The 56,893-nt window shown below is 65.6% G+C and carries 50 protein-coding genes (1 of these 50 cut by a window edge); 32 read left to right on the top strand and 18 right to left on the bottom strand.

Annotated features, from left to right (window positions below; all coding sequences use genetic code 11):
- Positions 1 to 216: 216 nt before the first annotated feature.
- Entirely contained in the window at positions 217 to 960 is a 744-nt protein-coding gene (locus tag BRAD285_RS02570; RefSeq protein WP_006612129.1) for a L,D-transpeptidase, read from the top strand.
- Positions 961 to 975: 15 nt separating this feature from the next.
- Positions 976 to 1,629, top strand: coding sequence for a DUF2865 domain-containing protein (locus BRAD285_RS02575; protein WP_006612128.1), 654 nt, complete (start codon positions 976 to 978; stop codon positions 1,627 to 1,629).
- 13 nt (positions 1,630 to 1,642) lie between these two features.
- On the opposite strand, the gene BRAD285_RS02580 is transcribed toward BRAD285_RS02575, so the two are convergent.
- Positions 1,643 to 3,736: a methyl-accepting chemotaxis protein gene (locus BRAD285_RS02580; RefSeq protein ID WP_006612127.1), complete on the bottom strand. Its 2,094-nt coding sequence runs from the start codon at positions 3,734 to 3,736 to the stop codon at positions 1,643 to 1,645.
- A gap of 74 nt (positions 3,737 to 3,810) precedes the next feature.
- Positions 3,811 to 5,904 (bottom strand): methyl-accepting chemotaxis protein, encoded by a 2,094-nt coding sequence (locus BRAD285_RS02585; protein WP_006612126.1) that lies wholly within the window; start codon positions 5,902 to 5,904, stop codon positions 3,811 to 3,813.
- A 192-nt stretch (positions 5,905 to 6,096) separates the two neighbouring features.
- Between BRAD285_RS02585 and BRAD285_RS35650 the strand changes: the two genes are divergently transcribed.
- Positions 6,097 to 6,252, top strand: coding sequence for a Thivi_2564 family membrane protein (locus tag BRAD285_RS35650; RefSeq protein WP_006612125.1), 156 nt, complete (start codon positions 6,097 to 6,099; stop codon positions 6,250 to 6,252).
- A 64-nt stretch (positions 6,253 to 6,316) separates the two neighbouring features.
- On the opposite strand, the gene BRAD285_RS02595 is transcribed toward BRAD285_RS35650, so the two are convergent.
- Entirely contained in the window at positions 6,317 to 8,479 is a 2,163-nt protein-coding gene (locus BRAD285_RS02595; protein WP_006612124.1) for a malate synthase G, read from the bottom strand.
- A 1,271-nt stretch (positions 8,480 to 9,750) separates the two neighbouring features.
- Between BRAD285_RS02595 and BRAD285_RS02605 the strand changes: the two genes are divergently transcribed.
- Both BRAD285_RS02605 and BRAD285_RS02610 read left to right on the top strand, forming a co-directional pair.
- Positions 9,751 to 10,353: a Uma2 family endonuclease gene (locus tag BRAD285_RS02605; RefSeq protein WP_006614667.1), complete on the top strand. Its 603-nt coding sequence runs from the start codon at positions 9,751 to 9,753 to the stop codon at positions 10,351 to 10,353.
- A gap of 230 nt (positions 10,354 to 10,583) precedes the next feature.
- A complete protein-coding gene (locus tag BRAD285_RS02610) occupies positions 10,584 to 10,853 on the top strand; it encodes a hypothetical protein (protein ID WP_006614666.1) in 270 nt (89 codons plus the stop codon).
- 109 nt (positions 10,854 to 10,962) lie between these two features.
- Here the strand turns inward: BRAD285_RS02610 and BRAD285_RS02615 are convergent, their stop codons facing one another.
- Entirely contained in the window at positions 10,963 to 11,697 is a 735-nt protein-coding gene (locus BRAD285_RS02615) for a hypothetical protein (RefSeq protein ID WP_006614665.1), read from the bottom strand.
- A gap of 185 nt (positions 11,698 to 11,882) precedes the next feature.
- Positions 11,883 to 12,251 carry a hypothetical protein gene (locus BRAD285_RS02620; RefSeq protein WP_006614664.1) on the bottom strand — a complete coding sequence of 123 codons (369 nt, stop codon included), beginning with the start codon at positions 12,249 to 12,251 and terminating at the stop codon, positions 11,883 to 11,885.
- 225 nt (positions 12,252 to 12,476) lie between these two features.
- On the opposite strand from BRAD285_RS02620, the gene BRAD285_RS02625 reads away from it, so the two are divergent.
- Positions 12,477 to 13,739 (top strand): cupin domain-containing protein, encoded by a 1,263-nt coding sequence (locus BRAD285_RS02625; RefSeq protein WP_006614663.1) that lies wholly within the window; start codon positions 12,477 to 12,479, stop codon positions 13,737 to 13,739.
- A 150-nt stretch (positions 13,740 to 13,889) separates the two neighbouring features.
- Entirely contained in the window at positions 13,890 to 14,891 is a 1,002-nt protein-coding gene (locus BRAD285_RS02630) for a cytochrome-c peroxidase (RefSeq protein ID WP_006614662.1), read from the top strand.
- Positions 14,892 to 14,918: 27 nt separating this feature from the next.
- Here BRAD285_RS02630 and cysC read toward each other — a convergent pair whose 3' ends face one another.
- Positions 14,919 to 16,835, bottom strand: a complete 1,917-nt coding sequence (gene cysC, locus BRAD285_RS02635; RefSeq protein WP_035648372.1) for an adenylyl-sulfate kinase — start codon at positions 16,833 to 16,835, stop codon at positions 14,919 to 14,921.
- Positions 16,836 to 16,850: 15 nt separating this feature from the next.
- On the bottom strand, positions 16,851 to 17,645 hold the full coding sequence (cysD, locus tag BRAD285_RS02640; RefSeq protein ID WP_035648388.1) for a sulfate adenylyltransferase subunit CysD: 795 nt from the start codon (positions 17,643 to 17,645) through the stop codon (positions 16,851 to 16,853).
- Between the two features lie 234 nt (positions 17,646 to 17,879).
- Here cysD and cysG point away from each other — a divergent pair, with 234 nt between their 5' ends.
- The 5 genes from cysG to BRAD285_RS02665 are packed head-to-tail and all read left to right on the top strand — an operon-like array spanning position 17,880 to position 22,515.
- Entirely contained in the window at positions 17,880 to 19,307 is a 1,428-nt protein-coding gene (gene cysG / locus BRAD285_RS02645) for a siroheme synthase CysG (RefSeq protein ID WP_006614659.1), read from the top strand.
- Positions 19,308 to 19,622 carry a DUF2849 domain-containing protein gene (locus BRAD285_RS02650; RefSeq protein WP_006614658.1) on the top strand — a complete coding sequence of 105 codons (315 nt, stop codon included), beginning with the start codon at positions 19,308 to 19,310 and terminating at the stop codon, positions 19,620 to 19,622. It abuts the gene before it with no gap.
- Between the two features lie 10 nt (positions 19,623 to 19,632).
- Positions 19,633 to 21,288, top strand: a complete 1,656-nt coding sequence (locus BRAD285_RS02655; RefSeq protein WP_006614657.1) for a nitrite/sulfite reductase — start codon at positions 19,633 to 19,635, stop codon at positions 21,286 to 21,288.
- Positions 21,275 to 21,793: a DUF934 domain-containing protein gene (locus BRAD285_RS02660; RefSeq protein WP_006614656.1), complete on the top strand. Its 519-nt coding sequence runs from the start codon at positions 21,275 to 21,277 to the stop codon at positions 21,791 to 21,793. Before BRAD285_RS02655 ends, BRAD285_RS02660 begins: the two co-directional genes overlap by 14 nt.
- Positions 21,790 to 22,515, top strand: coding sequence for a phosphoadenylyl-sulfate reductase (locus tag BRAD285_RS02665; RefSeq protein WP_006614655.1), 726 nt, complete (start codon positions 21,790 to 21,792; stop codon positions 22,513 to 22,515). The genes BRAD285_RS02660 and BRAD285_RS02665 overlap by 4 nt, the downstream gene beginning before the upstream one ends.
- On the opposite strand, the gene BRAD285_RS02670 is transcribed toward BRAD285_RS02665, so the two are convergent.
- Positions 22,512 to 23,045, bottom strand: a complete 534-nt coding sequence (locus BRAD285_RS02670) for a hypothetical protein (RefSeq protein ID WP_035648369.1) — start codon at positions 23,043 to 23,045, stop codon at positions 22,512 to 22,514. The two genes, BRAD285_RS02665 and BRAD285_RS02670, sit on opposite strands and share 4 nt — an antisense overlap.
- Positions 23,046 to 23,417: 372 nt before the next feature.
- Between BRAD285_RS02670 and BRAD285_RS02675 the strand changes: the two genes are divergently transcribed.
- The 8 genes from BRAD285_RS02675 (at position 23,418) to BRAD285_RS02710 (ending at position 30,796) form a co-directional block, all read left to right on the top strand.
- Positions 23,418 to 24,407, top strand: coding sequence for a sulfate ABC transporter substrate-binding protein (locus BRAD285_RS02675; protein WP_006614653.1), 990 nt, complete (start codon positions 23,418 to 23,420; stop codon positions 24,405 to 24,407).
- A 43-nt stretch (positions 24,408 to 24,450) separates the two neighbouring features.
- Complete coding sequence (gene cysT / locus BRAD285_RS02680; protein WP_006614652.1) at positions 24,451 to 25,284, top strand: sulfate ABC transporter permease subunit CysT; 834 nt, start codon at positions 24,451 to 24,453, stop codon at positions 25,282 to 25,284.
- Between the two features lie 9 nt (positions 25,285 to 25,293).
- A complete protein-coding gene (gene cysW, locus BRAD285_RS02685; protein ID WP_006614651.1) occupies positions 25,294 to 26,196 on the top strand; it encodes a sulfate ABC transporter permease subunit CysW in 903 nt (300 codons plus the stop codon).
- Entirely contained in the window at positions 26,186 to 27,223 is a 1,038-nt protein-coding gene (locus BRAD285_RS02690; RefSeq protein ID WP_006614650.1) for a sulfate/molybdate ABC transporter ATP-binding protein, read from the top strand. Before cysW ends, BRAD285_RS02690 begins: the two co-directional genes overlap by 11 nt.
- 427 nt (positions 27,224 to 27,650) lie before the next feature.
- Positions 27,651 to 28,166, top strand: a complete 516-nt coding sequence (locus tag BRAD285_RS02695; protein WP_035648367.1) for a CAP domain-containing protein — start codon at positions 27,651 to 27,653, stop codon at positions 28,164 to 28,166.
- A gap of 144 nt (positions 28,167 to 28,310) precedes the next feature.
- Positions 28,311 to 29,486, top strand: coding sequence for a patatin-like phospholipase family protein (locus tag BRAD285_RS02700; RefSeq protein ID WP_006614648.1), 1,176 nt, complete (start codon positions 28,311 to 28,313; stop codon positions 29,484 to 29,486).
- A gap of 4 nt (positions 29,487 to 29,490) precedes the next feature.
- On the top strand, positions 29,491 to 30,282 hold the full coding sequence (locus BRAD285_RS02705) for a 3-hydroxybutyrate dehydrogenase (protein WP_006614647.1): 792 nt from the start codon (positions 29,491 to 29,493) through the stop codon (positions 30,280 to 30,282).
- 262 nt (positions 30,283 to 30,544) lie between these two features.
- The gene (locus BRAD285_RS02710; RefSeq protein ID WP_006614646.1) at positions 30,545 to 30,796 is read left to right on the top strand and encodes a SemiSWEET transporter; all 252 of its coding nucleotides are present in this window, start codon (positions 30,545 to 30,547) and stop codon (positions 30,794 to 30,796) included.
- Positions 30,797 to 30,922: 126 nt separating this feature from the next.
- On the opposite strand, the gene BRAD285_RS02715 is transcribed toward BRAD285_RS02710, so the two are convergent.
- From BRAD285_RS02715 to BRAD285_RS02725, 3 genes are all read right to left on the bottom strand, one after another.
- Positions 30,923 to 31,582, bottom strand: a complete 660-nt coding sequence (locus tag BRAD285_RS02715) for a L,D-transpeptidase (RefSeq protein ID WP_006614645.1) — start codon at positions 31,580 to 31,582, stop codon at positions 30,923 to 30,925.
- 175 nt (positions 31,583 to 31,757) lie between these two features.
- Positions 31,758 to 33,134: a lipopolysaccharide biosynthesis protein gene (locus BRAD285_RS02720; protein ID WP_006614644.1), complete on the bottom strand. Its 1,377-nt coding sequence runs from the start codon at positions 33,132 to 33,134 to the stop codon at positions 31,758 to 31,760.
- Between the two features lie 94 nt (positions 33,135 to 33,228).
- Positions 33,229 to 34,068 carry a protein-disulfide reductase DsbD domain-containing protein gene (locus BRAD285_RS02725; protein ID WP_006614643.1) on the bottom strand — a complete coding sequence of 280 codons (840 nt, stop codon included), beginning with the start codon at positions 34,066 to 34,068 and terminating at the stop codon, positions 33,229 to 33,231.
- 137 nt (positions 34,069 to 34,205) lie between these two features.
- Here BRAD285_RS02725 and BRAD285_RS02730 point away from each other — a divergent pair, with 137 nt between their 5' ends.
- Positions 34,206 to 34,856: a YqgE/AlgH family protein gene (locus BRAD285_RS02730; protein WP_006614642.1), complete on the top strand. Its 651-nt coding sequence runs from the start codon at positions 34,206 to 34,208 to the stop codon at positions 34,854 to 34,856.
- A gap of 255 nt (positions 34,857 to 35,111) precedes the next feature.
- Here the strand turns inward: BRAD285_RS02730 and BRAD285_RS02735 are convergent, their stop codons facing one another.
- Both BRAD285_RS02735 and BRAD285_RS02740 read right to left on the bottom strand, forming a co-directional pair.
- Positions 35,112 to 35,999, bottom strand: coding sequence for a TauD/TfdA family dioxygenase (locus BRAD285_RS02735; RefSeq protein WP_006614641.1), 888 nt, complete (start codon positions 35,997 to 35,999; stop codon positions 35,112 to 35,114).
- Between the two features lie 135 nt (positions 36,000 to 36,134).
- Positions 36,135 to 36,914, bottom strand: a complete 780-nt coding sequence (locus BRAD285_RS02740; RefSeq protein WP_006614640.1) for an SDR family NAD(P)-dependent oxidoreductase — start codon at positions 36,912 to 36,914, stop codon at positions 36,135 to 36,137.
- Between the two features lie 136 nt (positions 36,915 to 37,050).
- On the opposite strand from BRAD285_RS02740, the gene BRAD285_RS02745 reads away from it, so the two are divergent.
- From BRAD285_RS02745 to BRAD285_RS02755, 3 genes are all read left to right on the top strand, one after another.
- Positions 37,051 to 38,190 carry a PQQ-dependent sugar dehydrogenase gene (locus BRAD285_RS02745; RefSeq protein ID WP_035648364.1) on the top strand — a complete coding sequence of 380 codons (1,140 nt, stop codon included), beginning with the start codon at positions 37,051 to 37,053 and terminating at the stop codon, positions 38,188 to 38,190.
- Positions 38,191 to 38,312: 122 nt separating this feature from the next.
- Positions 38,313 to 39,047, top strand: coding sequence for an SDR family NAD(P)-dependent oxidoreductase (locus BRAD285_RS02750; RefSeq protein WP_006614638.1), 735 nt, complete (start codon positions 38,313 to 38,315; stop codon positions 39,045 to 39,047).
- Positions 39,048 to 39,122: 75 nt separating this feature from the next.
- Positions 39,123 to 39,491, top strand: a complete 369-nt coding sequence (locus BRAD285_RS02755) for a CsbD family protein (RefSeq protein ID WP_006614637.1) — start codon at positions 39,123 to 39,125, stop codon at positions 39,489 to 39,491.
- Between the two features lie 110 nt (positions 39,492 to 39,601).
- Here the strand turns inward: BRAD285_RS02755 and BRAD285_RS02760 are convergent, their stop codons facing one another.
- Complete coding sequence (locus BRAD285_RS02760) at positions 39,602 to 41,404, bottom strand: DUF459 domain-containing protein (RefSeq protein ID WP_035648382.1); 1,803 nt, start codon at positions 41,402 to 41,404, stop codon at positions 39,602 to 39,604.
- 150 nt (positions 41,405 to 41,554) lie between these two features.
- Positions 41,555 to 42,958 (bottom strand): lytic murein transglycosylase, encoded by a 1,404-nt coding sequence (locus BRAD285_RS02765; protein WP_006614635.1) that lies wholly within the window; start codon positions 42,956 to 42,958, stop codon positions 41,555 to 41,557.
- A gap of 218 nt (positions 42,959 to 43,176) precedes the next feature.
- Here BRAD285_RS02765 and galU point away from each other — a divergent pair, with 218 nt between their 5' ends.
- Positions 43,177 to 44,058, top strand: coding sequence for a UTP--glucose-1-phosphate uridylyltransferase GalU (galU, locus tag BRAD285_RS02770; protein WP_006614634.1), 882 nt, complete (start codon positions 43,177 to 43,179; stop codon positions 44,056 to 44,058).
- Between the two features lie 40 nt (positions 44,059 to 44,098).
- On the opposite strand, the gene BRAD285_RS02775 is transcribed toward galU, so the two are convergent.
- Positions 44,099 to 45,607, bottom strand: coding sequence for a diguanylate cyclase (locus BRAD285_RS02775; protein ID WP_006614633.1), 1,509 nt, complete (start codon positions 45,605 to 45,607; stop codon positions 44,099 to 44,101).
- A 130-nt stretch (positions 45,608 to 45,737) separates the two neighbouring features.
- Here BRAD285_RS02775 and BRAD285_RS02780 point away from each other — a divergent pair, with 130 nt between their 5' ends.
- The 7 genes from BRAD285_RS02780 (at position 45,738) to BRAD285_RS02810 (ending at position 53,890) form a co-directional block, all read left to right on the top strand.
- Complete coding sequence (locus BRAD285_RS02780) at positions 45,738 to 45,995, top strand: hypothetical protein (protein WP_006614632.1); 258 nt, start codon at positions 45,738 to 45,740, stop codon at positions 45,993 to 45,995.
- Between the two features lie 136 nt (positions 45,996 to 46,131).
- Positions 46,132 to 47,925 carry a peptide ABC transporter substrate-binding protein gene (locus BRAD285_RS02785; protein WP_035648361.1) on the top strand — a complete coding sequence of 598 codons (1,794 nt, stop codon included), beginning with the start codon at positions 46,132 to 46,134 and terminating at the stop codon, positions 47,923 to 47,925.
- Positions 47,926 to 48,180: 255 nt separating this feature from the next.
- Positions 48,181 to 49,974 (top strand): peptide ABC transporter substrate-binding protein, encoded by a 1,794-nt coding sequence (locus BRAD285_RS02790; RefSeq protein WP_006614630.1) that lies wholly within the window; start codon positions 48,181 to 48,183, stop codon positions 49,972 to 49,974.
- Positions 49,975 to 50,015: 41 nt separating this feature from the next.
- Positions 50,016 to 50,975 carry an ABC transporter permease gene (locus BRAD285_RS02795; protein WP_006614629.1) on the top strand — a complete coding sequence of 320 codons (960 nt, stop codon included), beginning with the start codon at positions 50,016 to 50,018 and terminating at the stop codon, positions 50,973 to 50,975.
- Complete coding sequence (locus BRAD285_RS02800; protein ID WP_035648358.1) at positions 50,941 to 51,882, top strand: ABC transporter permease; 942 nt, start codon at positions 50,941 to 50,943, stop codon at positions 51,880 to 51,882. The genes BRAD285_RS02795 and BRAD285_RS02800 overlap by 35 nt, the downstream gene beginning before the upstream one ends.
- The gene (locus tag BRAD285_RS02805) at positions 51,882 to 52,892 is read left to right on the top strand and encodes an ABC transporter ATP-binding protein (RefSeq protein WP_006614627.1); all 1,011 of its coding nucleotides are present in this window, start codon (positions 51,882 to 51,884) and stop codon (positions 52,890 to 52,892) included. The genes BRAD285_RS02800 and BRAD285_RS02805 overlap by 1 nt, the downstream gene beginning before the upstream one ends.
- Entirely contained in the window at positions 52,892 to 53,890 is a 999-nt protein-coding gene (locus tag BRAD285_RS02810) for an ABC transporter ATP-binding protein (RefSeq protein WP_006614626.1), read from the top strand. Before BRAD285_RS02805 ends, BRAD285_RS02810 begins: the two co-directional genes overlap by 1 nt.
- 237 nt (positions 53,891 to 54,127) lie before the next feature.
- On the opposite strand, the gene BRAD285_RS02815 is transcribed toward BRAD285_RS02810, so the two are convergent.
- Positions 54,128 to 56,113: a cache domain-containing protein gene (locus tag BRAD285_RS02815; protein ID WP_035648351.1), complete on the bottom strand. Its 1,986-nt coding sequence runs from the start codon at positions 56,111 to 56,113 to the stop codon at positions 54,128 to 54,130.
- 334 nt (positions 56,114 to 56,447) lie between these two features.
- Positions 56,448 to 56,893 carry the 3' portion of a feruloyl-CoA synthase gene (locus BRAD285_RS02820; RefSeq protein ID WP_006614624.1) on the bottom strand. The gene runs 1,414 nt beyond the window's last position, so only the last 446 of its 1,860 coding nucleotides appear in the window; the start codon falls outside the window, past its right edge — the gene reads right to left on this strand; it ends in the stop codon at positions 56,448 to 56,450.

Consider the following 56,893-nt stretch of genomic DNA (forward strand, 5'->3'; position numbering starts at 1 on the left):
TCCCCCGAAGGAATGGACCGCTGTGCCCCGCATTCGTGACATTTGCTTTGCCAAAGAACGCCGCCGGCAGCTTGGGGTTCCGTCGCGCGAACGTGAGCGCGGCCGCGCTTGACTGGTGCATGTGGATCGCATCGGAGCCGGAACTGTGGCGACGTAGTTGGCGTTTGAGGAAGCAATCACGCATCGAATTGCGATGCTCATTCGACAGGGGGCACCATGACAAAGCTCGTTTCCGGCCAGCGCTGCCTGCTGCAGCGGACTGCATCGATGATCGCGATCGCTACGGTGCTCGTGCTCGCTCCGGGCCTCACGGTCGCGCATGCACAGAGCCTGGGATACGCACCGGTCGAGCAACAGGCCTTTCCGCCGGACGAGAGCACGGCGCCCGCCATCACGCAGGACGAAGACAGCCAGCTGCCGGATCGGCTGCGCCGCACGGTCGTCAATCTCGATACACGGGAGGCGCCGGGCACGATCATCATCGATACCGGCAACACCTATCTGTACTACGTGCTCGGTGGTGGCCGTGCGCTGCGCTATGGCGTCGGTGTCGGCCGCGAAGGCTTCACCTGGGCGGGCGTGCAGACGGTCACGCGCAAGGCCGAATGGCCCGACTGGCATCCGCCGGCGCAGATGATCGCGCGCCAGCCCTATCTGCCGCGCTTCATGGCCGGCGGCCCCGGCAACCCGCTCGGCGCGCGCGCGATGTATCTCGGCTCCAGCGAGTACCGTATCCACGGCACGAATGATCCCAGCACGATCGGCAAGTTCGTGTCGTCCGGCTGTATCCGCCTGACCAATGAGGATGTCTCCGACCTGTTCAGCCGCGTGCAGGTCGGCACCAAGGTCGTCGTGCTGCCGAAGGGAGGGGCGCTGCAGGCCCGCGCCGTTGCGCCGCGTGTGACGTCGATGCCATCCGGGCGGCAGGCGATGTCGCTGCCCGTCGCGGCCGTCAACTGATCGAGGACCCTGATGATGAAGAGCCGACGGATACTCGTCGCGATCGCGATGGCGACCGCTGCCGGCGCGATGGCGGGCCCGACAGCCGCAGGCGCGCAGGACTTCTTCTCCGCGCTGTTCGGCGGCTTCAACGCGCCACAGCGGCAGCAGCCCTACATCCGCATGCCGTTCGCCGACGAGGCCCCCGCGCCCCGTCCGGCGCCGCGCGGCGATGTCACCTATCGCAGCGGCGGCAGCAGCAGCGTCGCCTGGTGCGTGCGCACCTGTGACGGGCGCTACTTCCCGCTCGGCGCCACCGGCGACCAGAGCAAGGAAGCCACCTGCAACAGCTTCTGCCCGGCGTCCAAGACCGAGGTCGTCTATGGCAGCTCGATCGACAGTGCCGAGACCGACGGCGGCAAGTCGTATTCGGCGCTGCCCAACGCCTTCAAATATCGCACCGAGATCGTCGACGGCTGCACCTGCAACGGCAAGGACCATTTCGGTCTCGCCAAGGTGTCGATCGACAACGACCCGACCCTGCGCAAGGGCGACGTTGTGGCCAGTGATGACGGCCTCAAGGTCGCCAACCGCAGCGCCGGCCGCAAGAGCGCCGAGTTGAACTTCTCGCCGGCTCCGGCCGCGCTGCGTGCGAAATACGAGCGCGCGCCGGTGTTGGCGTCGGAATGATCCTGCGCCGTGCTCAGGCCGCGCGGATCTTGCCGAGGAAGTCCGTGACCTGATGGCCGAGGCTCCTGCTCTGGTGCTCCAGCGTTTCTGACGCGTTGCGCACATTCTCCGCCGCGGCTGCTGCGGCGTCGGCGTCCGACTTCACGCCGGTGATGTTGTCCGAGACGTTCTTGGTGCCATCAGCCGCAAACTGAGTGCTGCGCGAAATCTCCTGCGTGGCGGCGCCTTGCTCCTGCACGGCGGCCGCGATCGCGGTGGCGACCTCATTCACCTCGCCGATGATGCCGCCGATGCGCTGGATGGCATCGATCGCATCGTTGGCGACGCGCTGGATGTCGGCGATCTGCTCCGAAATCTCGTCGGTCGCCTTCGCCGTCTGGCTCGCCAGGGTCTTCACTTCGGAGGCAACGACGGCAAAGCCCTTTCCGGCTTCACCGGCGCGGGCCGCCTCGATCGTCGCGTTCAGCGCCAGCAGGTTGGTCTGGGAGGCGATGCTGTTGATGAGGCCGACGACCTCGCCGATGCGGTTGGCCGATTGCGACAGGCCCTGCACGGTACCGTCGGTCATGCGCGCCTGCTCGACCGCGCGGCTGGCAATTCCCGCAGCATGCGAGGCCTGCTTGGAGATGTCGGCGATGGAGGCGTTGAGCTCCTCCGCGGCGGAGGCGACCGTCTGTACGCTCATCGAGGCATCGCTTGACGCCTTCGAAGCGACCTCGGCGCGGGAATTTGTCTGCCGCGAGACATTGGTCAGGCCGGCCGACGTGGCCTGCATGTCGGTAGAGGCTTGCCCGAGCTGGTCGAGCGAATCGCGCACCAGCCCTTCGAACTCGGCGACATAGGACTCGATCGCGCGCTGGCGCGCAGCCGTGGCAGCGTTGCGTTCGCGCTCCTGGGCCTCGATCGCGAGCTTGTCCTGCGCCTGCTGCTTGAACGTCTCCAGCGCGCTGGCCAGCGCGCCGATCTCGTCCTGCCGCTGCGTGTAGCCCGTGCTGACGGCGAGATCGCCGGACGCGACCTTCAGCATGGCGTCGCGCATGTTGTGGAGCGGGACGATCACGTGCCGGCTGATCGCCATGATGGCTCCGATCGTGGCGATCGTGGCCAGAATGAGCAGCGAAGACTGCAGCAGCAGCGAGCGCAGGGCCGCGGCATTCTGTGTGCTGGCCTGCTGCTTGGCCATATCCAGCGCCGCATCCGCAACCGTGATCGCGGTCGCCATGCGTCCAACTGCCAATGGGCTCCACTGCGTGGTGGTGATCTCCGGCTTCTCGCCCTTGGCGACAGCTGCAACCAGCCGGTCCGCGAGTCCGACATATTGAGGCTCGAAATAGGCGGTCTGCGCCGCCTTGAGAGCGGCCGAGAGCGCGGGCGGCAGCTCCATGCCGGCCGTCGAGAGCTGTAGCGCGGTCCAGCTCGCCTCTGCGCCGCCCATGAGTTTCGAATAGGCGAGCTGGTTCTCAGCCGAGATGTTTCCGGTGTTGATCGCATTGCCGACGATCGACGACGCCTCGCCTGCGACGCTGCGCAGCAGCCATGCATATTGCTTGATCGACAGCAGCTGGTCGATGGCGGCGTCCTGATGGTTGACGCTCGTCACCAGCGCGGTGCTGATCTTGTCGAGCGTCGTCAGCAGGGCACTGACGGTCTGCACATAATTGTCGGCGAGCGCCAGGCGACGTTGTGATTTCGGCTTGGCGACTTCGGTCCAGAACTCGGTTTGATAGGCGAGCAGGGCCTTCTCAAGGCGCTCGAGCTCCGGGATGAGCGACTGGCTCTGCGCGAAGTCGATGGTCGGGAGCAGCTCGCGGGCGCGCGCCAGCGCCGGCATTTCGGTCTCGCGCAGCGTGCGAACGTATTTCTCGGCGGCCGGCTCCATCGCCTGTTCGGCATTGATCGAGCGGGGCGTGGTCGACCGGTCGCTGCGCAGGTTGGTCATCGCCGTGAACAGGAACGCCGAGGCGTCGGTGACTTTGAGGATGTGGCCGGTGACCTGCAGTCGCCGCCATGATTCCCAGGAGTTCCAGGCGAAGGTGCCGATGATGATCACGGCAGCGATCGTGATGACGGTCTTGAGCAGCGCGGCGACGGTGAGGCGGCTAAGCATGGATCTCTCGAATCTTCGGGTCTGCTCTGGGGATAGTTGGTAAGACGTTAAATCCGAGTGTTCTCCAAAGACCGTCAGGCCGCGCGGATCTTGCTGAGGAAATCCGTGACCTGATGGCCGAGGCTCCTGCTCTGGTGCTCCAGCGTCTCCGAAGCCTGCCGGACGTTCTCCGCCGCGGCCGCGGCCGCGTCGGCATCCGATTTCACCCCGGTGATGTTGTCGGAGACGTTCTTGGTGCCATCGGCCGCGAACTGGGTGCTGCGCGAAATCTCCTGTGTGGCGCTGCCTTGCTGCTGCACGGCAGCGGCGATGGCAGTGGCGACCTCGTTGACCTCGCCGATGATGCCGCCGATGCGCTGAATGGCGTCGATCGCATCATTGGCGACGCGCTGGATGTCGGCGATCTGCTCGGAGATCTCATCAGTTGCCTTCGCCGTCTGGCTCGCCAGCGTCTTGACCTCGGAGGCGACCACCGCAAAGCCCTTGCCGGCTTCGCCTGCGCGGGCCGCCTCGATCGTCGCGTTCAGCGCTAAGAGGTTGGTCTGCGAGGCGATGCTGTTGATCAGGCCGACGACCTCGCCGATCCGGTTGGCCGATTGCGATAGGCCCTGAACGGTGCCGTCGGTCATGCGCGCCTGCTCGACGGCACGGCTGGCGATCCCTGCGGCGTGCGCGGCCTGCTTGCTGATGTCGGCGATCGAAGCATTCAACTCCTCCGCGGCGGAGGCGACCGTCTGCACGCTCATCGAGGCATCGTTCGACGCCTTCGAGGCCTCTTCGGCGCGCGCGTTGGTCTGGCGCGACACGTTGGTCAGGCCCGCCGACGTCGCCTGCATACCGGTCGAGGCTTGGCCGAGCTGCTCCAGCGATTGTCGCACCAGTTCCTCGAACTCGGCAACATGCACCTCGATCGCGCGCTGGCGCGCCGCGGTGGCGGCATTGCGTTCGCGCTCCTGCGCCTCGATCGCGAGCTTGTCCTGGGCCTGCTGCTTGAACGTCTCCAGCGCATTGGCCAGCGCACCGATCTCGTCCTGCCGCTGCGTGTAGCCGGTGTCGACGCCGAGATCTCCGCCAGCGACCGCGAGCATGGCATCGCGCATCCGGCGCAGCGGCCGAATGACGCGGCCGTTCACCGCGGCGATGGCCGCGCCGCCCGCCACGATCGCCACGAGCAGCAGCGCGAGCTGCAGGATCAGCGCCTCCATCGCAGCGCCCTGTTGGGCGCCGGAATGGTCTCGCGCCGCATCGAGCGCCGCCTCAGCCAGCGCGACCGCGCTGGTCATCTTGTTCACCGAAAACGGACTCCATTGAAAGGAAGTCAGCTCGGGTTTCTCGCCTTTTTGCAGGGCTGCAATCAGACGCTCACGCGTCCCGGTGTATTCGGCCGTGAAATAGGCCTTCTCGGTGTTGGCCATCGCCGCCGATAGCGCGGGCGGCAGCTCGAGACCGGAGGTTGCGAGCTGAACAGCCTTCCAGCCGGTCTCGATGCCGCCGACGAGCTTGTTGTAGGAGAGCACCGCCTCCGGTGACACCTTGCCCGCGGCCAGCCCGTTGCTGATCACGAGCGACGCCTCGCCCGCGGTGTTGCGCATCAGCCAGGCCATCTGCTTGATCATCAGCAGCTGATCGACGGTTGCACTCTGATGGCTGACGCTGGCAGCCACATTCGCCGCGATCTTGTCGAGCAGGACCAGCAGCGCGTCGAACGTCTCGCCATACTCCTTTGCCAGGCCGGCCCGGCGCGCTGCCTTCGGCTTGACGATCTCGGTCCAGAATTCTGCATGCTGCGCGGTCAGCGTCTTGTTCAGACGCGCGAGGTCGGACACCAGGCTCGAAGCTTGCTGGAAGCTCATGCTCTGGAGCAGCTCCAGGCCGCGGTTTAACGCGGGCACGTAGATCTCTCGGCCCGCGCGGAGGAACTTCTCGGTGTCGGCATCCATGGCCTGGTCCGCGTTCAGCACGCGGACCGTGGTCGAGCGATCGCTGCGCATGCTGTTCATGGCTTTGAACAAGACAGCCGAGAGGTCGACGACGCGCGCGATCTGCTGTGCGGACTGCAGCCTGGTCCAGGAGCTCCAGGCGTTGAGCGAAAACAGCATGAGCACGGCAAGCGCGGCCGTGATGATCACCGTTTTCAGCAGCGAGGAAATGGTCAGGTGGTTGAGCATCGTGGTGGTCTCTCGGATCCTGGAATCCCTTGGATTTTTCCATCCAGCGGTAAAGATTCGGGTTCCTCGTTGAGCCGTAGAATTACGGATGATCGCACCATCCCTCAACGCAGTTCCGGACCGGGAACCAACGCCTGCCGGGCGGGTTAGGTCGCCAGCCAGCGCAGTCCATGTTTCCAGAGGGGTTCCGCCATGATCGTCAGTGCTCTCGTCACCTTCCTCGTCGTCATCCTGATCCTCTATCTGATCAATCTGTTGCCGCTGGATGGCCGGGCCAAGCAGATCTGTCGGGTGATCGTGATCGTGCTCGGCGTGATCTCGCTGCTGAAATACATCGCGGTGGTGTAGTCGGGTTTCATGTTACCTCCTTCAGACTAAAAAAGCCCCGGCGGTTGGCCGGGGCTTTTCGTCGTCAGGCCTTTGCTTTCGCTTCGCGCCGCCGCGCGGTGAGGATGTATTCGGTGTAGCCGTTCGGCTGGGTGCGACCTTCGAACACCAGGTCGCAGGCCGCCTTGAACGCCACGCCGTCGAATGACGGCGCCATTGGCTGGTACAGCGGATCGCCGGCGTTCTGCTTGTCGACGACCACGGCCATGCGCTTCAGCGAGTCCATTACCTGGTCCTTGCTGACAACGCCATGATGCAGCCAGTTGGCGAGATGCTGGCTGGAGATGCGCAACGTCGCGCGGTCTTCCATCAGACCGACATCGTGAATGTCCGGCACCTTCGAGCAGCCGACGCCCTGGTCGATCCAGCGCACGACATAGCCGAGGATGCCCTGGCAGTTGTTGTCGATCTCCTGGCGGACGTCGTCGGGCGCCCAGTTGGAGTTCGACACGGGGATGGTGAGGATGTCGCCGAGCTTGGCGCGCGGGCCGCCTTTGGTGAGCTCGTCCTGGCGAGCCTTCACGTTGACCTGGTGATAGTGCAGGGCGTGCAGGGTCGCCGCCGTCGGCGACGGCACCCAGGCGGTGGTGGCGCCAGCCTGCGGGTGGCCGATCTTCTGCGCCAGCATGTCGGCCATCTTGTCCGGCGCCGCCCACATGCCTTTGCCGATCTGGGCGTGGCCGGGGAGGCCGTCGATCAGGCCCATGTCGACGTTCCAGTCTTCGTACGCCTTGATCCAGGGCTGCGCCTTCATCTCGTTCTTGCGGATCATCGGGCCCGCTTCCATCGAGGTGTGGATCTCGTCACCGGTGCGGTCGAGGAAGCCGGTGTTGATGAAGACGATGCGCTTGGACGCCTGCTGGATGCAGGCCTTGAGGTTGACCGTGGTGCGGCGCTCCTCGTCCATGATGCCGACCTTCATGGAATTCTCCGGCAGGCCGAGCAGCTTCTCGACGCGGGCGAACAGTTCGACCGTGAGCGCGACCTCATCCGGGCCGTGCATCTTCGGCTTGACGATGTAGATCGAGCCGGTGCGGCTGTTCTTGACCTTGGAGCCGCCCTTGAGGTCGTGGATCGCGAGCAGGCCGGTGACTGCGGCATCGAGGATGCCTTCCGGAATTTCCTCGCCATCCGCGCCGAGCACGGCGTCGGTGAACATGTGGTGTCCGCAATTGCGGATCAGCAGCAGGCTGCGGCCGTGCAGCGTGAGCGTGCCGCCTGACGGCGTCGTGTAGCTGCGGTCGCTGTTCAGCGCACGCGTGAGCGTCTTGCCGCCCTTCTCGAAATCCGCCGACAGCGTGCCGTTCATCAGGCCGAGCGTGTTGCGATACACCAGCACCTTGTCCTCGGCGTCGACGGCGGCGACCGAGTCCTCCATGTCGAGGATGGTCGAGACCGCGGCTTCGAGGATCATGTCGGACACGCCGGCCGCATCGTCCTTGCCAATGACGTGGCTGCGGTCGATCACGACCTCGATGTGCAGGCCGTTGTTGGCGAGCAGGATGACCGACGGTGCATCGGCAGAGCCTTGGTAGCCGGCGAACTGTGCGGCGTCCTTCAGCGCGGTGGCGTTGCCGCTCTTCAGCTTGGCCGAAAGTTGCCCGGCGATGACGCTGTAGGCGGTGACGTCGGTGTGGCTGCCGGTGGCGAGCGGCGCGGCGGCGTCGAGGAAGGCCTTGGCCTTGGCGATCACCTTGTCGCCCCTGGCCTTGTTGTAGCCCTTACCGCCTTCGCTCGGATCATGCGGGATGGCGTCGGTGCCGTAGAACGCGTCGTACAGCGAGCCCCAGCGCGCATTGGCGGCGTTCAGCGCATAGCGGGCATTGGTCAGCGGCACCACCAGCTGCGGGCCGCAGATCTTGCCGATCTCCTCGTCGACATTGGCCGTCTCGACCTTGTGGGTCGCGGGCTCGGGCAGCAGATAGCCGATCTCCTTCAGGAACGCCGTGTAGGCGCCGAGGTCGAACGCCTTGCCCTTGTTGGCGAGGTGCCATGCGTCGATCTTGTCCTGCAGGGCGTCGCGGAATTTGAGCAGCTCGCGATTGCGGGGCGCAAGATCCTTCAGGATCGCGGCCAGCCCGGCCCAGAACGCGTCCGGATCAATTCCCGTCTTGGGCGCCGCCTCCTTGGCGATGAAGTCGAACAGAACCGGGGCGATCTTCAGTCCATGGGCGTCGATACGGGTCATGATGAGACGTTTCTCTCGGGTCAAAGCGACGTTGCGCGTGTCTTGGGCATGCTGAAATGGCCGCCTGCGACGGGCGGCGCGTGCAGTGCATTTAACGCCAAAGCGGGGGCCACGGAAGGGGGGAGGGGTATGGCAGATGGTCGGGGAGGGGCGGGCGGTTCCGAGATCGGAGGTAGAGGGCCCGATCCAGTGAAAGCCCGGGGCATTTGCTCCAGTCTCTGCCGTCATTGCGAGGAGCGAAGCGATGAAGCAATCCAGACTGCCGCCGCGGCGACAGCCTGGATTGCTTCGCTTCGCTCGCAATGACGCCTGAGGGTGCATCTCGCCGCCCGTTTGAATTCCGCATTTGCAGACAACACCTGTCGGCCTCGCGACGCCCATTCGCGTCCGAGCTTTGCCATTCACCGCCCCTCGATCACGAGAGGCGCAGGGAAGGCCGGGTGCAGGCTGCACCCATGGCCCGCCTGCAGAAAAAAAGCAGGCGGCAGTCACCACAGGTACGAGCCGGACATCCGGCCTTCCCTGCGCGATGGCTTTAACGGTTGCTCCGTGGTCTCCCCGGTGCCCGGCTTGTGGTCACCGTTGCCCGCGCGACGCGTTGGCGTCGTCGCCGGCGTGGCATCAGCGTCGGGATGCCAGAACCCCACGGCTTGGCCGTGCGCCTTGGGACTGTCCGCCAGCATGATCACCCACGCCGCAGCCCAAGACGCCCACCGCATCCCGCACCCGACGTCCGTGACGGTCGCGAAACGTCCCTCGTGTGGGACGGGATGGGCAGAGATATACCTGATTTCTGAAAAAAAGAAACAAGAATATTTATGCGTAGGGGACTGGACAGGGCAAATCAGGTTGATGCGTCAGCCGAATTCTGGCTCTGCCCGCAGCGAATTTGGGAAGCGTGCGCAGCCATCTGGGCGCGACTCGGTTAGTTGAGATGGATGTGCCTCAAACAAGCTTCACGGAGTATGGATCCCGGATCGGCGCCCGACAACGCTTCGCGTTGCCGGGCTTGTCCGGGACGACACCGGTTGTGTGACTGCGCTGGTGCCGCAACCTCGGTGTCGTCCCGGCCTCCGCGCCGGGACCCATACTCCGCGGCGGCTGTGCTGAAACTCGGTGCCATTCCGGCATCAGGCCGGCGATAGCTTGTCAGACTGACTGCGCAAAGGCACGTCGTTGTTCGCGATAGCTGCTGCTCCCTGGCTGCCCGACGCCTCTCCCCTTCATGGTCGTCACATGCTAGCTTCCCAGCAACGATCGGATGCTCGTCGATGCAGATTGTCGCCCATGACCGTGCAGGCCGGATGTCAGCCTCGGAGTTCCGCAGCTTCCAGGCGCGGCGACCGGATCATGAGCGCTGGGAGCTGGTCGGGGGTGTGGCCATGATGATGACCCCGCCGACCATCGCGCATAACCAGATCGCCAGCAATCTCGAACGCCTGCTCAACGATGCGCTGGCGCGGCACGCCCCCGCGTGGCTGGCCGTGCAACGGCCGGGGCTCGATCTCGGCACCGGTGATTTCAGGCCTGAGCCGGACGTCGGCGGGATCGATGCCGAGTATGATCCCGGTCAGCGTTTCGTCGACAGGGCTTATCTGCTCGCCGAGGTGATCTCCGACACCGACGAGGTGATCGTGCCCGGCACCGACCGGCGCTGGATCGAGGTCAAGCGCGAGCTGTATCGCGCGCATCCGCATTGTCTCGCCGTGCTCGTCATCGCCCAGGACCGGATGGGGGTCTCCCTCGACCTCCGCAGCGAAGGCGGATGGACGTCGACCACGCTCGACGCCGCGGATGACCTGTCGTTGCCGGGATTTGGTCTGACCTGTCGCGTCACCGATCTCTACGAACGAACGCCCGTGTCGCGCAACTAGGTCGTAGACTTGCGCCCTGTCGCTAGAATCCCACAAGGGGAGAGGAGCAGTCATGGGCAGCGCGCTTGTATTTGACGTCTGGACTCCGCACGAATGTGGATGATTCAACGCGGCATGAGCTGACTGGACGAGTGGAAACGGCGCGCTAGGCCCAGGCCAAGCTGCTCGCGGGGGGCTCGCTCGTCGTCGCTGGCCGGGATCGCGTCAGCGCTTAGTCGCTTCGCGGTGACGTGCTCGCGCCGACGGCGGACGCCACGGATCGACGGCTGCTCATCGACCGCTGGGAGGATGGCGACATCCTTCGTCATCATCACTTCAAAGCCTCATTGGAGGATCCCACGCGGTTCTTGGACGTCAGCTCCGATCACTATGGTCCTTGCGTCTGGGAACTCGCGGTGCAGGGGCATGAGCGCCAAGCCTGGATTGCCGATGTCCTGGCGAACAAATCCGGTCCCAATATCGTTTCCTATTTGCAGAAAGGACTGAACGCCGAACTTTAAGGCCGCTGTCGCTGATCGCGCTTGAGCGATCTTGGACGGCGGGCACGCGCCGCCTTCGGCGCCGCCTTGCGCACCCTGCGGATCTTGCGTGTCCCGCGAGCGTCGCGCGCTACAACGCGCCCGACGTCACCAGGCCAAATTTCAGCCATGCCGAGGGCGGCACGTCGGTCGGGCGTTTGCGGTCGGCCCAATTGCGATCGACGATGTCCAGGATTCCTGGGTCGATGCCCATCTCGCGCAGATAGAGTCGAGCCTGCCCACTGTAATAGGTGGTCAGGCCAGCGCGGTGCTCGGCGGAGACATTGGGCGCGAGCCGGTTGCGGATCTCCGTGCCGACCAGTTCGACACTCGCGTCGGGCGGCAGGCTGCGGTGGACGCCGCCGGCCAGCATCAGAAAGCAGGACATCTCGCAGAGCATCCGCGAGGCATCGAGCGTGGCGTCGAAGGGGCCGCCCGCGCGCTTCAGCGCCAAGCAATCGGTTTTCGGCTTGTCGCGGCAGGCCTCCACCTGCGTGCGGCCGACGCCGGCATCGATGCCGCGGCTGCGCAGGATGCGACCCATGCTGACGGCGACGTCGAGATCGGCGTCTCCGCGAGAGTGGATGATCACGGGAAGCTTGCGGCCGGACTGGCGGTCGAGGATCGCGATCAGGCGCTTGAACGTGTCGAACCGGATCGTGCCTTCGGCCGCGATCCAGTCGGCGCAGCCCGGACCGCAGGCGTCGCGCGGACCATGCGCAACGTAGAAGATCATCGCATCAGGCAGCGCGCCGAATTCGGCGATCGGCGCCGGTGGCGTGGTTGACGGCTGAGCTTTTGACGGACTCGCGATGACCATCGTCATCGCGACAATCAACATTGTTCGAAACGGTCGCGCGGCCATCGGCCTTCCCCCAGCATCCCCGCCGCGATTGTCGTCGCGGGGGTGTGGTTGTGCAAGGGGTGACGTGCACGTGCTTGAGGAAGGCGGGACTGCAATTGGCGAACGACATTCTTTGTCGCCCGCCACTGCCGTCCGCTTCAACGATCTTACTGATACCGTCCGTTGGCGCGGGCGTTGTCGTACCTCACGCGGGCGCGCTGCTCGGGGGTGACGCAGGTGGTGTCGCCGTCATAGGCCTCGCGCCAGACGTAGCCCTGGCGGCAGGTCCTGCTGCCATAGGTGCGGTCGGTGGCGCTGACGCGGTTGCCGGCCTGGCGGTTGTCGAGCGCGGCGCGGGCGCGCTGGTCCGGCGTCACGCAAGTGTGGTCGCCGGGATAGGCCTCGCGCCAGACATAGCCGACCCGGCAGGTGTCGGGGCCGTAGGCGCCGCCGGCCTGGGCCTGCGACATCGCGCCGAGGCCGGAGATGATCAAGGTGAGAGCGAAGCCGATGGTGGTGAGGGTAGAGCGCGACATGATGGTCTCCGTGGGTGTGAGATATGACAGCTGACGATGGGTGGCTGGTCGGCCGAAGACGGATTTTTTGTCCCCGCTGCGCGGCTTGTTCGCCCGCTGGCGATAGGTGCATGTCTAGACGGCGCGGCTTATGGCAACCGTGACGCCGGTCACGCAAATGCGGCCTGACGCGAGGAACGCCGAACGGCGCGCGAGGTTGAGGCCCGGCCGCAATCGGAGACGGTCATGCTGCCAAAGCCATTTTCCATTCGACCCGCGCGATCGCTGCTCAAGAACCTGTTCTCTCGTCGCAACTTTCTCCGCGTCTCGACCGCAGCCGCCGCCGGCGCGCTCGCCGCGACGCGCGCCACGGCGCAGCCGCAGGACAGTGCCAGCGATCCCGGGCCGAACAACCGCGTGCTTCAGCAGCTGTTTCCGAGCGCCAATGCGCCGCCGCCGACAGATCATGCGCTTCCGCCGAACTTCTGGAGCTCGTTCTCGATGATGCACCGGCGCGTCCAGGAGGGCGGCTGGTCGCGGCAGGTCAATGTCGAGGACCTGCCGATCTCCAAGGACATCGCCGGCGTCAACATGCGCCTCACAGCCGGCGGCATCCGGGAACTGCATTGGCACGAGGCCGACGAATGGGCGTTGATGCTGCACGGCTCGTGCCGGCTGACCGCCGTCGATGCTGATGGCGGCGTGTTTGTCGACGACGTGCATGCGGGGGATCTCTGGTACTTCCCGACCGGCATTCCGCACTCGCTGCAAGGCCTCGGGCCCGACGGTTGTGAATTCCTGCTGGTGTTCGACGACGGCAAGTTCTCAGAGGACAACACCACGCTGCTGACGGACTGGATGATCCACACGCCGCCGGAGGTGGTGGCGAAGAACTGGAGCGTCGCGCAGACGGCGCTCGATCCCTTCAAGACCATTCCGCGCGACGGACGCTACATCTTCCAGGCGCCGGTGCCGGGCGGGCTCGAGCAGGATCGATCCGCGGCGATCAACTCGGGCCAACGCAACGCCGAGCACTTCACCTTTCCGATGCAGCCGATGCAGCCGCAGAAGTCCGATCGCAGCGGCGAGGTGCGCATCGTCGATTCCTCCAACTTCGCTGCGGCGAAGAACATCGCCATGGCGCACGTCACCATCAAGCCGGGTGGGATGCGCGAACTGCACTGGCACCCGAACGCCAATGAATGGCAGTACTACATTGCCGGTCGCGGGCGCATGACCGTGTTCTTCAACAAATCGGCGGCGCGCACCATCGACTTCAATCCCGGTGATGTCGGCTACGTGCCGCAAACGCTCGGGCATTACATCGAGAACACCGGCGACAGCGATCTCGTCTTCCTCGAAATGTTCAAGGCGCCGCGCTATCAGGACATCTCGCTCAATCAATGGCTCACGCATCTGCCTCCGCAGCTCGTGCTACAGCATCTCTCGATCTCGCCGGAGACGCTGCAGGCCATCCCCAAAGCCAATGCGGCGCTGGTGCCGGGCTGACCTGGCAGGATCGTTGTCGACGTGATCGCCTGCCCCGATCAGGGCATTCGCCGCACGCGCGCGTCGACTCATTGCCGCGGCACAGTCCCACTTCAGACGTAAAGGCTATCGATAACGACTTGCATCTACAGGGGTGCGGGGAGACGGGGGATGGCGTTCACTGGGCTCAAATCAGTTGTCCTGTGTCTGAGCCTGCTCGCGCTGCCCGCGCTCGCGGCCGATCTATCGACGGCGCCCTACATGCGTGCGGTTGAGAAGAAGCCGTCGCTGCTGCAAGTGCTGGCGGCCGCGTGGAGGCCGAAATCGGTGCATGCCGCGGCGGCGCCGACCCCCGCGCAACAGGTGAGGACCCGGCATGCGGCCGCGGCGCCGCGCAAGTCGAAGGCTCCGCCCGCTGCCGCAACGGCGCCGGAGACGCCGGCCGCGCAGCCGGTGACGGTTGGGGCGGCCGTCACCCCGCCGGCGCAGTTGTCCGAAGCGGAGCTCGCGGCCAAGGGCCTCTCGCTGTTCAACGATGCGAGCCTGTCGGGCGGCGGCAAGGCGTCCTGCGCCACCTGTCACTTCTCGACCGGGCATACCAACAACAAGACCTATGTCGGCCTCGACGTGGTCGCCGATGGCGATCCCAACGGCCGCAATACGCCGACGCTGTGGGGCGTCGGCGAGCGCTCGGTGTTCGGCTGGCAGGGCCAGGCCGCGACGCTGGAGGACAGCATCCGCGGCATCATTGTCAACCGCATGAAGGGGCCGGAGCCGTCGCCGGAGACGCTGGCGGCGCTGGTCGCCTATGTGCGGACGCTGAACTATCCGGCGAACTGGCAGGTCAAGGAGGACGGCACGCCGCGGCCGGAGGCGAGCGCCGCGATCAAGCGCGGCTTTGATCTCTATGTCGGCGATGGCGGTTGCGGCACCTGCCACCAGCTGCCGAGCTTCGACAAGAAGAGCAAGGATGACATCGGCACCGGCGGCAAGTTCAAGGTCCCGACCCTGCATGCGGTGGCGTCGACCGCGCCGTATTTCCACGACGGCCGCACGGCCTCGCTGCGCGACGCGGTCAAGCTGATGTGGGAGTTCTACGCCAAGAAGATGGAGTCGCGGCTGCCGACCGAGGCCGAGCTCGACGATCTCACGGCGTATGTCGGCGCGCTGTGACGCGCCGACACTGAGCGGTGTCTTAGCTCAGATATTGGCGCCGAGATCGGCAATATCGTCGAACAGCACGCCGGTTTTCGACAGCAGCGCTTCCAACTCGTCGGTGGCGTCGGCGATGCCGCGGGTGGCGGTGTCGAGCACCAGTTCGGCGTCGAGCGGCGGCTCGTAATCGTTGCCGATGCCGGTGAAGTTCTGCAAGCTTCCCGCGCGGGCCTTGGCGTAGTGGCCCTTGGGATCGCGGCTTTCGCAGATCTCTGCGGCCGTGGCGACATAGACCTCGCGGAACAGATCGCCGGCCACGCGCCGCGCGGCGGCGCGGTCCTCGCGCGCGGGAGACACCGCGGCGACGATCGCGATGTGGCCGTTCCGGGCGAGATGCGTCGCGACCTCGGCGAGGCGGCGGATGTTCTCGGCGCGGTCCTCCGGCGTGAAGCCGAGGTCCTTGTTGAGGCCGGCGCGGACGGTGTCGCCGTCGAGCAGCACGGGCGCGCCGCCGCGGCTGAACAGCCGCCGCTCCAGCGCGCGCGCCAAGGTCGATTTGCCGGCGCCGGGCAGGCCGGTCATCCACACGACCGCGCCCTTGTGGCGATAGCGGTCGGCGCGCTCCTGCGGCTGCAGCGCCGATTCCACCGGCATGATGTCGACGGGTGCCGCGCGCTTGCCCGCGGCGATCGACAGCACGAGTCCTCCGCCCGCGATGCGGCCCTGGACCTCGATCACGAGGCGGCCGGTGCGCGCGTTCTCGGTGTAGGGATCGACGGCGACCGGCTGGGTCAGCGCGATCTCGATCTCGCCGACATGGTTGCGCGCGATCGACGCGTTCTCCTCGTTCGACAGCGAGCCGGGATCGACCGCCTTCTCGATCGCGACCACGCTGCCGCGGGCCTCGCGGGTGCCGAGCCGGACGAGAATGTTGTCGCCCTTGGCGAGCGGCTGGTCGTGCAGCCAGAAGATGCGCGCGTGCAGCCTGCGCGCCGCCTGCGGCTCGCGGCCGACATGGGCGATGATGTCGCCGCGCTCGATGAACAGCTCGCGGTCGAGCGTGATGCCGACCGAGCGTCCCGCGCCTTGCGCCGATGTCACCGGCGTCTGCGGCCAGCCCTCGACGGTCTTGATCTTGGCGATCTTGCCGGCCGGCATGATCACGATCTCGTCGCCGGTGCGCAATTCGCCGGCCTCGACGCGGCCGGCGACGATGCGGCGGTCGTCGAACTTGTAGATCGCCTGCACCGGCAGGCGCAGCGGCAGGCTCGACAGCGGCTTCGCCGGCTCCAGCCCGTCGAGCGCCTCGACCACGGTCGGGCCCTTGTACCAGCCGATCCGCGAGGTGAGCTGCGCGACGCCGTCGCCGTCGCGCGCGGAGATCGGAATCACCGCGACCGGCTTGACGCCGAGGCCCTCGAGATGGGCCGAGATCTCGGCCTTGATGTCGTTGAAGCGCGCTTCGCCGAAATCGACGCGATCCATTTTGTTGACGACGACGGCGACCTGCTTCACGCCGAGGAGGTGCAGCAGATAGCCGTGGCGGCGGGTCTGGTCGCGCACGCCTTCGAGCGCGTCGATGATCAGCACCGCGCCGTCGGCCTGCGAGGCGCCGGTGATCATGTTGCGCAGGAACTCGGCGTGTCCGGGCGCGTCGATCAGCACGACCTCGCGCGCATTGGTGCGGAAGCGGATCTGGGTGGTGTCGATGGTGATGCCCTGGTCGCGCTCGGTCTGCAGCGCGTCGAGCAGGAACGACCATTCGAACGGCATGCCGCGGCGCGCGGACACGGCCTGCAGCATCTCGAGCTTGCCGTCGGGCAGGCTGCCGGTCTCATGCAACAGGCGGCCGACCAGCGTCGACTTGCCGTGATCGACATGGCCGACGATGACGATTGAGACCTGCGGGCGGGTGGTGCCGTTCGGCGTAGCGGGGGCGGCGGCCGGGACTCTCATGTTCATGACCTCGGGCTCCGCTCAGAGATAGCCGGCGACGCGGAGACGCTCGAAGGCGTCCTCGGTCTCATGGTCGAGCGCGCGTCCCGCACGTTCCGGCACCTTGGTGCTTTCGAGCTCGGCGAGAATCTCGGGAATGTTCGATGCGTTGGAGGCGACGGGGAACGTGATGTCCTGATCGCCAAGGGAGCGATAGCGCTTGCCGTTCTTCGACAGATACAGCGGGATGATCGGGATGTTCTCGCGTGCGGTGTAGGCCCAGATGTCGGCCTCGGTCCAATGCAGGATGGGATGGATGCGCAAGTGCGCGCCCTGCGGCGGCGAGGCGTTGAAATGGTCCCAGAACTCCGGCGGCTGGTCGCGGACGTCCCAATTGCCTTCGGCGCCGCGCGGCGAGAACACGCGCTCCTTGGCGCGCGTCGCCTCCTCATCGCGACGAATGCCGGCGATCAGGCCGTCGAACCCATGCTTGGCGAGCGCCATCTTCAGGCCCTCGGTCTTTCGCGCGGCGGAGCGCGCGGCCGGCGGCAGGGTCGGATCGACGGCATCGATCGGCGGGCATGGCTCGACGCGGAGATCGAGGCCCCATTCCTGCGCGTAGGTGTCGCGGAAGGCATACATCTCCGGAAACTTCTTAGCCGTATCGACGTGCATGGCCGGAAACGGCACCCGGCCGAAGAAGGCTTTCCGCGCCAGCCAGATCATCACGTTGGAATCTTTTCCCAGCGACCACAGCAGCGCCAGCTTCTTCAGCCGTGCAAAGGCCTCGCGGAGAATGTAAATGCTCTGCGCCTCCAGCTGGTCGAGATGATCCATCGTCGGCGCGGCGTTCAGCACGCGCGGCATGGAAGATGCTTGCTCGAGCTCGGAAGAGGGCAACCGGTCTCTGGAAACGTCGTTGGTGAGAATGTGCATGCTGTCAGCCATCGCCTGCTTGGGAGAAAATTCTATGGCGAAGCCAGGGAAAAATTTTCTCTTTACGTCCGCGGCGTGACACTTATATAGAAAATAATTCCAGTCAACCCCGAAGAGTCGAAGCCGAAGAACGCAATGCAATATCTGCCGGTGTTTCTCGATCTGAAGACCGGCCCCGTGCTGCTGATCGGCGCGGGCGAGCTCGTGCGCGCCAAGCTCAGGGTCCTGCTGTCCGCGGGTGCGCGCATCCGCTGGTTCGCGACCGATGGCGACTTCGATCTTGGCGGGCTCGATGATCACGGCCAGATCGAGCGCAGGGAGGGCGATCCGCTGAGCGCCGATCTCTCCGGCGTCATCGCAGTGCTCTGCGCCGGCGCGGGCGATATCGGCGTCGCAATGTCGGCGCGGGCGCGCAGCGTGGGTCTGCCCGTCAATGTGATGGATGACCTCGCGCATTCAAGCTTCATCTTTCCGGCGATCGTCGATCGCGGCGACGTCGTGGTGGCGATCGGCACCGGTGGCTCGTCGCCGGTCGTGGCGCGCCGCGTGCGCGAGCGGATCGAGGCGCTGCTGCCGGCGCGGATCGGCGAGCTCGCGGGCTTCATCGGCGACTTCCGCAAGATCATCAATCCGCTGATCGCCGAGATGCCGCTCCGCCGCCGCTTCTGGGAGCGCGTCGTCGACGGCCCGATCGGCGCGCTGGTGCTGGCCGGGCGCAAGCAGGAGGCCGAGGCGGCGCTGCACGGCATCGCCGATCCCACCGCCTTCGCGGGTGCCGATCATGCCGGCCGCAGCGAAGGCCATGTCACCTTGGTCGGCGCCGGCCCGGGCGATCCCGATCTCCTGACCATCAAGGCGCTGCGCGCGCTGCAGGACGCCGATGTCGTGTTCTACGACGAGCTGGTGACCCCAGAGATTCTCGATCGCATCCGCCGCGACGCCTCGCGCGTGCCGGTCGGCCGCCGCGTCGGCAAGCCCGGCATCGGCCAGGATGCGGTCAACAAGCTGCTGATCGACGCCGCCCGCGAGGGCAAGCGCGCGGTCAGGCTCAAGGGCGGCGACGCTTTCGTGTTCGGCCGTGGCGGCGAGGAGGTCGATGCGCTGCGCAAGGCCGGCGTGTCCTACACCATCGTGCCCGGCATCACCGCCGGTATCGGCGCGGCCGCGCAGTTCGAGGTGCCGTTGACCTTCCGCAGCAAGGCGCTGCGCATCACCTTCCTCACCGCACACAAAGAGCGCGATGCCGAGGCGGTCGATTGGTCGGTCCTGACGGATACCAAGATGACCGTCGTCGTCTACATGGGCATGACGGCCGCTCCGGCGGTGCGCTCCGGCCTGCTCGCCGCGGGCCGTTCGCCGCAGACGCCGGTCGGCGTGTTCGCGCGCGTGACGCGGCCGGATGCGCAGGCCGCGGTCGGCACGCTCGATCAGTTGCCTGATCTGGTCGGCCAGATCGATGGCGGCCCGGCCATTCTCATCATCGGTGACGTCGTGGCGCATTCGGCGCCGTGGCGTCAGCAGAATCTCAGTGGCGTGATTGCAAAACTCCTGGAACCCGTCTGAATGACCTCCCCGCTGCAACAGAAGATCAAGATCACCGGTCCCTCGATCGTCACCGCGAACCGCACGTGGGATGGCGCGGTGATCTACCGCACCGGTTCGAAGAGCTGGTCCGATGAGCTCGCGGATGCGGCGATCGTGCGCACCGCCGACGAGGCGCGTGCGCTGCTGACCGAGGCGGTGGCCGATGATCTCAACGCGATCGGGCCCTATATCGCACCGGTCGAGGTCGAAGCCGATGGCGCAGTGAAGCCCGGCAACATGCGCGAACACATCCGGCTGACGGGCGCGACCATCGCGCTCCCGGCTCAAGCCTGAAGGCCTTCTCATGTATGCTTATGACGAGATCGACCGCACTTTGGTCAACGAGCGCGTCGCCGAATTCCGCGACCAGGTGAAGCGGCGCCTCTCGGGCGAATTGTCCGAGGACGAGTTCAAGATGCTGCGGCTGCAGAACGGCGTGTACCTCCAGCTGCACGCCTATATGTACCGCATCGCCATTCCCTACGGCACCCTGGCCTCGAACCAGCTGCGCCGGCTGGCGCACGTCGCGCGCCGCTACGATCGCGGCTATGGCCACTTCACGACCCGGCAGAACATCCAGTTCAACTGGATCAAGCTCGCCGAGCTGCCGGATGCGATGGCCGATCTCGCCGAGGTCGGCATCCAGTCGATGCAGACCTCCGGCAACAACATGCGCAACGTCACCGCCGACCAGTGGGCCGGCGTTGCGCCGGGCGAGGTCGAGGATCCCCGCATCTGGGCCGAGCTGCTGCGCCAGTTCACGACGCTTCACCCGGAATTCTCGTTTCTGCCGCGCAAGTTCAAGATCGCGATCACGGCCTCCGAGCATGATCGCGCCGCGATCAAGATCCACGACATCGGTCTGCGCCTGTTGAAGAACGAGCACGGCGAGACCGGCTTCGAGGTGCTGGTCGGCGGCGGCCTGGGCCGCTCGCCGTTCATCGCCAAGACCATCAAGCCGTTCGTGCACGGCCACGACATTCTGAGCTATGTCGAGGCGATCCTGCGCGTCTACAATCAGTACGGCCGCCGCGACAACATCTACAAGGCGCGCATCAAGATCCTGGTGCACGAACTCGGCATCGAGAAGTTCGCCGCCGAGGTCGAGGAGGAGTGGCAGCAGATCCGCGAAGGCGTGCTGAAGCTCGATGACGGGATCGTCGAGGACATCCGCTCGCGCTTCTTCTACCCGGCCTATGAGACGTTGCCCGCAATGCCGGACGAGCTGAAGCAGGCCGCGCATGATGCCAAGTTCGAGGCCTGGCGGAAGAACTCGGTGTTCCCGCACAAGCAGCAGGGCTACGCCATTGCCGTCGTGTCGCTGAAGCCGGTCGGCAAGCCGCCGGGCGATGCGACCGCCGACCAGATGGATGCGCTGGCCGATATCGCCGACAAATATTCGTTCGGCGAGATCCGCGTCGGCCATGAGCAGAACCTGGCGCTGCCGCATGTGCGCAAGCGCGATTTGCGGGCGGTGTGGAAGGCGCTCGAGGCGATTGGGCTGGCGATCCCCAACGTCAACCTCGTCTCCGACATCATCGCCTGCCCGGGGCTCGATTATTGCTCGCTCGCCAATGCGCGCTCGATTCCGATCGCGCAGGAGATCACGCGGCGCTTCGCCAATCACGACACGGCGAACCTGATCGGCCGGCTGCACATCAACATCTCCGGCTGCATCAATGCCTGCGGCCATCATCACGTCGGTCACATCGGCATCCTCGGCGTCGAGAAGAACAACGAGGAATTCTATCAGATCACGATCGGCGGCCGCGCCGACGAGGGCGCCGAGCTCGGCACCCTGATCGGCCCCGCGGTGCCCTATGCCGAAGTTGCCGATGTCGTCGAGGACATCGTCGAAGCCTATCTTGCGCTGCGCGCGCACCCCGAGGAGCTGTTCGTCGACACGGTGAAGCGGCTTGGGGTCGAACCATTCAGGGAGCGGGTTTATGCCACTCGTTAAGGGCGGACACATCATCGCGGACGAGTTCGTTCGCGTCACCGAAGACGCCGAGCTGCCGGCGCAGGGTGCAATCCTCGTCTCCGAGACGCGCTTTCTCGCCGGACCCGACGCGCTGGTCAGCCGCACCGGTGGCAAGCTCGGCGTGATCTGGCCGAACAATCGCGATGTCGATGATCTCGTGCCGTATCTCGATCGGCTCGCGCTGGTCGCGCTGGTGTTCCCGAGTTTTCGCGATGGCCGCGCCTATACCCAGGCGCGCCTGCTGCGCGAGCGCTACGGCTATCGCGGCGAGCTGCGCGCCACGGGGCAGGTGCTGCGCGATCAGTTCGTGTTCATGCTGCGTGCCGGCTTCGACGCCTTCGACGTCAAGAAGCAGGCGGACGCCGAGGCCTTCACCGAGACCGTGAAGCGCTATTCGGTGTTCTACCAGCCGGCCGGCGACGGCAACATCTCGGCGCTGCATCAGCGGCTGCAACTGCGTCATTCGGAGCGCGCCGGGCTGTGAGCACGCTGGCCGCATCAGATCACGTCGAACAAGCCCCGGTTGCGGCGCTTGACGCCGCGCTGCGCACAGCTTCGCCGCACGAAGTCATCGCGGCCGCGCTGCAGGCGATCGGCCGCGAGCGGCTCGCGGTCGTGTCGTCGTTCGGCTCGGAATCGGCGGCCTTGCTAAAGGTGACGGCCGATGTCGATCCGGCCATTCCGGTGATCTTCCTCGACACCGGCCATATGTTCGCCGAGACGCTGGCCTATCGCGACCAGCTCATCGAGATCCTCGGTCTGCGCGACGTGCGCTCGATCAAGCCGGATGCCGCAGCGCTCGCGCGCGAGGATGCCGACAACGATCTCTGGTTCTCCGATCCCGACGCCTGCTGCCGCATCCGCAAGGTGGAGCCGTTGGCGCGCGCGCTCGCGCCCTTCACCGCCTGGATCAATGGCCGCAAGCGCTTTCAGGGCGGCGTGCGCGCCGGGATTCCCGTCGTCGAGCAGGACGGTGCGCGGGTGAAGTTCAACCCGTTCGCCAATGTCAGCCGCGAGGACATCGCGGCGATCTATCGCTCGGCCAATTTGCCGCAGCACCCGCTGGTGGCCTCCGGCTTCCGCTCGATCGGCTGCATGCCATGCACCAGTCGCTCGGATGCAGGCGAGGGCGAGCGCGCCGGACGCTGGCGCGGCCGTGACAAGACCGAATGCGGCATCCACACGGCGGCGTCGCTGCCGAGCTAGGACACGCCGCAGGATTTCAGAACGGCCGGCAAAACCTGCTCGCCATTGTCGGCCCGGATCACGAAGGTGAAGGCGGTCACGGTGTCCGCCCATATGATCTTGTCGGCGGTTGCGTTCAGATCCGCCGAGTCGGGCGGCGCGAGATCCCACAGCATCAATCCGGTGCCGGCGAACGACGAGGCCTTCAGGTCTTCGACCTTGAACAGCATGACGCCGTCTTTCTCCGTCTTGCCGGGCACGTAGGTGGCAGACGCCTTCAATGTGCGCTGCTTGGTGTCCTGCAATTCCGCGGGCCGGTCCTTGAGACTGCGCAGCGGGGACGGAATGGCGCCATCGCGATCGATGATGTAGAGAGCCACCGACTGGTCCAGGCAGCGCAGCATGCCCGGATATGTCTTCGTCTTGAGCAGAACATCGACCCGCGCGACCGGGGTGCCGTCGACCTCGCCGACACGGAAGCCAATCCGGCCATCAGCCTGAGCGCCGGGAGGCGCGAACAGCAAGGCGGGGGCCATCAGCAGAGCGACCATGATCGCCTTCAGCCGCCGTCGGAGGGCGCTCCTCCCTGTCAATTCCAAGGTCCCCATCAGCGCTGCCCTCATCGTAAGTGCCATTTGTCCCGTCCAGGTTGCGGAGGTGATGATGCGAACATAGAGGGAACAATGTCAAGCGCCGGTCGGTTGCAGCCCGGCTCGGGACGCATCATCTGGTTGGAGCCCATGGGATCATGACGGCAGTGTGTCGTGGCGAAGAACAGTCCTTCTGATGCGCGATGGTTCGTAGCACAATGCTAATGCCCGCCCGAAAACAAGAGAAGTCGGTTTCGTTGACTCTGAACCTCACATCCGGCGATCTGGTGTTTGGGCCTGCAACATCGCGGGCATGGGAATGGAGAGCATTCGATGATGCGGCGTGTTCTGGCTGTTGTCGCGGGTCTGGCCTGGGCGGGGTCGGCCTATGCCGCCGACGTGAACCTGCTCAACGTGTCCTACGATCCGACCCGTGAGCTCTATGTCGAGTTCAACAAGGCGTTCGCTGCGAGCTATCAGAAGGAGACCGGCAAGTCGGTCGAGATCAAGCAGTCGCATGGCGGCTCGGGTGCGCAGGCGCGCAGCGTGATCGATGGCCTGCAGGCCGACGTCGTCACCCTGGCGCTGGCCTATGACATCGATGCCGTTGCCAACAAGGGACTGCTCGACAAGGAGTGGCAGAAGCGTCTGCCGCAGAACGCCTCGCCCTACACCTCGACGATCGTGTTCCTGGTGCGCAAGGGCAATCCCAAGGGCATCAAGGACTGGGACGACCTGCTCAAACCGGGCGTCGACGTCATCACGCCCAATCCGAAAACCTCCGGCGGCGCCCGCTGGAACTATCTCGCTGCCTGGGGCTACGCGCTGAAGAAGACCGGCTCGGCCGACAAGGCCAAGCAGTTCGTCGCCGACCTCTATAAGCACGTTCCCGTGCTCGACACCGGCGCCCGCGGCGCGACCGTCACCTTCGTGGAACGCGGTGTCGGCGACGTGCTGCTGGCCTGGGAGAACGAGGCGTATCTGGCATTGAAAGAGTTCGGTAAGGAAAAGTTCGAGATCATCTCGCCCTCGCTGTCGATCCTGGCCGAACCGCCAGTTGCCGTGGTCGACAACGTCGTGGCCAAGAAGGGCACGCAGGCGGCGGCTGAAGCCTATCTGAAGTACTGGTATACGAAAGAAGGCCAGGAAATCGCCGCACGCAACTTCTATCGTCCGCGCGATCCCGACGTGGCCAAGTCCTACGCCGAGTCGTTCGCCAAGGTCGATCTGTTCACGATCGACGACGTGTTCGGCGGCTGGACCAAGGCCCAGAAGGATCACTTCGGTGAAGGTGGCGTGTTCGATCAGATCTACAAGAACTGATTGTCCGGACGGGTAGGGACATTGGAATGAGCCAGGTGGCTTCTTGAGCGTACTTGCACCCCGACGCAGCACCTTGCCGGGCTTCGGTCTCACCATGGGACTGACGTTGACCTGGCTGTCCCTGATCGTGCTGATTCCCCTGGCCGGACTGTTCGTCCGTTCCACCGATCTCAGCCTGGCGCAGTTCTGGGATATCGTCACCAGCCGGCGCACCTTGAGCGCGCTGAAGATCTCGTTCGGCCTCTCCTTTGCCGCAGCGTGCGTCAACCTCGTGATGGGCACGATCGTGGTCTGGGCGCTGGTGCGCTACCGCTTCCCGGGCCGCAGGCTGTTCGACGCCATCGTCGACGTGCCGTTCGCGCTGCCGACGGCGGTGGCGGGCGTGGCGCTGACCGCGTTGTTCGCGCAGAAAGGCTGGCTGGGTGCGCCGCTGGCCGCTGCCGGCATCAAGGTGGCGTTTACGCCGCTCGGCATCTTCATCGCGATGATCTTCATCGGCATCCCCTTCGTCGTCCGCACCGTGCAGCCGGTGCTGATCGATCTCGACCCGGAGATCGAGGAAGCCGCAGCCAGCCTCGGCGCCAGCCGCTGGCACATCGTCACCAAGGTGATCCTGCCGAGCCTGACGCCGGCGCTGCTCACCGGCTTCGCGCTCGCCTTTGCGCGGGCCGTCGGCGAATACGGCTCGGTGATCTTCATTGCCGGCAATCTCCCCAACGTCTCCGAGATTGCACCCCTCCTGATCGTGATCCGCCTGTCCGAGTTCCGCTATGCCGACGCCACGGCCATTGCAGTGGTGATGCTTGTGGTGGCATTCGTGATCATCTTCGCGGTGAATCGCCTGCAGCGCTGGGCTCAGTCCCAGGCGTCCACCTGAGGCCGCGACATGAGCATCGAAATGACCCTGCAACGGACGCCGGATGCCTCGGCGCGCAGCATGGCCGAAACGGCCGCCCGACGCGATCCTCGCGCCGAGCCCACCGTCGTTCGCTTCGCCATCATCACGCTCGCGGTCGCCTTCCTGTCCGTCTTCGTCGTGCTGCCGCTGGTGGTCGTATTCGTCGAGGCGTTCGGCAAGGGCATCGCGGCCTATCTGTCCGCGCTGGCCGATCCCGAAGCATTGTCGGCCATTCGGCTCACGCTCGGCGTCGCGGCGGTCTCGGTCGGCACCAATCTGGTGTTCGGCCTCGCCGCCGCCTGGGCCATCGCGAAGTTCGACTTTCCGGGAAAGACCTTCCTGATCACGCTGATCGACCTGCCGTTCTCGGTCAGCCCCGTCATCTCCGGCCTTGTCTTCGTGCTGCTGTTCGGCGCGCAGGGTTTCTTCGGGCCGTGGCTGCAGAGCCATAATCTGCAGATCCTGTTCGCCTTCCCGGGCATTGCGCTCGCCACCATCTTCGTGACCTTCCCCTTCGTGGCGCGCGCGCTGATCCCGCTGATGCAGGAGCAGGGCACGCAGGAGGAGGAAGCGGCGATCTCGCTCGGTGCTTCGGGCCTGCAGACCTTCTTCCGCGTCACGCTCCCCAACATCAAATGGGGCGTGCTGTACGGCGTCCTGCTGTGCAATGCGCGCGCGATGGGCGAGTTCGGCGCGGTGTCGGTGGTGTCAGGCCATGTCAGAGGCGAGACCAACACGATGCCGCTGTTGGTCGAGATCCTCTACAACGAGTACCAGATGGTGGCCTCGTTCGCGATCGCCTCGCTGCTCGCGATGCTGGCGCTGATCACGCTGATCGCCAAGACCATTCTCGAACGTAACATCGACGAGGACATGCCTCATGACCATTGAAGCGAGAGGCGTCGTCAAGACCTTCGGCGCGTTCAAGGCGCTCGACGGCGTCGACCTGAAGGTCGCGAGTGGCGAGCTGCTTGCGCTGCTCGGGCCGTCAGGCTCGGGCAAGACGACGCTGTTGCGCATCATTGCTGGGCTGGAATGGCCCGATGCCGGCGAGATCCTGTTCGACGGAGAGAACGCGCTCGACCGCGGCGCGCGCGAGCGCCATGTCGGCTTCGTGTTCCAGCATTATGCGTTGTTCCGGCACATGAGCGTGTTCGAGAACGTCGCCTTCGGTCTGCGCGTGCAGCCGCGCCGCATCCGCAAGAGCGAGGCGCAGATCCGCGCGCGCGTGAAGGAGCTGCTCGATCTGGTGCAGCTCGACTGGCTCGCCGACCGCTATCCGAGCCAGCTCTCCGGCGGTCAGCGCCAGCGGATCGCGCTCGCGCGCGCGCTCGCCATCGAGCCGCGCATCCTCTTGCTCGACGAGCCGTTCGGCGCGCTCGACGCCAAGGTGCGCAAGGAGCTCAGGCAATGGCTGCGCACCTTGCATCACTCGATCAACGTCACCTCGATCTTCGTCACGCATGATCAGGAGGAGGCGCTCGAGGTCGCGCATCGCGTCGTCGTGATGGACAAAGGCCGCATCGAGCAGGTCGGCTCGCCGAGCGACGTCTATGACAGTCCGGCAACGGCGTTCGTGCACGGCTTCATCGGTGAATCGATCATGCTGCCGGTGGAAGTCGCCGGCGGCGCCGTGCATCTCAACGGCCGGCCGCTGGACATTGTCGCCGAGGGCGCGGCCGCCGGCGCTTCGACCCTGTTCGTGCGCCGCCACGACATGCTCGTCGGCCCCGCCGACAGCGGTACGCTGCACGGCGCCGTCACCCACGTCCGCAGCTTCGGCCCGGTACAGCGCGCCGAGATCGCGCTGACCGAAGGCTCCACCATCGAGATCGACGCCCCGCGCGACCGCGACCTCCGCATCGGCGACCGCGTCGGCCTGAAGCCGCGGCACTATCGGATTTTTGCGGGCGGGTAGCGGCGGTCGGGCTCAACTCCGTTTCAAGGTCATTAGTCACAGGCAGCCGACCAAAATTCGGTGTCGTCCCGGACAAGCCGTGACGCGCAAAGCGCGTCGCGGCGCCGATCCGGGACCCATACTCCGTGACGCCTGTTTGAGGCACGCTGCAGCAGCACCGCGTCTCACCACAGCCGCCACGGAGTATGGGTCCCGGCTCAAGGCCGGGACGACACTGAGGGTGAGGCGCGGTCATGGGCACACGACGTCCAGGGCCGCGGTCGGCGCTGAATGCCCACAGGCTTGACCGAACCGGCATTATGGTTGACCAACCCTTACCCGGCCGCACTGGATGCAATTGCGCTGATGGAACTTACCGGCGATTCACCTTTCAGCCACGGTTGATGTGCAACAACCCGCCTCTCTTCTCGGCATAGGGACTGGTTCATTGAAGCATCCGGCACTCGCTCTCTCCATCGTCCTCCTGCTCGCCGGCTGCGCGGCCGAGGCGCCGGTCGTGCAGGCGCCGACCATGTATGCCGACATGGCGGTCGCCGGCGCCAAGCTCGATGCGGTCGCCGCGGCGACGATGATCTCACAATACCGTCAGAACAACGGGCTCGGCATGGTCGAGGTCGATCCCGAATTGATGCGGCTCGCCGAGTCGCAGTCGCAGGCGATGGCCGACAAGAACAAGCTCGATCACGACGTGCGCGCGCCGCTGGCCAAGCGGCTGAACGGCGCCGGATATGATGCCGTCGTCGCGGTCGAAAACGTCTCCGCCGGCTACCACACGCTCGCGGAAGCCTTTTCCGGCTGGCGCGATTCGCCGCCCCACCGCGCCAACATGCTGAAGAGCGGTGTCACAAAAATAGGCATTGCCGCGAGCTATGCTCCAAATACGAAATACAAGGTCTTCTGGACCATGATCCTGGCCGCTCCGGACAGCAAGAAGCCTTCCTGACAGGCACCCCTGCTTGCCGCGCGGGCGGCAACCTGTCCGGCTGGGCCTCACTGCTGGCCGGAGGCGACCTGTTCCGGAGGTTGATTTGACGTTATCAGGAACTCACGCCACGCTGGCGCAACTGCTGATAACCGATCGATTGACATGAATCATCATCCGCTGCCGGCTCCGCCGACAACTCCCTCCGATGCCAAGCGCGTGCTCGTCCTGCAGGGCGGTGGCGCGCTCGGCTCCTATCAGGCCGGCGCCTATCAGGCGCTGTGTCACTTCGATTTCGAGCCCGAATGGGTCGCCGGCATTTCGATCGGCGCGATCAATTCCGCGATCATCGCCGGCAACGAGCGCGACAAGCGCATCGAGCGCCTCAAGGAATTCTGGCACATGGTGTCCTCGCCGGTGCCTTGGAAGCCGCTGCTCGATGGCGACCATCACCGCTCGGCGTTCAACGAGGCGAGTGCAGCGCTGATCGCGGCGTTCGGCGTCCCCGGCTTCTTTACGCCGCGCTTTCCGCCGGCGCCGCTGTGGCCGGCCGGCACGCCGCAATCGGTCAGCTATTACGACACCGCGCCGCTCAAGCGCACGCTGGAGCGGCTGGTCGATTTCGATCGCATCAACGATCTCAAGACGCGGCTGTCTGTCGGCGCCGTCGGCGTCACCACCGGCAACTTCACCTATTTCGACAATGTCGAATTCAAGAGGCAGGGCAAGCGCATCACGCCCGAGCACATCATGGCCTCCGGCGCGCTGCCGCCGGGCTTTCCGCCGGTCGAGATCGACGGCGAGCATTACTGGGACGGCGGCATCGCCTCCAACACGCCGCTCGACTACGTGCTCGACACCGAGACCGACCGAGACCTGCTGATCTTCCAGGTCGACCTGTTCTCCGCGCGCGGTGAACTGCCGCGCACCTTGCTGGAGGCGGCCGAGCGCGAGAAGGACATCCGCTATTCCAGCCGGACGCGGATGAACACCGACAAGAACCGGATGATCCACAACACGCGCAAGGCATTCCGCGAGCTCTATGCCAAGCTGCCCGATGAGCTGCGCAACGATCCCTCGCTCGAGATCCTGTGCAAGGCTGCGCAGGAGAACACCGTGACGGTGGTGCATCTGATCTATCGCAGCAAGAACTACGAGAGCTCCTCGAAGGACTACGACTTCTCCCACGTTGCGATGGTCGAGCACTGGGAGGCGGGGGTGCGCGACGTGCACCAATCGATGCGCCACAAGGACTGGCTGGAGCGACCGCAGTCCGGCGAAACCATGGTCACCTACGATCTCACGCAGGACGGCAACCTCGCTGCCGCCAAGAAGGAGTAAAGCAATGACGACGAATCTGAAGGGCAAGACCGCGGTGGTCACCGGCTCGACCAGCGGCATCGGACTCGCGATTGCGCGCGGCTTCGCCAGCGCGGGCGCGAACATCGTGATCAACGGCTTCGGCGCGGCCGCCGACATCGAGAAGGAGCGCGCCGCGATCGAGAGCGAGTTCAAGGTCAAGGCGGTGCACTCGCCCGCCGACATGACCAAGCCAGCCGAGATCGCCGGCATGATCGCGCTCGGCGAGAGCACGTTCGGCAGCGTCGACATTCTCGTCAACAATGCCGGCATCCAGTTCGTCTCGCCGGTCGAGGATTTTCCGCCGGAGAAGTGGGAGCAGATCATCGCGATCAATCTCTCCTCGGCGTTCTACGGCATTCACGCGGCCGTGCCTGGCATGAAGAAGCGCGGCTGGGGCCGCATCATCAACACAGCCTCCGCTCACTCACTGGTCGCCTCGCCGTTCAAGTCGGCCTATGTGTCGGCCAAGCACGGCATCGCGGGCCTGACCAAGACGGTGGCGCTGGAGCTTGCGACCTTCAAGATCACCTGCAACTGCATCTCGCCCGGCTATGTCTGGACGCCGCTGGTGGAGAAGCAGATTCCCGACACGATGAAGGCGCGCAATCTCACCAAGGAGCAGGTCATCAACGACGTTCTGCTCGCGGCCCAGCCCACGAAGGAGTTCGTGACGGTCGACCAGGTCGCAGCACTGGCGCTGTTCCTGTGCAGCGACGAGGCGGCGCAGATCACCGGCACCAACCTGTCGATCGATGGCGGCTGGACTGCCGCGTAACCTTGTTTGATGGGGCGGAGCCTGTTTCATCCACACCGTCATCGCCCGGCTTGACCGGGCGATGCAGTATTCCAGAGACGGCCGTGATCGATCGAGAGGCCGCGGCGTACTGGATTCCCCGTCTTCGCGGGGAATGACCAAGGGTGGGGTTGGAGGCTATCCGTCTCACGCAAAGGATCAATTTTGCGCCGGAGCGGGTTTCGCTTCGGCGCGCGCCATTCTACAAGCGTGCGTTTCCACGACCAGCGCACGGACTTTCATCTTGCTGACCACGATCATCGGCCTCGGCGCCGCCACCTGCACCACATGCTCGTTCCTGCCGCAGGTCATCAAGGCCTGGCGGTCGCGCTCGACCCATGACATCTCGATGGGCATGTTCGTGCTGCAGACCACCGGCAATTCGATGTGGCTGCTCTACGGCGCGCTGATCAGCGACCTGCCGCTGGTGGTCGCCAATGCCATCACGCTCGGCCTGGTCGCGGCGATCCTCGGCCTGAAGCTGCGCTACGGCTAAAGCATGATCCGGAAAAGTGCGTAGCGGTTTTCCGAAAAGATCATGCGCAAACCAACAACCTGAAGCGCGATGACGATTCAACCCGATCTCATCGCGCTTTAGGCGCGCTCGGCGCCTGAGCAGCGATCAGCTGCGGCGCGCGAAGATGTTGGTGTTGGTCGACGCGACGCTCTGGCCCGGCGGCAGCACGACCACGGTCGAGCCGAGCTGGACGTGGCTGTAGAGATCGGCGACGTCGGTGTTGGTCATGCGGATGCAGCCCGACGAGATCGCCTGGCCGATATATTCGGGCTGGTTGGTGCCGTGGATGCGGTACAGCGTGTCCTTGTTGCCTTCGTAGAGATAGATCGCGCGGGCGCCGAGCGGATTGGCCGGGCCACCGGCGACGCGCTTCGGATAGGGCCCGAGGCGCGCCTGGATATCGGCCGTGGGAACCCAGTCCGGCCACTCGGCGAGCTTGCCGACGGTCGCGACGCCGGAGAACGCCATCGCCTCCTCGCCGACGGCCACGCCATAGCGGATCGCCTTGCGGTCGGGCAGGACGTAGTAGAGCAGGCGCGCATCGGTATCGACGACGATGGTGCCCGGCTGTTCCTGCCTGGTGTACTCGACAATGTGACGCTGGAACTGCTGCGGGATCTGCGCTTCGGCATAAGGCGCGCGGGCCAGCAGCTGGCGGTCGCGCGGCGTCAGGGCGGCATCCGTCGTCGGCGACAGCGTCGCTTCCATGCAGCCGGCCAGCATGAACGTTGCGGCCAGCGATAGCGCGACCCCCAGTCTCGACATTTCATTCTCCCCCAGCGCACGGTCAAATCATGTGCCCGGAGGATCGCGCCAATATCATGGCGTTGCACCCAACACTTGCGTGATCGGCGCGCGCGAGAGGATCGGGGCGTGCGCTGCTCTCAGTTCCGTCAAGGCGAGGACAAGATGACGCAACAGATGCGTCAACATGGCTCCCTCAACGTGCCTTGCCGAAGGCGAGGACATGCAGTCCGAGCCGCTGCTTGACGATGCGAAACAGCAGCACGGTTTCGAACACCAGGGACAGCGAGGTGGCGGCAGCGGCGCCATGGCCGCCGAAATGCGGCACCAGCATGATGCACAGCACGAGGTTCATCACGAACGCGGCGGCATACGCCATCGCGCAGGCGCGCTGCTGGCCGAGCATGTTCAGGAGCCGCTCGACCGGGCCGATCGCCGCGCGCACCACGAGGCCGATGGCTGCGATGAACATGATGTCGTAGCCCGCGGTGAACTGTGCGCCGAACAGCCAGAGCAGCGGCTTGCCGAGCGCGAGCAGCACCAGCGTCGCGGCGAGCGAGGGCCAGAACGTCCATTTGATCGCGTAGGCGACATAGGCCGACAGCCGCGCCTTGTCGCCGAGCGCATGATATTCGGCGAAGCGATGCGCCGTCGTCGCCGACATCGCGTAGTGAATGAACGAGACAAGCGCCAGCGTCTTCACCACGGCAAAGTAGATACCGACCTCTTCGGAGGAGCGGAACTGCTGCAGCACCAGCACGTCGGTGTAGGACAGCAGCAGATAGAAGCTCTCGACCAGCAGGATCGGCAGCGAGATCGCGAGCCAGCCCCGGACGTCGTACTGCTTCGGTCCGCTCTCGATGTGACGATCGAGCCTGCGGTTCAGTACCAGCATCTGGCCCAGCATCGCGATCCACACCGCGGCGGCGCTCGCCGCCATCGCGGCGGTGGCGCCGAGATCGAAGCCGAGCACGAAGGCGCCGGCGGTGAAGCCGATGATCAGGGATTGCCGGATGATGAATTGCGGCATCAGGCCGAGGCTCATCCAGTCGTGCGAGCGCGCGATGCCGTCCTGGGTGTTGGCGACGACGAAGGCCGGCAGCGTCAGACAGCCGATATAAAGCGGCATGCGCTCGCTTGCATCGATCCACGGCGAGAGCAGGGCGATCAGGCCGGCGAGAAGCAGCGCGGCGATGGTGGAGGTCGCGAGCGTCAGCCAGCGGCCGCCGGAGAGGAAGCCGCGCAGCAGCGCGGGCTGGCCCGACGTGCGGTAGTCCGGGATGATCTTCTGCGCCGACGACGCAATGCCGAAATCCAGCATGCTGCCGAGCAGCAGCACCCAGGTCCAGACATAGACGTAGGTGCCGTAATCCGAGCCGCCCATCCAGCGCGCGAGCAGGATCTGGCTGAGATAAGCGAGCCCGGCGCTGAGCACGCGGATGAGGAAGATGGTGCCGGCCAGCCGCCGCGTCAGCGAGGCCTCGCCGCTGCCGCCGAGCGCGGCCAGGCGCGCCTTCAGCCGCGCTGCGAGGCGCGTCGATGTCGTGTCGTTGCGGGCGTCGATCACGGCCACGGCAGAGGCTCCACGGCCGCGCGGATCGCGGCTGAGGATCCTCTCCTATCAACGCATCGTTAAGAATCGGTTGGACAGGCGCTAAGTGACGGCGTCACGGCAGGTTGACGTTGAACTCGTAGGCTTTGTCCGGTCCGACGACCGTGAGCTTCAGCGCCGCGCCGTCCGGCTTGACGCCGGGCGGTACGCCGTCGAGCTCGAACGCGAAGCGCTTGATGCCGGGCGTGCCGCTGTCGCGTGCGGTCGGGATCGGCAGCGCCCAGTCCGGCGTCGGCCCCTCGACATAGAGGTGCACGCCGTGCGGATCGGCAACGGCGACATCGACGATGACGTCCTTCTTGCCGTCGCGCTTGACGTCGCGGATCGTCAGCGGATTGCCGTCGCCGACATTGACCGGCTTCGGCACCGTGTCGAGCGCCGCCGACAGCGCGGTGTCCTCGGTGCTGGCGACGCTGGTGAAGGCGAGCTCGGCCTTCGCGTCCACCGGGATGCAGATCTTCTCGCAGACCGCGTAGCTGATGTCGGCGCGCAAGGTCACCGGCTTGTCGACGCTCTTGGCGACGATGCGCAGCGGCAGCACGACCTGGTCGTGATAGCCGAGCGAATGGCCGCCGGCGCCGTCGTCGAATTTGGTCGGCGCCGGCCATAGAACCGTCACCGCTTCGACGTTCTCCGACTTGGAAAAGTCGAACCGCGGCGGCACGCCGGAATCGCCGGGCGTGCGCCAATAGGTCTTCCATCCCGGCTGCAGCTGAAACGCGATGCCGCCGAGCATCACCGGCCCACTGCGCGAGCCCGCGAGCAGGCGCACTGCGGAGTGGCTGTCACGCTGCCAGGGCGAGGAGTCCTGCGCCCGTGCGCCGGACACGAGGCAGGACGATATGAGGGCGACGGCGAACAGTGTGGCGGAGTGATGAGGAACCAAGGCGGACATGAGACGTCTTTAGAGTGCTGTTCAGGCGCAAACCATTGAATTGCTTGTGAGGCGGATTTCGTCGCGGGGACCTGAACCTTGATTGACAGATGCGCATCCCAATATCAGGATATCAACGATCATGAGAGTCCTCGCGGATGAATCCTGAAGCAAAAAGGCTGGGCGACATTCGCCGCAAGGTAACGGGGATCGGCGATCACGCCTCTCACGGCGGCTACCTCGACGGCCAGCTGCTGGTTGCGATGCCAGTGATGGGCGATTCCCGCTTCGAGCGATCCGTGATTTATCTGTGCGCGCACTCGGCCGAGGGCGCCATGGGTATCATGGTGAACCGCCCGGCGGGCAGCATCGATTTCCCGCAGCTCCTGATGCAACTCAATATCATCGAGAAGGGCAATCAGATCAGCCTGCCCGACAGCGCCGAAACCATGAAGGTGCTGAGCGGCGGCCCGGTCGATACCGGCCGCGGCTTCGTGCTGCATTCGAGCGACTACTTCATCGCCAATGCCACGTTGAAGATCAATGATGGCGTCTGCCTGACGACGACCATCGACATTCTCAAGGCGATCGCCAAGGGCAATGGTCCGAAGCACGCCATCCTCGCGCTCGGCTATGCCGGCTGGCGCGCCGGCCAGCTCGAGGAGGAGATCCAGGACAATGGCTGGCTGCATTGCGACGCCGATCCGGACCTGATCTTCGGCGACAATGTCGAGAACAAATACGACCTCGCGCTGCGCAAGATCGGCATCGATCCGGGCATGCTGTCCAACGCCGCAGGGCATGCTTAAGCGGCAGCGTTTCTGCTCCTGCTGCCCTTCCGAGATCGCAGCAAGATTTTGCAAGATCGCAGCAAGGTTGCGAAAACTCGGTCGTACCCCCGGGTCGTCCCGGCTCGGGGGCCGGGACGACACCGGTGTTGTTGAGCTCGACCTACAAACATCTCTCCATGATGCTCGAAATAGCAGAGTCCCCGCGGAGACTCTGGATTGCTTCGTCGCTTCGCTCCTCGCAATGACGGCCTCTGCTGATAGCCGCGGTGGAAGCTACTCCGCCGCCTGCTGCGCCACGGTCGACTCGGTGCCGGCCACCGTCGCGCGGCGCATGTCGCGGGGCTGCGACTGATCGTAGCGGCGGACGCGGTGCATGGTCTGGCGATTGTCCCACATGATCAGATCGTGCAGCCGCCATTTGTGCACATAGACGAACTCGGGCTGGGTGGCGTGCTCGGTGAGGTCGCGCATCAGCAAACGTCCTTCGGGCATGCTCATGCCGACGACGGCGCCGGCATGCGACGACAGATACAGCGACTTGCGGCCGTGCGCGGGATGCGTTCGCACCAGGCGCTGCAGCACCGGCTTGAACATCGCCTTTTCCTCCTCGGTGTAGTCGAGGAAGCCGAGCGAGCCGCGTGAATACATCAGCGAATGTTCGCAAACGAGATTGTCGATCTCGGCCTTGGTGTCCTGATCCAGCGCATCATAGGCGGCGCGCATGTCGGCGAACTCGGTGTTGCCGCCCTTCGGATTGACGATGCGCGCCGAGAGAATCGAGTACTTCGCCGGGATCGGGCGGAACGAGCTGTCGGAATGCCACAGGCAGTTGCCGAGATTGAACAGATGCGTGCGGTGATCCGGCGGCAGCGGCTTGCCGTCCTTGCCGAGATTGGACACGTCGTTCAGTCCGGTGGTGAGGCGATAATCCTCCTTCTTGGTCACCGTGCCGCCGCGCGCCTGCTCGCGCTCGCCGAAGTTCAGCGCGAAAGCGAGCTGCTGCTCGTCGGTGATGTCCTGATCATGGACCACCAGCACCGCGTAGCGATCGATCGCGGCCTGCAGCTCTGCGACCTCGTCGCGCGCAAGAGGCTTGCGCAGGTCGATGCCTGAGACTTCGCCGACGAAATGGGGATGAAGCTGCCGGATGGCGATTGCCATGGCGTCCTCCTTGCGTGTCCTCATCATGGCGGACTCGTGCCCGCTTCTGATCCGAGAGGCTACGCCCGCGCGCTGCGAAGTCAACGCGAAGCGCGGAGGGCGACGCGCACGGCTGTCATGCCCGCCCGGCAGACATCACGCATTGCGCGCCATCAGCCCGCCGTCGACAGGGATCACGGCGCCGGTGATGAACGACGCGGCCGGCAGGCACAGGCTCAAGGTGATGTGCGCCACTTCCTCCGGATCGCCATAGCGTCCGAGCGCGGTGCGGCGCCTGGCGTAGATCGCCTTCTGCTCGTCGGGAATGCGCGCGGTCATCGCGGTCGTGATCGGCCCGGGGCAGATGCAATTGACGGTGATGCTGTCGCGTCCGAGCTCGACGGCGAGCGAGCGCGTCAGGCCGGTCACGCCCGCTTTCGCCGCCGAATAGGCGCTGTGCAGCGCAGTGGCGCCGAGCGCCTCGGTCGAGGCGATGTTCACGATGCGCGGGCTGTTCGACCGGCGCAGATGCGGCAGCGCGGCGCGGATGACGCGCTGCTGCGCTGTCAGCATCACGGCGATGCCCTTCGCCCAGGATTCGTCATAGGCCTCGTCGTCGATTGCCAGGCGCACCGAGATGCCGGCATTGTTGACGATGATGTCGAGGCCATCGAAATGCGCCGCGGCCTCGTTCACGACGGTGCTGATCGCCTGGGGATCCGTCAGGTCGAGCCGCCAGGCGCGGGCAGTTCCGCCGGATGCTGCGATCTCGGCGGCGACAGCGTGCGCGCCGCTCTCGTCGATATCCGTGACGGCCACCCGCGCGCCATCATCGGCGAACACCCGCGCGGTCGCGCGGCCCATCCCGGAGGCCGCACCCGTGATCAGCACGGTCGATCCCCGGACCGTTCGACTGAGTTGTCGATGTTCATGCATATTTGCGGCTCACGGAAAAATGCACATCGTCGCTGCTCTCCAGCGATTATCACCAATCAGACGCATTTGGTCAGCACCGATCTGGCCTGGCCGCGTTCACGTTGCTGACGTGATGGACTAACGAACCGGAGTGATCATGGTGCTCAAGACAGTCATCGGCCTGGTTTTGGCTGCGGGATTGTTTGCTGCCGACGCCGCAGGCGCCGACAGCATCAACGCCGGCGGTCGGAAGGCAAGTGCCGTTCAGCCCTTCGATGCCAAGACGGTGGCCGAGTTCGACACGCCCTGGGCGATCGCGTTCCTCCCGGATGGGCGGATGCTGATCACGGAGAAGCCGGGCCGGATCTTCGTCGCCACCCAGAGCGGGCAGAAGACGGAGGTCGGCAACGTTCCCGCGGTTGCCGCGCGCGGACAGAACGGCCTCCTGGACATCGCGGTTGCGCCGGACTTCACGACGTCGTCGCAGGTCTACATCAGCTACACCGAGCCGAATGCCGACGGCAGCCGCCTCGCTCTCGCCCGTGCCGTTTTGTCGCTGGCAGACGGCCGCGCCGGCCTGACAAATCTCTCCGTCATCTGGCGTCAGACGCCGGCGGGAGGCGGTGGCCAGCCCGGCGGCATCATCGCGTTCGATCCGCAGGGAACGCATTTGTTCCTGACGGTGGGCGACCGCATGCAGCCGACCAGCGCACAGGATCCACGCCAGGCGCGCGGCAAGGTACTACGGCTCAATCTCGACGGCTCGACGCCATCAGACAATCCGATGGCCGAGGACAAGGGCGTGCCGGCGCAGACCTGGACCACCGGCCACCGCAATCCCTATGGCCTCGCCTTCGCGCCGGACGGCAAGCTCTGGCTGCACGAGATGGGCCCGCGCGGCGGTGACGAGCTCAACCTGATCGAGCCGGGCAAGAACTACGGCTGGCCGCTGGTCTCGAACGGCGACAATTACGACGGCACGCCGATTCCGCGCCATGCGACGCGCCCCGATCTTGCGGCGCCGCTGCTCTACTGGGATCCGGTGATCGCGCCGGCCGGTCTCGCCTTCTATGACGGTGCGATGTTTCCGCAATGGAAGGGATCGGCGCTGATCGGCGGCCTCCGGGCTCAGGCGCTGGTGCGGGTGGCGTTTCGCGCCGATGGCCAGCCCGACGAGGCGGAGCGCTGGGATATGGGCGAGCGCATCCGCGATGTCGCGGTGGCGCCGGATGGCGCGGTCTGGATCATCGAGGACGACTCGCCGGGCCGGCTCAGGCGGCTGACGCCGGCGAAGTAGGCTCCCGTCGCGTTCGCCGCGCTGACCTGCCGTCACGTTGACAGCACCACCGCCGCTCTCCACACATGGCGAAACCCGTGGCGTAAGCCGTGGCGAACAAACAACAAGGGGAGAGCAGGGAGATGAACGCGCTCGATTTCTCAGGGCGGCAGGTGCTGGTGATCGGTGGATCCAGCGGCATCGGCAACGGCATCGCGCAGGCGTTTCGCGCGCAGGGCGCTCGGGTCGCGATCTGCGGCACGCGCGCCAGTGCGGCCGATTATCGCGCCGAGGACGGCTCCGATCTCGAGGGGCTCGACTATCATCAGCTCGACGTCAGCAACGCCGCCGCGATCGAGGCGTTCGCGCCGCGCTTCGACCGGCTCGACGTGCTGGTGCTGGCGCAGGGCGCGGTGCTGTATCGGCGCGGTGAGTTCGCGATGGACGGCTTCCGCAAGGTGCTGGAGGTCAACCTCATCAGCCTGATGGCCTGTGCGACCAAGTTTCACAGCCTGCTGAGCGAGGCCAAGGGCGCGCTGATCATCGTGTCGTCGACCGCGGCCTATCATTCGACCATGGGCAATCCCGCCTACAATGCGTCCAAGACCGGAGCGGTGGGGCTGACGCGAACGCTGGCTGAGGCGTGGGCCGCGGACGGCATCCGCGTCAACGGCATCGCGCCGGGCCTCGTCGATACCAAGATGACCAAGGTGACGACAGCCAACCCGCAGCGTCTCGAAGGCGCCCTGCAGCGCATTCCGCTGAAGCGGCTCGGCACGCCGCAGGACATGGCCGGCGCGGCGCTGTTCCTCGCCTCGCCGCTGGCCTCCTACATCATCGGGCAGACCCTCGTCGTCGATGGCGGCCTGATTTTGTAGTTCGCCGGAACCGTCGCCGCCCGAGCCGGTTAGCAGAGCGGAAAGCCCGCAAACGCGAGACAAGGAGAGGCGGCAATGGATACGGATCGTTTGACCGGTACGGCGAAGGATGTCGCAGGCAAGGTCGAGGGCGGCATCGGCGAGATGACCGGCGACAAGAGCACGCAGGCCTCGGGTCGTGCGCGCGAGGCTTCGGGCGTGGTGCAGAACCTGTACGGCCAGGCCAAGGACGCTGCCCGCGAGGCCGGCGATGCCGCGATGGACTATGCCAAGGACACGTTCGGTGGCAGCGCCGATAGCCTGCGTGACGGCACCCAGGCGCTGACCAAGCGGGTGCAGGACAATCCGATGGGCGCGCTGCTCGTGGCCGGCGGCATCGGCTTCATGCTCGCGATGCTGATGCGTCCGTCGAGCCGGCCGCAGCCGCAGCGCTGGCGCTACTGAGCCCGCGCGCAGACTCGGACTGAACAGACAATCGGCCCGCATTCCCCAGGGGAATGCGGGCCGATTGGCGTTGATGGATGGAGCAGATCTCGTTGGTTCTCAAAGCGCGATCAGCGCGCAGGCGCCTCCAGCGCCGCCGCCGAACGGCCCACTGATCCTGGCGGCCGCGGCGGCGCATTCGGATTGCGCACGGTCGGGGGGCGCGGCTGTGCCGGCTGTTGTTGCTGCTGCGGCGCGCCGAAGCCGAAGAAGTCGCGCATGCCGTTCTGATTGGCCTGACCGTTCGGGTTCGGCTGCTGCGTCTGGCTGGGCGCCGTCTGGCCGGGTGCAGCCGGGGTGGTCGGCCGCTTCGGCCGCTGCTGCGGCGGCAGCTGACCGGGGCTTGCGGGCGCGGGCTCCGGTGACGTCGCCGCGACCGGCGTATCCGGCTTGCTCAGCTCCTTCGGCGGCTCCTTGGCCTGTTCACGGCCGACCTCGCGGCGCGGCCAGACGAAATCGTCGGCGCGCCCGGCCGGCGGGCTGAGCGCCTCGCCCTTGACCAGGGTGCGCGCGGCCAGCGCATCGACCGCGGCGGGACGAGAGCCGGGGCCACCGAGCAGTTGGTCGGTGCCGACCGATGACGCCACCAGCGGCAGGATCGGTCCGGCCACCGGGCGTGGCGCGGGCTGACCAGGCACCGCATTGGCGTCTGGCGTCGCCGGCTCGGTCGGCAACTCCAGCGGGGCGGAGCGGGCCGCGAGCAGGCGGTTGATCTCGCGCTCGGCATAGTGCGCGAGCTTGCGCGCGCCGGGTTTGGTGAAATAGACGCCGTCATAGGAGCGCAGCTGGCGGATCTGGCCCTCGAAGTCCGGACCCTTCTGCAGGAAGCGGCCGGCTTCGTCGACGAAGCCATCCCAGACGTCGACATAGGTGATGCCAGCCTTGCCGGCGGCGTCGCGATAGAGCGAATCGAGGAACAGGCTGTCGGCGGTGCCCTTCGGGCCGCGCACCGCGGGCAGGCCGACCCAGAGCACCGGCACTCCCTTGCTCTTGGCGACCGCGATCATCTCCTCGATCTTCTTGGTATAGAGCTCGACCCAGCGCTCGTCGCGGAATTCGTACAGGGCGCCCGGCGCCCGCGCGGTCTTTTCCGGCGCGGCGACCGCAGGCGTGTCGTTGTCGGCCTCGTCCTGTGGCAGCTCGCTGTCGGCCGGCTTGGCGGCCGTGTCGGCCTTCGCATCGGGCTTGGCATCGGTCTTGGCTTCGCCGGACTTCGGATCGCCCGGCTTGCTGTCAGCCGGCTTTGCTTCACCCGGCTTGGCCTTGGCGTCCTTCTTGGTCTTGTCCGCCTTCTTGTCGTCGGGCTTGTCGGTCTTCTCCACCGCCGGCTCGCGGATCGGGAGACGGTCGTTGAGGCCGAGCATGATGACGATCGCATCGGCCCGCTCAGTCGCTAGGATGCCCTTGGCGGCGGCGGCCCAATCAGCCGGCTCACCCTTGGGCTGGTATTTGATTAGGCCGGAGTTGGTCTTGATCCGGCGCGTGATGCCCATGTCGGGCTGCTCGGAATAGGCATCCTCGAGGCCATAGGCCAGCCAGTCGGCCATGCCGTCGCCGAGCACCAGCACGTAGCGCTCCGGCGCATTGGCATTGTCGCGCCTCTCCGGTGGCGGCGCCTTGGAATAATCCTGCTGCACCCGCTTCGGCTGCTGCGGCTGGAACGGCGCAAAGAAGTCGCTGCCGAACCATCCGCCACCGCCACCGCCGCCGCGCTGCGGCCCCGGCCGGGGCGGGGGCGACGAGAATGGGTTGAAGTTGAAGAACTGGGCCGAGGCCGGGCCGGTGATCCCAACCAGCATGGCGATCACAACGGCCAAGACGACCGCCGGGCCGGGCTCGTTCAACAGCTTGAGAAGGAACTTCAGCTTTGACATGCGCACCCGTCCGCGCCGCCGCGCGTCGAAATCGTGACAGTCCATATAATAGGACCCGAATCAGGCCGCAAACGGGCATTCACCGGATGGTGTTGATGTCCGCCGGCAATCGCCCCGAAAGGTTACCGGGAACGGCCCGATCGAGGCCGATCAGCGCCCCCGCAGCCGTTCCAGCACGTCGGAGGTGGCAAAACCGTCCGCCGGTGCCCCGATCGAGGCCTGGAAGTTCCGCAGCGCCTCGCGGGTCTGGCCGCCGAACTGGCCGTCCGGGGTTCCGCGGTAGAAGCCGCGATCGGCCAGCAATTGCTGCAATTCGAGCCGTTCCGCGCGTGACAAAGTGCGCTCCTCGCGCGGCCAGGCCTGCACGAACGGCGGCGCGCCGCGCAGCCGGTCGGCGAAATGGCCGATCGCCAGCGCATAGGCTTCCGCCGGGTTGTATTTCATGATGACGCGGAAGTTCTGCAGCATCAGGAAGCCTGGACCCTGCGCGCCCGCCGGGGCCAGCAGATAGGCTTTCTCGGTCGTCGCCGGGAACGGCTGGCCATTGGCGCGCTTCAGGCCGAGCTGCTCCCACTGACTGAGGCTCATGCTCTTGGCGCGGTCGGCCAGCATGTAGTTGAAGCCCTGGGGCACCGCGACCTCGTAGCCCCAGCTCTGGCCGCTCTGCCAGCCGTCCTTCTTGAGGTTGTTGGCGGTCGAGGCGATCAGGTCGGCTGGGTTGTCGACGACGTCGCGGCGGCCGTCGCCATCGGCATCGACGGCGAAGCGCTTGAACGCGGTCGGCATGAATTGCGTGGGGCCGAATGCGCCGGCCCAGGAGCCGCGCATCTGCTCCGGCCTGAGATCGCCGCGATTGAGGATCTCCAGCGCCGACAGGAATTCATCCTTGAAATAGGCCTGGCGGCGGCCGATGCAGGCCAGCGTCGCGGTCGATTGCAGCACGCTGCGATCGCCGATCTGCGTCGAGTAGTTGGATTCGATGCCCCAGATCGCGGCGATGATGTAGCGGTCGACGCCATAGGCACGCTCGGTCGCGTCGAACTGCGCCTTGTACTTCGCCAGCACCTCGCGTCCCTTGGCCAGCCGGTTGTCGTTCACCAGGATGTCGAGATAGTCCCAGATCGACTTGGTGAATTCCGGCTGCGCATCGAGCAGGTCCATGATGCGCAGGTCCGGCGACAGGCCGGCTGTGAATCGCTGGAAATTATCCTGGGTGATGTTGCGCCGTGCGGCATCTGGCCACATGCCGGCGACGCAGGCGTCGAAATTGCCGGCCGCCTCGCGAATCGCCGCTGCCGTCATCAGCGGATGGCCGGAGGCGCCGTCCTCGCCGCTCCAGGGCTGCGGGCCGCCGGGGGAGGGGGCTTGCGCCGGTTGGCCCGGGCTCGGATTGCCCTTGGTCAGGGTGCCCGTGAACAGGTTGTCGAGAAAGTTCAGCGGTCCGCCGCTGGATTGCGCCGATGCGGAACCCGACACCATCGTGACCACAGTGACCACGGCCGCCGCAGTGGCGCCGGCTTTCAGAGCTGCCAGGATTCCGTTCCGTCGCGCCATGTCTCGATCCAGATCGCCGGGAAAGACCAGCCTTCACGAGGCCCGGTCCTGCTTAACGGGAGATTAACAAGGTTAAGGATTTCCGCAGCGAAATTTAGCCCTTCTGTCGCCGCGAAGCGGAACACCGGACCAACATCCGCCTTTGTTCTCGGCTGCAAACCAGCTACCAACATGCGATCGGTTTCGCATTCATTCGTCACAAGGTTTAATCAGGCCCCATGAAGATCCGCAAAGCCGTTTTTCCGGTCGCCGGCCTCGGCACCCGCGTCCTTCCCGCCACCAAGGCGATGCCGAAGGAGATGCTGACGATCGTCGACAAGCCGCTCATCCAATACGTCTTCGACGAGGCCAAGGAAGCCGGCATCGAGCATTTCGTGTTCGTCACCGGCCGCAACAAGACCTCGATCGAAGACCATTTCGACCGGATGTATGAGCTGGACGCGACGCTCGCGGCGCGCGGCAAGAAGACCGAGATGGATATCCTGGCCCGCGACCAGCCGGAGGCGGGCGCCGTCAGCTTCACCCGTCAGCAGGCCCCGCTCGGCCTCGGTCACGCGGTGTGGTGCGCGCGCGACATCGTCGGCGACGAGCCGTTCGCGGTGGTGCTGCCGGACGAACTGGTGCTCAACACGCCGGGCTGCCTCGCGCAGATGATCGCCGCCGCCAACAAGCTGCCGGAGAAGAGCAACGTGCTCGCCGTGCAGGAGGTGCCGGCCGATCAGACGCATCAATACGGCATCTGCGGCGTAGGCCCGCGCGACGGCAAGATCTTCGAGGTGGACGGCATGGTCGAGAAGCCGGCCAAGGGCACCGCGCCGTCGAACTTCTCGATCACCGGCCGCTACATCCTGCAGCCGGAGATCTTCAAGATCCTGGCGACCCAGGAGCGCGGCGCCGGCGGCGAGATCCAGCTCACCGATGCGATGATCGGACTCTCGAAGACGCAGAAATTCTACGGCGTGGATTTCGACGGCGAGCGGCATGATTGCGGCTCGAAGTCCGGCTTCCTCAAGGCCAACATCGCCTTCGCCATGGCGCGGCCCGACCTGCGCGACGGCCTGCGCGAGGACATGAAGAAGTATCTCGAGAGCAAGGGCTGATCGCGGCGCTTGTTCAGATCTCATCACGCCGCTGGCGGCCTCACGCCGCCAGCGCGGCCGCGGGCTGTGGCCTTGGCACGGGCACGGTGATGCAGCGGTTGCGGCCGGCAGCCTTGGCCATGTAGAGCGCCTTGTCGGCGGCATTCATCAAGGTGGTCCAGTCCGTCTCGCGCGACGGCGTGACGCTGGCGACGCCGACGCTGATCGAGGTGTTGGTCGCCTCGCCCGCCCACAAGGCGACCTTGTTGCGGATCGTCTCGGCAACGTGCAACGCGTCGGCCTGCGCGGTCGCCGGCAGCAGCACCGCGAACTCCTCGCCGCCATAGCGCGCCGCGCAGTCGCCGGCGCGCCGCACCGAATCCGAGATGCAGACGGCGATGCCGACCAGCACCTGGTCGCCGGCCTGGTGACCGTGGGTGTCGTTGTAGCACTTGAAGTGATCGGCATCGATCATCAGCAGCGCCAGCGGCACTTGCGCCCGCTGCGCGCGGCGCCACTCGATCTCGATGGTCTCGTCGAACTTGCGCCGGTTCTTCAGCCCGGTCAGCGGATCGGTGGTCGCGAGCCGCTCGAGCCGGGATTCGACCTTCGCGCGCAACTGGATCTCGCGCGCGGCGACCTGGGTGGCGGCGAGCACGAAGACGATCAGCGCCAGCATCAGGGCGCCGATCTGCGCCGCCTCGTTGCGCCAGACCGCGTAGACGCCGTCCCATGACCGGCTGGCCACCACGACCAGCGGGCCGCCGGCATTGCGCCACACCAGGAGGCGCGGCACGTCGTCCAGCGCGCCGGAGCTGCTCGACCAGCCGCTCGGCTCGCTCAAGGCGCGGGTCACGTCCGGCACGCGTGCGAGGTTGCGGCCGATGGCCGCTTGATCGAAGGGGGCGGTCACGATGATGGTGCCGTCGCGTCCGAACACCGTGATGCCGATGCCCGGTGCGAGCGAGAGCTGGCCGAACAGGTCGCGGAAATAGCTCAGCCGAATCGAGCCGGCGACGACGCCGGCGAAGCGTCCGTCGGGCGCGGAAATGCGCCGGCTCAAGACGATGGCGGTGCGGCCCTGATGCTCCGCGGGACGGCTGACATACAGGCCGGCGTCGGCGCGGTCGCGATGCACCTGGAAGAACGCGGTGTCGCTGCGATCGTCCGGCAACGGATCGAGCGTGGCCGAGTCGATGGCGAGACGGCCCTTGGCGTCGAACACCTGGATGGCGCCGAAATTCTTCGCCGTGGAGGCGCGGTCGAACAGGATCAGGTGACGGATCGGCTTGCTGACCTCGTTGATTTCGGGCAGCAACATGTTGCCGGCGACCGCGCGCAGCGAGAGATCGTAGAGCTCGATGTTGCGGCTGATGTCGGCGCCGATGCCGGCGGCGAGGTTTTCCAGCGCCTGCCGGGCGCGTACCTCCTCGCCGCGGCGCAGGTCGATCATGACGCTGGCGCAGATGGCGGAGAAGCCGATGATGGTGGAGATGGAGCAGGTGACGAGCGTGCGTGCCGAGAGACGCCAAGGCAGCTTTGCCCGGCCTGTTCGGCGTGTCCAGCGCATCGGCTCGTCCCGTCCCCGTGGAGTCCCGTCCGTAGACTGACGGATACGTCGAAGTAACTCATGTTAGGTTAACGAGTGGTGCGTTGCAGGCTGCGTTGCGCCCGGCCACCCAGTGAGATGGAATTGCAATTTGCCCGACTATGACGCCCTAAGGGACTACCTCAAGCGGCAGACCCGTCCCGAACTGGTGCTCAGCCTCGTCGAGATCGAGGAGCTGATCGGCGACAGTCTGCCGCGCGCCTCGCAACGCGCCTCGTGGTGGGACAGCCTGCGGAGTCCGCAGGAGAAGATGCCGCAACGCGAGGCCTGCCTTGCGGCCGGCTATGTCGCCACCCGGCTGCCCGACGGCGCCGGCGTCCGCTTCCGCAAGCTGAAGCCGCCGCGCTGAGCAGCCGCGCTGCGGCAAATGGCCCGGATCATGCCTATCGGCTGCAGGCGTATAGCCGTGCAGCGCGCGGAACTTGAAGCACGATGGCCGTGCGCTTCAACTGCATCACAGACTTACGGCTTGGAGAAGAACGACAGTGAACGAACAGGACCTGCGTCACGAGATTGCGGCGGTCAAGGATGGGCGGCTCTCGCGCCGCGAGTTCGTGCAGCGGATGCTGGCGCTCGGGCTCACCGCGCCGCTCGCGGGCATGATGCTGGCGCATTCCGGGGTCGCGATGGCGGCGCAGGAATTTCCCTACAAGCCGACCAAGGCCGGCGGCGGCGGGCCGCTGAAGATTCTGTTCTGGCAGGCACCGACCCTGCTCAATCCGCACTTCGCCATCGGCGCCAAGGACCAGGAAGCGGCGCGCGCGTTCTACGAGCCGCTGGCCGGATGGGATGCCGACGGCAATCTCGTGCCGGTGCTTGCAACCGAGATTCCCAGCGTGGCCAACGGCACCCTTGCGGCCGACGGGACCTGGGTGACCTGGAAGCTCAAGCCGGGCGTGAAGTGGCACGACGGCACGCCGTTCACGGCCGACGACGTGATCTTCAATTGGCAGTTCGCCACCAATCCGGAGACGTCGTCGGTCACCATCGCCGACTACAAGGACATCAAGACGATCGAGCGGATCGACGATCACACCGTCCGCCTGGTGTTCGCGCAGCCGACGCCGCTGTGGTTCACGGCCTTCGTCGGCGGTCGCGGCGCGATCATTCCGAAGCATCTGTTCGGCGACTATATCGGTGCGAAGTCGCGCGAGGCGCCGAACAATCTGAAGCCGGTCGGCACCGGGGCCTATCTGTTCGTCGACTTCAAGCCGGGCGACATGCTGACCGCCAAGCTCAATCCCAACTACCACGTGCCGAACCGTCCCTTTTTCGACACGCTGGAGATCAAGGGCGGCGGCGACGCTGTCTCGGCGGCGCGCGCGGTGCTGCAGACCGGCGAATATGACTACGCCTGGAATCTGCAGGTCGAGGACGAGATCCTGGTCAAGCTCGAGGCTGGCGGCACCGGCGTTGCCGAGATCGTGGCGACCGGCAATCTCGAATTCATCATGCTCAACGCTACCGATCCTAACGTCGAAGTCGACGGCGAGCGCGCGAGCCTCAAGACCAAGCATCCGCTGTTCTCCGATCCCGCGGTGCGCGAGGCGATCAATCTCTTGATCGACCGCGCCTCGATCCAGAAGTTCATCTACGGCCGCGGCGGCATCGCCACGGCGAACTGCGTCAACAATCCCGAGCGCTATCGCTCCAAGAACACGAGCTTCGAGTTCAACATCGAGAAGGCCAATAAAATTCTCGAAGAGGCCGGCTGGAAGAAGGGCGCGAGCGGCCTGCGCGAGAAGGACGGCAAGCCGCTCAAATTCGTGTTTCAGACCTCGACCAACGGGCCGCGGCAGAAGAACCAGGCGATCATCAAGCAGGCCTGCCAGAAGGCGGGCATCGAGATCGAGCTGAAATCGGTGGTGGGCTCGGTGTTCTTCTCCAGCGACGTCGCCAATCCAGACACCTACTCGCATTTCTATTGCGACATGGAGATGCTGATGATGACGATGTCGTCGCCGGAGCCGCAATCCTTCCTCAGCCAGTACGTCTCCTGGGAGGCGGCGACCAAGGCCAACAAATGGCAGGGCCGCAACGTCTCGCGCTGGCAGAACAAGGAGTATGACGATCTCTACAACGAGCTGCTGCGCGAGCTCGATCCGGTGAAGCGCGCCGCGCTCTACATCAAGCTCAACGATCTCGTCTGCGCGGGTCGCCATGTGCTGCCGGAGCTCAACCGTCCGCGTGTCAGTGGCGTCCGCAAGGGCCTGCAGACCCATTCCTCGGGTTGGGACAACGATCTCTGGCAACTGCCCAACTGGTATCGCGAGAGCTGAGTGCGATCAGCACCACGCGCAAATCGCGCATGGTGTTCCGCTACGGTTGTTGATGTAGTTCCATTTTCCGGGGCCGCTCCGCAGCAAATGATTGTCGCACTGCAAGGTGCGACAATCGATCCATTCCTTCTTGCGAAATTGGCCCGGATTCTGCTTTGACAGTCGCTTCGAAGGCTGATCCAATTTTGTGCAGCTCTGCGCTGATGCATCGCGGGGCGCTTTTTTTGGCATCAGCAACACCTTGGAGCCGATTGAATGAACGAGCGTGACCTCCGTAACCAGATCGCTGATGTCAAAGCGGGACGCCTGTCGCGGCGCGATTTTGTGCAGCGGATGATCGCGGTGGGGCTCACCGCGCCGATGGCCGGCGCGATGCTCTCTTATTCCGGCATCGCGGTTGCCGCCGACGCCATTCCCTACAAGCCGACCAAGGCCGGTGGCGGTGGTCCGCTCAAGCTGCTGCTGTGGCAGGCGCCGACGCTGCTCAATCCGCATTTCGCCATCGGCACCAAGGATCAGGAAGCCTGCCGCCTGTTCTACGAACCGCTCGCCGGCTGGGACAAGGAGGGCAACCTCGTCCCGATCCTGGCGGCCGAGATTCCCAGCAAGGAGAACGGCGGTCTCGCTGCGGACGGATTGTCCGTGACCTGGAAGTTGAAGCCCAACGTGAAATGGCACGACGGCAAGCCATTCACCGCTGACGACGTGATCTTCAACTGGGAATACGCCAACAATCCCGAGACCTCGGCGGTCTCGATCGGCAGCTACAAGAATATCAAGGCGGTCGAGAAGATCGACGACCTGACCGTCAAGCTGATCTTCCCACAGCCGACGCCGTTCTGGGCCGACGGCTTCGTGGCCTCGTTCGGCTGCATCATTCCCAAGCATCACTTTGCGGACTATATCGGCGCGAAGTCGCGCGAGGCGCCGGCCAACCTGAAGCCGATCGGCACCGGCCCCTATATGTTCGTCGACTTCAAGCCGGGCGACACCGTCGCCGGCAAGCGCTTCCCGGACTACCACGTAGCCACGCAGCCTTATTTCGACACTGTCGAGATCAAGGGCGGCGGCGACGCAGTGTCGGCAGCGCGCGCGGTGTTGCAGACCGGCGAATATGACTACGCCTATAATCTACAGGTCGAGGACGAGATCCTGGTCAAGCTCGAGGCCGGCGGGCAGGGCAAGGCCGATCTCACGCTGACGGGGCACATCGAATATATCGGCCTCAACGTCACCGATCCCAACACCGAGGTCGACGGCGAGCGCGCCAGCCTCAAGACCAAGCATCCGCTGTTCTCCGATCCCGAGGTGCGCAAGGCGCTCAACCTCCTGATCGACCGCGCCTCGGTACAAAAGTTCATCTATGGCCGCGCCGGCGTCGCGACGCCGAACTTCCTCAACAATCCCGAGCGCTTCCGCTCGAAGAACAACACCTTTGAATTCTCGATCGAGAAGGCCAACCAGATTCTCGACGCGGCCGGCTGGAAGAAGGGCTCCTCCGGCATCCGCGAGAAGGACGGCAAGCAGCTGAAATTCGTGTTCCAGACCTCGATCAACGGTCCGCGCCAGAAGAACCAGGCGATCATCAAGCAGGCCTGCCAGAAGGCCGGCATTGACGTCGAGCTGAAGTCGGTCGTGGCCTCGGTGTTCTTTTCCTCTGATGTCGCCAACCCCGACACCTACTCGCATTTCTACTGCGACATGCAGATGTACCAGACCACGATGCCGCAGGCCGATCCGCAGTTCTTCATGAACCAGTTCACCTCGTGGGAATGCGCCACCAAGGAGAACAAGTGGCAGGGCCGCAACGTCTGCCGCTGGCAGAACAAGGAGTATGACGAGACCTACAAGCTGGCGCAGAGCGAGCTCGATCCCGTCAAGCGCGCCGCGCACTTCATCAAGCTCAACGACCTCGTCGTGCGCGACAATTACGTGCTGCCGGAGATCAACCGGCTTAACGTCATCGGCGTCAAGAACGGCATGGTCCTGTACAAGAGCGGCTGGGACAACGACCTCGCGTTCATCGCGACCTGGCATCGGGCGAGCTGACGCGGCCCGCATGACCAGCCAGACATCGTAGGGGTGGAGCGATGGGAAACTACCTTCTCAGGCGCCTCATCGTCGCTATCCCGAGCCTGCTCGGCATCAGCCTCATCCTGTTCGTGCTGCTTGCGCTGGCGCCGGGCGATCCGTTCGGCGAGCTCGCGAGCAATCCGAACGTGCCGCCCGAGGTGCGTGAAGCCTTGCGCATCAAGTTCGGGATGAACGATCCCGTGCTGGTGCGCTATGTGCGCTGGCTGGTCGCCATGTTCCAGGGCGATTGGGGCTTCTCCTTCGCCAGCCGCGTCAACGTCGACACGCTGATCCTGCAGCGGATCCCGACCACGCTCTACGTGGTCGGCACCGCGCAGATCCTCGCGCTCGCCGTGGCGCTGCCGGTCGGCGTGCTGGCGGCGCGGCGGCCATATTCGATCTTCGACCAGATCGCCAACACCTTCGCCTTCATCGGCTTCTCGCTGCCGACGTTCTTTACGGGTTTGCTGCTGATCCTGATCTTCAGCGTCAATCTCGGTTGGCTGCCCTTCGTCTATCGCGCCGATCTGCAGGCGACAGGATGGCAATGGTGGTGGGAGAGCATCAAGCAGGCGATCATGCCGATCACCGTGCTCGGCCTCTACCAGGCCGCGTCCTACACCCGCTATGTCCGCTCGGCTGTGCTCGACGTCATCAAGCTCGACTATGTCACGACGGCGCGCTCCAAGGGCCTCGACGAGCGCAAGGTGATCGTCAAGCATGTCGTACGCAACGCGCTGATCCCGGTGGTCACGCTGGTGGCGCTGCAGATGCCGACCGTGTTCGGCGGCGCCATCGTCACCGAGCAGATCTTCCGCATTCCCGGCATCGGCTCGCTGCTGATCAGCGCGATCCTCGCCAACGATACGCCGGTCATCATGGCGGTGACCTTCGTGTTCGCCTGCCTCGTCGTCCTCTTCAACCTCATCGCAGACATTCTGTATGGCTGGCTTGACCCACGCATCTCCTTCCGTTGAGACGGCGCCGGTCGCCGCGTCGGCCAAACGGCGGTTCTCGCCCGGCCGCGACGCGCTCCGCCGCTTCCTCCGTCACCGTCTCGCGGCGGCCAGCATCGTCGTGCTGCTGCTGCTCGCGCTGTCGATCGTGCTCGGCCCGTTCCTGTGGCGGATTCCGATCAACGAGATCGACTTCACCGCGCGCCTGGCGCCGCCGTCCTGGGAGCACCCGTTCGGCACCGACGATCTCGGCCAGGACCTCCTGGCGCGCATGATCTATGGCGGCCGCATCTCGCTCGCGGTCGGCTTTGCCGCGATGGGCGTGGCGCTCTTGGTCGGCATCGTCGTCGGCGCACTCGCCGGCACCGCCAAGGGGCCGGTCGATGCCGCGCTGATGTGGCTGACCGACCTGTTCCTGTCGCTGCCGCAACTGCCGCTGCTGCTCCTCATCATCTATCTGTTCCGCGACTTCCTCAAAGGCTGGCTTGGCCCTGAAGGCGGCGTCTTCGTGCTGATCGTGCTGGTCATCGGCGGCTTCCGCTGGATGCCCGTCGCGCGGCTGGTGCGCGCGCAGTTCCTGTCGCTGCGCGAGAAGGAGTTCGTCGAGGCCGCGCGCGCGCTCGGCGCGTCGAACCTCCGTCTCATCGTCCGTCACATCCTGCCGAATGCACTCGGACCGGTGATCGTCGCCGGCACCATCGACGTCGCCGCCGCGATCATCGCGGAATCGACCTTGTCGTTCCTCGGCCTCGGCTTTCCACCTGACATTCCGACCTGGGGCCGGCTGCTGTTCGACGCCAAGGATTATCTCGATATCGCGCCGCATTGGGCGCTGTTCGCCGGCGGAGCGATCTTCCTCACGGTCATCGCGATCAACTTCATCGGCGACGGCCTGCGCGATGCGCTCGATCCGCGGAAGGTGATGTGATGGACGCGCAAGTGATCCCCAACGCCGCGCCGCTCCTCGAGATCAAGGGGCTGAAGACCTATTTCAAGACCGACGAGGGCCAGGTTCAGGCCGTCGACGGCGTCGACATCTCGATCAATCGCGGCGAGACGCTGTGCGTGGTCGGCGAGTCCGGCTCCGGCAAGACCGTCACCGCGATGTCGGTGCTGAAGCTGATCGCGATGCCGCCAGGGCGCATCGCCGGCGGGCAGATCCTGTGGCAGGGGCGCGATCTCGTGCCGCTGCCGACCTCGGAGCTCAATCGCATCCGCGCCAGCGAGATCGCGATCGTATTCCAGGAGCCGATGACCTCGCTCAACCCGGTCTACACCGTCGGTGACCAGATCGCCGAGGTGATCCGGCTGCATCAGGGCCTGTCGAAGAAGGCTGCGATGGACCGCGCGGCCGAGATGCTGGCGCTGGTCCAGATCCCCAATCCGCAGCGCCGCGTGCACGACTATCCGCATCATTTCTCCGGCGGCATGCGCCAGCGCGTGATGATCGCGATGGCGCTGTCATGCAATCCAAAACTCCTGATCGCCGACGAGCCGACCACCGCGCTCGACGTGACGATCCAGGCGCAGATCCTCGACCTGCTGCTCGACATGAAGGAGCGGCTCGGCATGTCGATCATGCTGATCACCCACGCCATGGGCGTGGTGGCCGAGGTCGCCGAGCGGGTGGTCGTCATGTACGCCGGCCGGGTGGCCGAGGAGGCGCCGGTCGACCGGCTGTTCGCCAATCCGCGCCATCCGTACACGCAAGGGCTGATCCGCTCGATCCCGCGCATCGATCTCGCGGCGGTCAAGAAGAGCCGGCTGGAGAGCATTCCCGGCAGCGTGCCGAAGCTGATCAATCCGCCGCAGGGCTGCCGCTTCGCCTCGCGATGCCGCTTCGTCATCCCCGAGTGCAAGCTTGCGCAGCCGCCGCTGCGCGAGATCGAGCCCGGCCACAAGGTGGCGTGCATCCGCGCCGAAGAGACGTTGTCGTGATGACCGAAGCTGTCACTGCTCCCGTTGCCCCATCGGCGGCGCTGCTCACGGTGCGCAACCTGACCAAGGCGTTCCCGATCAAGGGCGGGCTCTTGAAGCGCCAGATCGGCAGCGTCCGCGCGGTCGATGGCGTGAACTTCCACATCGAGCCGAGCGAGACGTTCGGGCTGGTCGGCGAATCCGGCTGCGGCAAGTCGACCACCGGGCGCTGCGTGCTCCGCCTGATCGAGCCGAGCTCGGGCGAGTTGACCTTCGAGGGCAAGGACGTGATCTCGCTGTCAGGCGAGAGCCTGCGGGCGCTGCGCCGCGACATCCAGATCATCTTCCAGGACCCTTACGCCTCGCTCAATCCGCGCATGACCATCGGCGCGATCATCGGCGAGGCGTTGACGATCCATGGGCTGGCGTCCTCGCGTCAGAAATACGAAGAGCGCATCGTCCATCTGCTCGAGACCGTCGGCCTGCAGGCCGATCACATGACGCGCTATCCGCACGAATTCTCCGGCGGCCAGCGCCAACGCATCGGCATTGCCAGGGCGATCGCGGTCGAGCCGAAGCTGATCATCTGCGACGAGCCGGTGTCGGCGCTCGACGTGTCGATCCAGGCCCAGGTCATCAATCTGCTCGAGGATCTGCAGCAGAAGTTCGGCATCGCCTATCTGTTCGTCGCGCACGATCTTTCGGTGGTCGAGCACATCAGCCGCCGCGTCGCGGTGATGTATCTCGGCCGCATCGTCGAGACCGCGCCGTCACGCCAGCTCTATTCGACGCCGAAGCATCCTTATACGGAAGCGCTGTTGTCGGCCGTGCCGATCCCGGACCCGAGCGTCAAGCGCAAGCGCGTCCGGCTCAAGGGCGAGGTTCCGAGCCCGATCAACCCGCCGTCCGGCTGTCACTTCCACACCCGCTGTCCCATCGCCAAGGATGTTTGCAGCAAGGAAGTGCCGCCGCTCAAGGCGAGCGACGAGGGGCATCTCGTCGCCTGCCATTTCCGGTAATACGGTAGCGCCCAGCTTGGAGGTCAGCCCCGCTGTCACCCTCCCCTGGAGGGGGAGGGTCGGATCACATGGAGCGCAGCGCAATGTGATCCGGGGTGGGGTGATCTCTCCACTTGCACTGTGTTCCGCGGCTCACCCCAACCCGATCGCCCGCTTCGCGCGCGATCGACCCTCCCCCTCCAGGGGAGGGTGAGACCGAGATCGCGGCGCGCGTCGTGGCCTCGCTGCCTCGGCGGATCACGCCGCCTGACGGTCCGAAATCAGGGCCGTCAGGCGCGCGGTCTGCTCCGGATTGAGCGTGAACTGCACCAGCGCGGTGCGATCGCCGACGCGCGTGACCGTCCCCGGAAGGTCGGACACCATCCCGGCGATCGCGAGCGTGACCGGTGTGTTGATCGACAGGCGAACCGGAATCTGCTCGAGCAGCGCGCCGCCGAGCGACAAATTGCGCACGGACATGCTGATCTGGTCGCCATTCACCTGCAGCGTGCCGGGACGATTGATGTTGAGCCGGGTCGAGAGACGGCGGTCGACGTCGGCGGTGGAGGTCCGGATCACGCGCACCAGCTCGGTGCGCAGGCGCTGCACCTTTTCGGCCACCGTGGTCGAGCCGTCGCGGATGTCGGTAGACCGGCGGCCGGCTTCGCTCGCCTCGCGCGAGACTTCGGCGATCTGGCTCGCGACCTCGCGTGCGGCGGCCGACGTCTCCTCGACCGTGCGGGAGATCTCGATCGTGACGCTGTTCTGCGCCTGGATCGCATCGGCAATCCCCGAGGACACCGCTTCGACGTTGCGGATGACCTCGCCGATCGCCCCGATCGATGTCACCGAGGCGCGCGTCGAGTCCTGGATCTCCGCGATCTGCTGCGCGATCTCGCTGGTCGCCTTGGCGGTCTGCTCGGCCAGCGACTTGACCTCGGAGGCGACGACCGCGAAGCCGCGGCCGGCCTCGCCGGCCCGTGCGGCCTCAATGGTCGCGTTGAGCGCGAGCAGGTTGGTCTGGCCGGCGATCTCGCTGATCAGGCTGGTCACGGCGCCGACCTTGTCGGCCGCTTCCGACAGCTTGGCGATCGTGGCCTGCGCCTCGGACGACGCGGCCACCGCCTTGCGGGTCAGCTCGCGCGAGGAGTTCACCTGGCCGGAGATTTGCGAGATCGATGCGGCGAGCTGCGAGGACGCCTTGGCGACAGTCTGGGTGGTGGCGAGCGCCTGCTCGGCCGCGGCTGCGACGCTGCTCGAATTGCGCTCCAGCGTCAGGGCGCTGTCGGTCATCGACTTGGCGTTGCCGGCCATCTGGCCGGTGCCTTCGGCAACCTCGCCGACCGCCTGGCTGGCAGCCTGCTCCACGGCCTCCGCCATCTCCTGCAGCGCCTTGGACTTGATGCGCTCGGCGACCTGGCGCTGCTCGTCCTCGAGCATCGCGGTCTGCCGCGCCTTCTCCTCGGTCTTCAGCCGGAACTGCTCGATCGAGCGCGCCATGTCGCCGAGCTCGTCGCTACGGGTCTGGCCCGGCAGCTTGATGTCGAAATTGCCGTGGCCGAGCTCGGTCAGCGCGCCGCTCATCGAGGCCAGTGCCGACGACATCCGTCGCGCGATGATCAAGGTGATCGATCCGATGATCAGCATCACGATCACGGCCGCAATGAACACGCTGCGCTTGCTCTCCCAGACCTGGGCCTCGAGATCGTCGACATAGACGCCGGTGCCGATGATCCAGCTCCAGGGCTCGAAGCCGGCGACATAGGACATCTTCGGCTGCGGCGCATCCTTGCCGGGCTTCGGCCACATGTAGTCGACCACGCCGGCGCCCTGGCGCTTCACCACGTCGGTCATTTCCACGAACAGCCGCTTGCCGGTCGGATCCTTGTTGTCGGCAAGGTTCTGGCCGTTCAGCTCCGGCTTGATCGGATGCATGACCATCTTCGGGGCCATGTCGTTGATCCAGAAGTAGTCGCCGCTGCCATAGCGCAGCTTGCCGATCCGCTCGGCCGCCTTCTTCTGCGCGACCTCGGGCGCCACCTTGTCGCGCGCGATCGCATCATATTCCTCGCGGGCAATGCTGACGGCGGTCTGCGTCAGATGGATCAGCTCGCTCCGCCGCTGGTCCTTGAGCGCGGTTTCCAGATTCTGGGTCTGTGTCGCCGCCAGCCCTGCGAGCCCGCAGAATGACAGTCCGATGATCGCGTAGATGCGGAGCGCGAGCGAGAAACGCGGCTGGGCCATGGATTGATCCGGAGAGGAGAGATGCGCGGCAATTTGCAACCGATTCTAAAAAATTGCCGTTTATGCGCAGTTAAATACAGGCGGTTCTCTACTACCGGATCGAGGCGCTCCTTACGTAGTTTTACGGTCTGCGGACTAACAATTGCTAAGTCTTCCCTCACCTCTTAGGCGGGTGGACGTTGATCGGCAGTCTGGCCAAAGCAGGCCACGCTGACATCTCCTTTCTGGAATTTAGTAGGCGCAACCTGATGCCGGTCTCATTGACATCCAGCGCCGACGCGCACGCCATGGGGTTGACGCTGAGCACGGCTGTAATCGTGGAACGGAACAGTGCTCAGCGCAGGCCGAGCCTGATCACATCTGGCGCAGCATCATCCTGCAGCCGTGCGACCAGGCCGGCGCGGCGGGAGAGAACGGCGCGCTGATTGATGTAGGCCTTGTCGGTAATCTCGCCGGCATCGAGCGATGGCGGCTCGGACATCAGCAGTGCACGTGTGGCATAGCGCGACGAGCCGACCGCTTCGGTGCGGAGCTTTGCGAGCCCTTGCGTGATGGCCTCGCGCACGGACGGATGCGCGAGTACGTCGCCGGCCGTCGCGGTGTCGGTCAAGCCGGCCTTGGTGCGACAGGCGGCGATGTTCGGCACGATCAGGAAGTGCACCTCGTCAGTGCCGTGGCCGGCGATGACGATGTCCTGCGCGAGCGGCGCCAGCGCGGCGATGCCGGCGACGCGCAGTGCGCCGACATTCACCCAGGTGCCGGAAGACAGCTTGAAATCCT

The organism is Bradyrhizobium sp. ORS 285 (assembly GCF_900176205.1).
GTDB lineage: Bacteria > Pseudomonadota > Alphaproteobacteria > Rhizobiales > Xanthobacteraceae > Bradyrhizobium.

Coding starts and splice junctions, on each gene's coding strand:
- BRAD285_RS02615 (WP_006614665.1), bottom strand. CDS start 11,697: ATGACGATGGTCATCGCGAGTCCGTCAAAAGCTCAGCCGTCAACCACG.
- cysW (WP_006614651.1), top strand. CDS start 25,294: ATGAGCATCGAAATGACCCTGCAACGGACGCCGGATGCCTCGGCGCGC.
- BRAD285_RS02605 (WP_006614667.1), top strand. CDS start 9,751: ATGCAGATTGTCGCCCATGACCGTGCAGGCCGGATGTCAGCCTCGGAG.
- BRAD285_RS02675 (WP_006614653.1), top strand. CDS start 23,418: ATGATGCGGCGTGTTCTGGCTGTTGTCGCGGGTCTGGCCTGGGCGGGG.
- BRAD285_RS02580 (WP_006612127.1), bottom strand. CDS start 3,736: ATGCTTAGCCGCCTCACCGTCGCCGCGCTGCTCAAGACCGTCATCACG.
- BRAD285_RS02570 (WP_006612129.1), top strand. CDS start 217: ATGACAAAGCTCGTTTCCGGCCAGCGCTGCCTGCTGCAGCGGACTGCA.
- BRAD285_RS02775 (WP_006614633.1), bottom strand. CDS start 45,607: ATGCGCTGGACACGCCGAACAGGCCGGGCAAAGCTGCCTTGGCGTCTC.
- BRAD285_RS02625 (WP_006614663.1), top strand. CDS start 12,477: ATGCTGCCAAAGCCATTTTCCATTCGACCCGCGCGATCGCTGCTCAAG.
- BRAD285_RS02740 (WP_006614640.1), bottom strand. CDS start 36,914: ATGCATGAACATCGACAACTCAGTCGAACGGTCCGGGGATCGACCGTG.
- BRAD285_RS02585 (WP_006612126.1), bottom strand. CDS start 5,904: ATGCTCAACCACCTGACCATTTCCTCGCTGCTGAAAACGGTGATCATC.
- BRAD285_RS02655 (WP_006614657.1), top strand. CDS start 19,633: ATGTATGCTTATGACGAGATCGACCGCACTTTGGTCAACGAGCGCGTC.
- BRAD285_RS02715 (WP_006614645.1), bottom strand. CDS start 31,582: ATGTCGAGACTGGGGGTCGCGCTATCGCTGGCCGCAACGTTCATGCTG.
- BRAD285_RS02730 (WP_006614642.1), top strand. CDS start 34,206: ATGAATCCTGAAGCAAAAAGGCTGGGCGACATTCGCCGCAAGGTAACG.
- cysC (WP_035648372.1), bottom strand. CDS start 16,835: ATGAACATGAGAGTCCCGGCCGCCGCCCCCGCTACGCCGAACGGCACC.
- BRAD285_RS02815 (WP_035648351.1), bottom strand. CDS start 56,113: ATGGCCCAGCCGCGTTTCTCGCTCGCGCTCCGCATCTACGCGATCATC.
- BRAD285_RS35650 (WP_006612125.1), top strand. CDS start 6,097: ATGATCGTCAGTGCTCTCGTCACCTTCCTCGTCGTCATCCTGATCCTC.
- BRAD285_RS02650 (WP_006614658.1), top strand. CDS start 19,308: ATGACCTCCCCGCTGCAACAGAAGATCAAGATCACCGGTCCCTCGATC.
- BRAD285_RS02755 (WP_006614637.1), top strand. CDS start 39,123: ATGGATACGGATCGTTTGACCGGTACGGCGAAGGATGTCGCAGGCAAG.
- BRAD285_RS02705 (WP_006614647.1), top strand. CDS start 29,491: ATGACGACGAATCTGAAGGGCAAGACCGCGGTGGTCACCGGCTCGACC.
- cysG (WP_006614659.1), top strand. CDS start 17,880: ATGCAATATCTGCCGGTGTTTCTCGATCTGAAGACCGGCCCCGTGCTG.
- BRAD285_RS02765 (WP_006614635.1), bottom strand. CDS start 42,958: ATGGCGCGACGGAACGGAATCCTGGCAGCTCTGAAAGCCGGCGCCACT.
- BRAD285_RS02745 (WP_035648364.1), top strand. CDS start 37,051: ATGGTGCTCAAGACAGTCATCGGCCTGGTTTTGGCTGCGGGATTGTTT.
- BRAD285_RS02725 (WP_006614643.1), bottom strand. CDS start 34,068: ATGTCCGCCTTGGTTCCTCATCACTCCGCCACACTGTTCGCCGTCGCC.
- cysD (WP_035648388.1), bottom strand. CDS start 17,645: ATGGATCATCTCGACCAGCTGGAGGCGCAGAGCATTTACATTCTCCGC.
- galU (WP_006614634.1), top strand. CDS start 43,177: ATGAAGATCCGCAAAGCCGTTTTTCCGGTCGCCGGCCTCGGCACCCGC.
- BRAD285_RS02760 (WP_035648382.1), bottom strand. CDS start 41,404: ATGTCAAAGCTGAAGTTCCTTCTCAAGCTGTTGAACGAGCCCGGCCCG.
- BRAD285_RS02805 (WP_006614627.1), top strand. CDS start 51,882: ATGGACGCGCAAGTGATCCCCAACGCCGCGCCGCTCCTCGAGATCAAG.
- BRAD285_RS02700 (WP_006614648.1), top strand. CDS start 28,311: ATGAATCATCATCCGCTGCCGGCTCCGCCGACAACTCCCTCCGATGCC.
- BRAD285_RS02800 (WP_035648358.1), top strand. CDS start 50,941: ATGGCTGGCTTGACCCACGCATCTCCTTCCGTTGAGACGGCGCCGGTC.
- BRAD285_RS02790 (WP_006614630.1), top strand. CDS start 48,181: ATGAACGAGCGTGACCTCCGTAACCAGATCGCTGATGTCAAAGCGGGA.
- BRAD285_RS02630 (WP_006614662.1), top strand. CDS start 13,890: ATGGCGTTCACTGGGCTCAAATCAGTTGTCCTGTGTCTGAGCCTGCTC.
- BRAD285_RS02810 (WP_006614626.1), top strand. CDS start 52,892: ATGACCGAAGCTGTCACTGCTCCCGTTGCCCCATCGGCGGCGCTGCTC.
- BRAD285_RS02660 (WP_006614656.1), top strand. CDS start 21,275: ATGCCACTCGTTAAGGGCGGACACATCATCGCGGACGAGTTCGTTCGC.
- BRAD285_RS02795 (WP_006614629.1), top strand. CDS start 50,016: ATGGGAAACTACCTTCTCAGGCGCCTCATCGTCGCTATCCCGAGCCTG.
- BRAD285_RS02575 (WP_006612128.1), top strand. CDS start 976: ATGAAGAGCCGACGGATACTCGTCGCGATCGCGATGGCGACCGCTGCC.
- BRAD285_RS02670 (WP_035648369.1), bottom strand. CDS start 23,045: ATGGTCGCTCTGCTGATGGCCCCCGCCTTGCTGTTCGCGCCTCCCGGC.
- BRAD285_RS02595 (WP_006612124.1), bottom strand. CDS start 8,479: ATGACCCGTATCGACGCCCATGGACTGAAGATCGCCCCGGTTCTGTTC.
- BRAD285_RS02620 (WP_006614664.1), bottom strand. CDS start 12,251: ATGTCGCGCTCTACCCTCACCACCATCGGCTTCGCTCTCACCTTGATC.
- BRAD285_RS02750 (WP_006614638.1), top strand. CDS start 38,313: ATGAACGCGCTCGATTTCTCAGGGCGGCAGGTGCTGGTGATCGGTGGA.
- BRAD285_RS02690 (WP_006614650.1), top strand. CDS start 26,186: ATGACCATTGAAGCGAGAGGCGTCGTCAAGACCTTCGGCGCGTTCAAG.
- BRAD285_RS02735 (WP_006614641.1), bottom strand. CDS start 35,999: ATGGCAATCGCCATCCGGCAGCTTCATCCCCATTTCGTCGGCGAAGTC.